Source organism: Streptomyces sp. NPDC002580 (assembly GCF_042889485.1).
Taxonomy (GTDB): domain Bacteria; phylum Actinomycetota; class Actinomycetes; order Streptomycetales; family Streptomycetaceae; genus Streptomyces.
Genome location: NZ_JBIAQZ010000021.1, coordinates 15,743 through 58,326, shown reverse-complemented (window position 1 = coordinate 58,326; position 42,584 = coordinate 15,743). Strand labels below are relative to the sequence as shown.

Annotated in this window: 35 protein-coding genes and 4 pseudogenes; 14 read left to right on the top strand and 25 right to left on the bottom strand. The window is 69.7% G+C overall.

From position 1 onward, the window contains the following. Positions 1-269 precede the first annotated feature (269 nt). A complete protein-coding gene (locus ACFYW7_RS37505; protein WP_389510915.1) occupies positions 270-896 on the top strand; it encodes a TetR/AcrR family transcriptional regulator in 627 nt (208 codons plus the stop codon). Positions 897-1,566: 670 nt separating this feature from the next. Here the strand turns inward: ACFYW7_RS37505 and ACFYW7_RS37500 are convergent. The 3 genes and pseudogenes from ACFYW7_RS37500 to ACFYW7_RS37490 all read right to left on the bottom strand — a co-directional run. Further along, positions 1,567-1,737 (bottom strand): annotated as a pseudogene (locus tag ACFYW7_RS37500) (hypothetical protein); the annotation flags it as partial. Positions 1,738-2,518: 781 nt separating this feature from the next. Continuing rightward, entirely contained in the window at positions 2,519-2,722 is a 204-nt protein-coding gene (locus ACFYW7_RS37495) for a cold-shock protein (protein WP_389510910.1), read from the bottom strand. Between the two features lie 504 nt (positions 2,723-3,226). Next, positions 3,227-3,670: a MarR family winged helix-turn-helix transcriptional regulator gene (locus ACFYW7_RS37490; RefSeq protein WP_389510913.1), complete on the bottom strand. Its 444-nt coding sequence runs from the start codon at positions 3,668-3,670 to the stop codon at positions 3,227-3,229. A gap of 171 nt (positions 3,671-3,841) precedes the next feature. On the opposite strand from ACFYW7_RS37490, the gene ACFYW7_RS37485 reads away from it, so the two are divergent. Then, positions 3,842-4,675, top strand: coding sequence for an alpha/beta fold hydrolase (locus ACFYW7_RS37485; RefSeq protein WP_389510907.1), 834 nt, complete (start codon positions 3,842-3,844; stop codon positions 4,673-4,675). Positions 4,676-4,937: 262 nt separating this feature from the next. Here ACFYW7_RS37485 and ACFYW7_RS37480 read toward each other — a convergent pair whose 3' ends face one another. Together ACFYW7_RS37480 and ACFYW7_RS37475 are read right to left on the bottom strand one after the other, a co-directional pair. Then, on the bottom strand, positions 4,938-5,225 hold the full coding sequence (locus ACFYW7_RS37480) for a DUF5959 family protein (RefSeq protein ID WP_389510904.1): 288 nt from the start codon (positions 5,223-5,225) through the stop codon (positions 4,938-4,940). Continuing rightward, positions 5,222-8,209 carry a BTAD domain-containing putative transcriptional regulator gene (locus ACFYW7_RS37475; protein WP_389510902.1) on the bottom strand — a complete coding sequence of 996 codons (2,988 nt, stop codon included), beginning with the start codon at positions 8,207-8,209 and terminating at the stop codon, positions 5,222-5,224. The genes ACFYW7_RS37480 and ACFYW7_RS37475 overlap by 4 nt, the downstream gene beginning before the upstream one ends. Before the next feature lie 654 nt (positions 8,210-8,863). Between ACFYW7_RS37475 and ACFYW7_RS37470 the strand changes: the two genes are divergently transcribed. Next, positions 8,864-9,274 (top strand): hypothetical protein, encoded by a 411-nt coding sequence (locus ACFYW7_RS37470; RefSeq protein ID WP_389510900.1) that lies wholly within the window; start codon positions 8,864-8,866, stop codon positions 9,272-9,274. Positions 9,275-9,667: 393 nt separating this feature from the next. Further along, positions 9,668-10,585: an NADP-dependent oxidoreductase gene (locus ACFYW7_RS37465; RefSeq protein ID WP_389510898.1), complete on the top strand. Its 918-nt coding sequence runs from the start codon at positions 9,668-9,670 to the stop codon at positions 10,583-10,585. Positions 10,586-11,033: 448 nt separating this feature from the next. Here ACFYW7_RS37465 and ACFYW7_RS37460 read toward each other — a convergent pair whose 3' ends face one another. Then, positions 11,034-12,227: a HEAT repeat domain-containing protein gene (locus ACFYW7_RS37460; protein ID WP_389510896.1), complete on the bottom strand. Its 1,194-nt coding sequence runs from the start codon at positions 12,225-12,227 to the stop codon at positions 11,034-11,036. A gap of 695 nt (positions 12,228-12,922) precedes the next feature. Between ACFYW7_RS37460 and ACFYW7_RS37455 the strand changes: the two are divergent. Next, positions 12,923-13,321, top strand: a pseudogene (locus ACFYW7_RS37455) (VOC family protein); the annotation flags it as partial. Positions 13,322-13,877: 556 nt separating this feature from the next. Here the strand turns inward: ACFYW7_RS37455 and ACFYW7_RS37450 are convergent. Continuing rightward, entirely contained in the window at positions 13,878-15,197 is a 1,320-nt protein-coding gene (locus ACFYW7_RS37450; RefSeq protein ID WP_389510894.1) for an MFS transporter, read from the bottom strand. A 135-nt stretch (positions 15,198-15,332) separates the two neighbouring features. Between ACFYW7_RS37450 and ACFYW7_RS37445 the strand changes: the two genes are divergently transcribed. Further along, a complete protein-coding gene (locus tag ACFYW7_RS37445) occupies positions 15,333-15,692 on the top strand; it encodes an ArsR/SmtB family transcription factor (RefSeq protein ID WP_389510892.1) in 360 nt (119 codons plus the stop codon). A gap of 159 nt (positions 15,693-15,851) precedes the next feature. Here the strand turns inward: ACFYW7_RS37445 and ACFYW7_RS37440 are convergent, their stop codons facing one another. From ACFYW7_RS37440 to ACFYW7_RS37430, 3 genes are all read right to left on the bottom strand, one after another. Then, the gene (locus ACFYW7_RS37440; RefSeq protein WP_389510890.1) at positions 15,852-16,565 is read right to left on the bottom strand and encodes a DUF1775 domain-containing protein; all 714 of its coding nucleotides are present in this window, start codon (positions 16,563-16,565) and stop codon (positions 15,852-15,854) included. Positions 16,566-16,620: 55 nt separating this feature from the next. Beyond that, positions 16,621-17,271, bottom strand: a complete 651-nt coding sequence (locus ACFYW7_RS37435; RefSeq protein ID WP_389510888.1) for a hypothetical protein — start codon at positions 17,269-17,271, stop codon at positions 16,621-16,623. A gap of 557 nt (positions 17,272-17,828) precedes the next feature. Further along, entirely contained in the window at positions 17,829-18,422 is a 594-nt protein-coding gene (locus tag ACFYW7_RS37430) for an MBL fold metallo-hydrolase (protein WP_389510886.1), read from the bottom strand. Positions 18,423-18,504: 82 nt separating this feature from the next. Here ACFYW7_RS37430 and ACFYW7_RS37425 point away from each other — a divergent pair, with 82 nt between their 5' ends. Then, entirely contained in the window at positions 18,505-19,461 is a 957-nt protein-coding gene (locus ACFYW7_RS37425) for a GlxA family transcriptional regulator (protein WP_389510884.1), read from the top strand. 261 nt (positions 19,462-19,722) lie between these two features. Here the strand turns inward: ACFYW7_RS37425 and ACFYW7_RS37420 are convergent. Beyond that, positions 19,723-19,809 (bottom strand): annotated as a pseudogene (locus ACFYW7_RS37420) (IS5/IS1182 family transposase); the annotation flags it as partial. 121 nt (positions 19,810-19,930) lie between these two features. Between ACFYW7_RS37420 and ACFYW7_RS37415 the strand changes: the two are divergent. Beyond that, positions 19,931-20,410, top strand: coding sequence for an HIT family protein (locus ACFYW7_RS37415; protein ID WP_389510882.1), 480 nt, complete (start codon positions 19,931-19,933; stop codon positions 20,408-20,410). Between the two features lie 1,208 nt (positions 20,411-21,618). Continuing rightward, the gene (locus ACFYW7_RS37410; RefSeq protein ID WP_389510880.1) at positions 21,619-21,798 is read left to right on the top strand and encodes a DUF6480 family protein; all 180 of its coding nucleotides are present in this window, start codon (positions 21,619-21,621) and stop codon (positions 21,796-21,798) included. Positions 21,799-21,877: 79 nt separating this feature from the next. Here the strand turns inward: ACFYW7_RS37410 and ACFYW7_RS37405 are convergent, their stop codons facing one another. Beyond that, the gene (locus ACFYW7_RS37405) at positions 21,878-22,330 is read right to left on the bottom strand and encodes a DUF742 domain-containing protein (protein WP_389510877.1); all 453 of its coding nucleotides are present in this window, start codon (positions 22,328-22,330) and stop codon (positions 21,878-21,880) included. Between the two features lie 1,088 nt (positions 22,331-23,418). On the opposite strand from ACFYW7_RS37405, the gene ACFYW7_RS37400 reads away from it, so the two are divergent. Then, positions 23,419-23,550, top strand: coding sequence for a hypothetical protein (locus ACFYW7_RS37400; RefSeq protein WP_389510874.1), 132 nt, complete (start codon positions 23,419-23,421; stop codon positions 23,548-23,550). A 225-nt stretch (positions 23,551-23,775) separates the two neighbouring features. On the opposite strand, the gene ACFYW7_RS37395 is transcribed toward ACFYW7_RS37400, so the two are convergent. From ACFYW7_RS37395 to ACFYW7_RS37385, 3 genes and pseudogenes are all read right to left on the bottom strand, one after another. Then, the gene (locus ACFYW7_RS37395; protein ID WP_389510872.1) at positions 23,776-24,381 is read right to left on the bottom strand and encodes a dihydrofolate reductase family protein; all 606 of its coding nucleotides are present in this window, start codon (positions 24,379-24,381) and stop codon (positions 23,776-23,778) included. 982 nt (positions 24,382-25,363) lie between these two features. Further along, positions 25,364-25,498: pseudogene (locus ACFYW7_RS37390) on the bottom strand (kinase); the annotation flags it as partial. A 135-nt stretch (positions 25,499-25,633) separates the two neighbouring features. Further along, complete coding sequence (locus ACFYW7_RS37385; RefSeq protein ID WP_389510870.1) at positions 25,634-26,476, bottom strand: CAP domain-containing protein; 843 nt, start codon at positions 26,474-26,476, stop codon at positions 25,634-25,636. A gap of 1,090 nt (positions 26,477-27,566) precedes the next feature. On the opposite strand from ACFYW7_RS37385, the gene ACFYW7_RS37380 reads away from it, so the two are divergent. Further along, the gene (locus ACFYW7_RS37380) at positions 27,567-29,366 is read left to right on the top strand and encodes a S8 family serine peptidase (RefSeq protein ID WP_389510867.1); all 1,800 of its coding nucleotides are present in this window, start codon (positions 27,567-27,569) and stop codon (positions 29,364-29,366) included. Between the two features lie 970 nt (positions 29,367-30,336). On the opposite strand, the gene ACFYW7_RS37375 is transcribed toward ACFYW7_RS37380, so the two are convergent. Then, positions 30,337-30,651: a hypothetical protein gene (locus ACFYW7_RS37375; protein ID WP_389510864.1), complete on the bottom strand. Its 315-nt coding sequence runs from the start codon at positions 30,649-30,651 to the stop codon at positions 30,337-30,339. Next, positions 30,648-31,421 (bottom strand): heavy metal-responsive transcriptional regulator, encoded by a 774-nt coding sequence (locus ACFYW7_RS37370; RefSeq protein ID WP_389510862.1) that lies wholly within the window; start codon positions 31,419-31,421, stop codon positions 30,648-30,650. The genes ACFYW7_RS37375 and ACFYW7_RS37370 overlap by 4 nt, the downstream gene beginning before the upstream one ends. Before the next feature lie 641 nt (positions 31,422-32,062). Between ACFYW7_RS37370 and ACFYW7_RS37365 the strand changes: the two genes are divergently transcribed. Both ACFYW7_RS37365 and ACFYW7_RS37360 read left to right on the top strand, forming a co-directional pair. Beyond that, positions 32,063-32,704, top strand: coding sequence for a uridine kinase (locus tag ACFYW7_RS37365; RefSeq protein WP_389510860.1), 642 nt, complete (start codon positions 32,063-32,065; stop codon positions 32,702-32,704). 295 nt (positions 32,705-32,999) lie between these two features. After that, a complete protein-coding gene (locus ACFYW7_RS37360) occupies positions 33,000-33,800 on the top strand; it encodes a hypothetical protein (RefSeq protein ID WP_389510858.1) in 801 nt (266 codons plus the stop codon). A 157-nt stretch (positions 33,801-33,957) separates the two neighbouring features. Here the strand turns inward: ACFYW7_RS37360 and ACFYW7_RS37355 are convergent, their stop codons facing one another. From ACFYW7_RS37355 to ACFYW7_RS37340, 4 genes are all read right to left on the bottom strand, one after another. Then, positions 33,958-34,665: a hypothetical protein gene (locus ACFYW7_RS37355; RefSeq protein ID WP_389510856.1), complete on the bottom strand. Its 708-nt coding sequence runs from the start codon at positions 34,663-34,665 to the stop codon at positions 33,958-33,960. Positions 34,666-35,105: 440 nt separating this feature from the next. Beyond that, the gene (locus ACFYW7_RS37350; RefSeq protein ID WP_389510854.1) at positions 35,106-35,939 is read right to left on the bottom strand and encodes a PIG-L family deacetylase; all 834 of its coding nucleotides are present in this window, start codon (positions 35,937-35,939) and stop codon (positions 35,106-35,108) included. Positions 35,940-36,285: 346 nt separating this feature from the next. After that, on the bottom strand, positions 36,286-36,510 hold the full coding sequence (locus tag ACFYW7_RS37345; protein ID WP_389510852.1) for a DUF4839 domain-containing protein: 225 nt from the start codon (positions 36,508-36,510) through the stop codon (positions 36,286-36,288). Between the two features lie 120 nt (positions 36,511-36,630). Then, positions 36,631-37,110: a hypothetical protein gene (locus ACFYW7_RS37340; RefSeq protein ID WP_389510850.1), complete on the bottom strand. Its 480-nt coding sequence runs from the start codon at positions 37,108-37,110 to the stop codon at positions 36,631-36,633. 480 nt (positions 37,111-37,590) lie between these two features. Between ACFYW7_RS37340 and ACFYW7_RS37335 the strand changes: the two genes are divergently transcribed. Further along, positions 37,591-37,863, top strand: a complete 273-nt coding sequence (locus ACFYW7_RS37335) for an FAD-dependent oxidoreductase (RefSeq protein ID WP_389510848.1) — start codon at positions 37,591-37,593, stop codon at positions 37,861-37,863. 204 nt (positions 37,864-38,067) lie between these two features. Here ACFYW7_RS37335 and ACFYW7_RS37330 read toward each other — a convergent pair whose 3' ends face one another. From ACFYW7_RS37330 to ACFYW7_RS37315, 4 genes are all read right to left on the bottom strand, one after another. After that, entirely contained in the window at positions 38,068-38,898 is an 831-nt protein-coding gene (locus ACFYW7_RS37330; protein ID WP_389510846.1) for an ABC transporter permease, read from the bottom strand. 19 nt (positions 38,899-38,917) lie between these two features. After that, complete coding sequence (locus ACFYW7_RS37325; RefSeq protein ID WP_389510844.1) at positions 38,918-39,865, bottom strand: ATP-binding cassette domain-containing protein; 948 nt, start codon at positions 39,863-39,865, stop codon at positions 38,918-38,920. A 145-nt stretch (positions 39,866-40,010) separates the two neighbouring features. Then, on the bottom strand, positions 40,011-40,961 hold the full coding sequence (locus tag ACFYW7_RS37320; RefSeq protein ID WP_389510842.1) for a zinc-binding alcohol dehydrogenase family protein: 951 nt from the start codon (positions 40,959-40,961) through the stop codon (positions 40,011-40,013). 223 nt (positions 40,962-41,184) lie between these two features. Continuing rightward, complete coding sequence (locus ACFYW7_RS37315; protein ID WP_389510840.1) at positions 41,185-41,763, bottom strand: TetR/AcrR family transcriptional regulator; 579 nt, start codon at positions 41,761-41,763, stop codon at positions 41,185-41,187. Between the last annotated feature and the right edge of the window lie 821 nt (positions 41,764-42,584).

Below are 42,584 nucleotides of genomic sequence, written 5' to 3'. Positions count from 1 at the left end.
CGCTACGAGAAGACAGCGACCATCTACCTGGCCGGACTCCACATCGCCGGCATCTTCCTCTGGTCCGCACGATGATCCAAACGAAACGGCCTAGGTCGCGGCGCGTTCGGGGCCTGTTCTCGGGCATGGAGTACCTCCGTGAGATCCGCTCTTTATGATACGACCGTATCATGTTGGTGATACGGCGGTACCATGAAAAGGTGCCTCAAGTCGCACCGGACGGCGGACAGGCGACCCACCAACCCCCACCACGGCCGGAGACACTACGGATGCCCAAGCGCGTGGACCACGATGAACGCCGCACCCAGATCGCTGAAGCACTCATCCAGGTCGCAGGGCGACAGGGCCTGCACGCGGTCGGCATGCGCGACGTCGCCGCCGAGGCGGGTGTCTCACTGCGCCTGGTGCAGTACTACTTCCAGACCAAGGAGAAGCTGCTTTTCCACGGCCTCCAACACCTGACCGACCGCTTCACCGCGCGCGTCGGCGCCCGCCTAGCCGCTGCCGGCCAGAACCCGGGCCCTCGCGCGACCATCGAGGCACTGCTGCTGGCCTCGCTGCCAACCGACGAGGAGAGCCGGACCTTCCACCTTCTCTACAGCTCCTACTCGATCCTGTCCGTGACCGACGAGGCCCTCGCCGCCCAGCCGTTCATCGACAACCCTGACGCCGCCGAGAACGTTGTTGCTCAGCTGATCCAACAGGCGCAGGACACGGGCCAAGCCGATGCCGGAGTCGACGCTCGCACGGAGGCGATCAGCCTGCTCGCCATGACAGCAACCCTGGGTACCAGCATCCTCGTCGGACAGCGCACGCCGGAGTCTGCCACCGCGGCACTCCACTACCACCTCGACAGGATCTTCGACAGCAGCCAGACCGCGCCCACGACTCGGTGACTTCCCCTCTCGGCCTCACCGGCACCGGCTGAGGTGCTGTTGAGCCGAGACATCAGCTCACGGTCAGCGCCCGAGTGCTGCCAGATCCTTGTCGCGTCCGCCAAGCCGCGAGTTGAGCTCCGCAACCTGCTGCTCGAGGAGAATCATCTCCTCCTCGAGGGCGTCCGCGTCGGGAAGGCTCCGAGCCCAGCAATCTGCCAGGCCTCCTGACCGAGGACATGGGACGGCCGTTGTTCGAGTTCGAGGATCCGCTGGACCTGGCGCGTGCGTCGGCGAGGTCGGCCAGGAGGAAGCGGCGACTGGCCTCGGGACCCGTGGGGCCTGCCGACGGTTGCACAGCGCGGGCCAGTACGGCGGCGTGGAGATCGCCGTGCCGGCGGATTAGCTACGGTGCACGTGCACCGGGCGCGCAACGTCCGGAACGGCGAGCTTCAGCCTGTCGCGAGTCAGTGGTCGAAAGCGGCCAGGACGCGACGGCGCCCACGGACCGAATCGTCGGCGCAGGCCTTCGTGAGCCGGTCGGCAGGCAGCGGCCGGCTAACGCTTCCCGTCCCAGCCGGGCACCGCTCGTGGTGAATCGGATGACGGCCTACCTCGCGGCTCAGCTCGGAACGTTGAAACGGCCGTCGACGAGGGACCACACTCTCCGCGTGCGCTCAACCAGGCAGTTTCACTGCATAGATCCAGTCGAAGCCGTCGTATCCGGGCCGTCGAGATGTTCTGCCCGCATCAGGCCGGCACGTACCACCACGCGCTGCGAGGCAGCGCTGACCGGCCGGACCCGGGCGATCAGCGGGAGATCGGCAACGTGGCGCGATACCCGGTCGGTGACTACGATCGCCGCCTCGCCGGAGAAGCCCTGACCCCACGCCGAGGTGGCGAAACGGTAGAAGAGGGTTCCCGGTGAGGCTGACGATTTCGGACAGGTGAGGGGCGACCGGGGTGGTTGCCGTGGGCGCGCTCGGGAACGCCGTAGCGGTCAGGGCAGCCGCCCACTACGGCAACTCCCGGCCCAGGCCGCCTGAGAATCGGCCACTCGACCGCCTGGCAACAAACGCGTGCGGATCGGCCCTGAGCCAGCCCGGCGGAGGTTGCCGGGTCGGCCCGGACGGGGCACCCGCAGAGACCTGGCAAGGCACAGAAGGGAAGGTATGCCCGTGCTCCCTGATCGACGGGATCGTCCGCGAGGGTGCTCGCCGCCGCCCTGGAGGCGGAAGTCAACCAGTACACAGCCACCGGCAACGCGTCTGAGCAACGCCGTCGTGGGCGAGGAGCGGGAGCGCATCGGGTTGCCCGGCACCGTCTATGAGCAGGTACTACGCGATCCAGGTACTACGCGATCAGAGAATGTCCGTACACGAAGTGCACTCCGGCGGGCAGGTCCAGATCGTGGCTCCGGTGACCAACTGGGGAGATGCCATCGGGCTTCTCCTCGGTGGTGACTCGGACAGGGCAGGCTCGGCGGAGCCGCTGGAGCGCGGCCGTACAGGGCGGGGCAGCATCTCCGCCCTGTCAGAAGTGGCCGCCACCTGCGTCTCTTGGCACGGCGGCCGCACAACACCTGCAGGAACGACGGGGCCCGGCATGCCGCCGGGCCCCGTCGTTTGCTTGAGCTGCTTCGGTCAGTGGCGGACGATGTTCTCCGCCTGGGGGCCCTTCTGGCCCTGGCCGACGTCGAAGGTGACCTTCTCGCCCTCGGCCAGTTCCCGGAAGCCGTTGCCGGCGATGTTCGAGTAGTGGGCGAAGACGTCCGGTCCGCCACCGTCCTGCTCGATGAAACCGAAGCCCTTTTCGGCGTTGAACCACTTCACGGTGCCGCTGGCCATGCTGCTGTCCTTCGATATCGCCGAGGAGACCCCGGCTGGTACATGAGAAGGGGTCGCCCGTCACCGGCCAACCCACAGAGTCTTTTCTACCCCACCTGCCGCACAGTTCACCCGACCCGGGCCCTATCGGGAGCAGCGACTGCCGGGACGTCGAGCCCGATCGGGTGACGGCCGCTCGTGGGTGGGGTGCCGTTGACGAGCGGTGGATCAAGTGTCAGGCAGCCCGGACGGTCCGGTTACCGGGGCGCCCAGGAGCCGGCCGGCCCAGATCGGGAGTCACACCGAACGTCTTACGGTCCCGCCTCCGGCCCCGAACACGCCAGCACGATCCGGGCCCGCAGGGCCAGAGCCTGGGCCGATGCCGCCCGACGTGTCCACCGCTCCAACACCGCCCGCTCGTCATCGGACAGCAGCCACGGCTCCGACTTGGGCCCCCGACGGGGAACTGACGCACCAGCAGCAGAAGTCACACCACTACTGACGAGCAACTACTGGCGCAGGACACTAGAGACCCTCACGCGGAACGCCAATACGGCGCAACAGCCCCAGCAGAGTGGCCCGTTCGCTTTCGTCCAGCGGGTCGAAGGATGCGGCGAGGACATCGCGTGTGACGGTGCGCCCCGCCCTCAAGACGTGCTCGCCGGTCTCCGTCAGGTGGTGCTCGATGCGCCGGCCGCGACCGGGACGGCGCTCGATGAGGTGCTGGGCCGCGAGCCGGGAGGCCAGTGTGCCGAAGGACTGGTCGCCCTGGAAGGTGGCGACCGCCAGTTCGTGTGCGGACGCTCCGGGCGTACGGGCGATGGCCCGCAGCGCGTCCCACTGCGCCAGCGTCGTGCCGACCGCCGAGAGGTGGGCGTCGAGCGCGCGATGGTGCCGGTACTGCGCTTCCTTAACGGCACGCCCCAGTTCTTCGAGATCGACAGGAACGGCGGACGGGCCCGGTTCCACGGTGGGCGGCGCGGCGAGGTCGGACGCGGCGCCGGTGTCGGCAGACGTCCTGCTCCCGGCCTTGTCGCCCGCGTCTCGGACCCTGGGTTCCTCGTGGTTCGCGGTCATAGTCGCATCCTAGTCCAGAATGTAAGGTTGCGTATATATGCATGCGTAGATACCGTGAGGTACATGACCGACACCGAGACGCGAACCCGTACCGTCCACCCACGCCCCGACCTTCCCCTCACCCTCACCGAGACCGGCTCCGCCGACGGCCGCCTCGCACTCGTCCTGCACGGCGGTGGCGGGCCCGCCACCGTCCAGGGCGTCGCCGCGCATCTGGCCGGCCGGCACGGCATGCGATGCGTCGTTCCCACCCACCCGGGCTGGAACGGGACCGAGCGCCCCGACTGGTTCACCGGCGTCGACGACCTGGCGATCGCCTATTTGCACTGGCTCAGGGACGAGGGCCACCGCGACGTCCTCGTCGTCGGCTCGTCGCTCGGCGGCTGGACCGCGGCCGAGATGGCCTTCCGCGACGACGGCGCCGTGATCAGCTCCCTGGTCCTGCTCAACGCCGCGGGCGTTTCCGTCCCGGGAGAGCCGGTCCGCGAGATCTTCGGGCTTCGGCCGGACGAGATCGCCGCGCACTCGTTCCATGATCCGGCCCGTTTCGCGGTGGACCCTGCCACCCTCACCGAGGAGCGGATCGCGGTCCAGCAGGCCAACATGGCCACTCTCCGTCTCCTGGCCGGCGACCCGTACATGCACGACCCGAAGCTCCTGAACCGGCTCGCACGGGTGCGGATCCCGGCCCTCGTGGTGTGGGGTGAGAGTGACCGCATCGTCACGCCCGCGTACGGGCGGGCCTACGCGGGGGCGTTCGCCCGAGGGCACTACGAGCCGATCGCCGAGGCCGGCCATCTGCCGCACATCGAGCGCCCCGAAGCGACATTCGCCGCGCTGGACGCGCACATCGACGCACACGCCGGTGCCGTGAGCACTCCCGCCCGGCCGAGGTAGGGCCGTCCTACGAAGCCACGGACGGTGATGCGTTCTCGCATATCACGGTGTGTCCTGGTCGGTCGGCGTGAAGGCGTGCTTTCCGACCAGTGCGCCGACGGTGGACCCGGCGGAGAGCAGTGCGCCATTGAGGCCCGAGCATCGCGGGCTGACCTCGCCGGACCGCGTCCGCTCCGTCGCAACGAAGTGCAGTCACCAGCTTGCGAAAACACCACGGGCTGCCTGGTGAACGGTGCTGTTCAAGGCGACTCGGACGTCGTGATCACTCCGGCACACGAAGATCATCACATCCTGCGAGCCCTACGAAGAAGCTGAGATAGCCGCCCGGACACGATCCAACCGCAGCTGGTTTTCCCTCCGACCACCCCGAGGCAACGTCGATCGGTACACGCACCGCAATCTGCGTCGACGGCGAGTCGTGCACAGTCACCTCCACCGGGTCCTCGGGAACCACGTCCACCCAGGCACTCCGGCCACCTGCCGGCCGGTCGGCCCCCTCCTCGGCCTGAAGGGCATCGAGGCGACACTCCCCCTTCGTCCGGATCCTCATGCGATACCTGCAGACCGGCCCGCCCGTCGGCGAAGCCGCTCTTCAGAACGATCCTTGACAGTCGGGGACTTGGCGGCGCGATCTCGGCCCATCGGCGTATGAGCTTCAAGACGGGCAGACGGCTCCCCGAAGGTCGGCGAAGCATCGAAAGCCGTATCGGACGCCGGTCTGGCTGACCGTTCCAGCTTGAGACGGACCGCCGCTGCTTCATCGTGCTGGAGCTCGGTCAGCAGATCCCAGGCGCGCTGCCACGCGTCCCGGGCGGTTCGCATGTGCCCGGCTGCCAGCTCGACGTCGCCGAGGCGGTCGAGCGAGTCAGCCTCGTGGTACCGGGAACCGACCTCTCGGCAGCCCTCCGCCGCTCGGCGGAAACATCGAGCCGCGCGTGTGAGGTCACCCGTCTGCTGGTGCACCACGCCCAGGCTGTCCCAGGTGAGGGCGAGACTGTGTCGGTCGCCCAGTTCCTCGAAGACCTGGCGTGCGGCATCGCACAGGGCGAGCGCCTCCTCGTACTCGCCGAACAGGGCCTTGAAGTAGCCCATGTTGTTGAGGGCCTTGGCTTCGCCGCCCCGGTCGCCCACGCATCGGTAGAGAGCACGAGCTCGCTCATTGTGGTGCAGCGCGTCCTGAGGGCGCTCCTGGCGTTCGTAGCGGCCGGCAAGGTCGAGGTGGACGTCGGCCTGGCCCAGCACGTCCTTCTCGGCGGTGAACAGGTGGAGTGCCTGCCGAAGATGGGTCTGCGCGTCGGTGCCCGGGACGTTCCAGTCCAGAGCGGCCGCCAGACTGCGGTGGGCCTGGGCCTGGGCGGTCGTATCGCCCGTTCGCTCCGCCGCCTCCAGCGCGACGGTCTGCGCCGCCACCCAGTCCTCCCAGTGCCCGCCCCAGCAGAGGAACGTCTTGAGCGCGTAGGCCAGCTGCCAGCACGTCTTGTCGAGACCAGCCGCACGGGCTCGGCGGACGGTCGCCAGGAGGGCCGTGTGTTCACTGGTGAACCAAGCCCGAGCTTCTTTGATGTCCGAGAGGTGCTCGGGGTGCACGCCCCTTCCGGGCAGGGGCAGATCGAGGGGCCGGAGCTGGGGATCCATCAGGAGCGCGGCCCGCTGTGCGGTGTGCAGGTAGTGCTCCGTGACCCGTCTGAGAGCGAATCGTCTGGTCGTGGTGGAGTCGACCTGTCTGCCCAGTTCCTCAGCGTAGACGCGCAGGAGGTCGTGGAACGCGTAGCGGCCGTCAGCGCTCTCCGTGACCAGGTTGGCTCGGGCGAGCTCGGCCAGCATCGCTTCAGCCCGGGAAAGGGCGACACCGCAGAGGCTGCTGGCCGCGAGAGCGGTGATACCGGGCCCGGGGTGGACCGCGAGCAGCCGGAAGAGGCGGGCCACGTCCGTGTCCAGCGTCTCGTACGACCACGAGAGCACCGCGCGTACGTCGCTGCGGGCGTCACTGCCGGTGAAGGCGTCCAGACCGTGGGCGCGGCGCAGGCGCGCGACGAGTTGGTCCAGGGGCGAGGCGGGTGTGACCGCCGCCTGGGCGCCGATGACGGCCAGGGCGAGTGGAAGTCGGGCCGCCAGTTCGACCGCTTCGTCCACCGCCTGGGGGTCGGTTGCAGCGCGGGCGTGACCGATGCGGGCTATGAGAAGTTCTCGCGCCTCGTCGGGCGGCAGCACGTCGAGCGGTACCGGTTGAGCGCCTTCCACGGCGACGAGGCCAAGGAGCTGGTCCCTGCTGGTCACGACGGTCAGGCTGGTCGCCGACCCGGCAATCAGCGGCCTCACGTGCTCGGCGTCCCGGGCGTTGTCGAGGAGGACCAGCAGGCGGCGTCCGTCTGTCAGTGTGCGGAACAGGGCGGTTCGGGCATCCTGCGACGCGGGAACGCGAGCGCGCTGCACGCCGAGCCCTTCCAGGAGACCGCGCAGTGACTCGTGCGGCGTCACTGCGGATCCGTCAGGCGCGAAACCACGTAGGTCCAGATGGAGCTGGCCGTCCGGGAAGTCCGCGCGAACGCGGTGCGCCCAGTGCACGGCAAGCGCAGTCTTTCCCACGCCTCCAGGGCCGGAAAGAACGATCGGCCCTGTGCCGGCGTGCCGACGAGCATCGTCCAACAGAGCGTCCAGCCGAGCCAGTTCCGTTCGCCTGCCCGAGAAGTACCGGGGGGCGGGAGGAAGCTGGGCCGGGACGTCTGCCGCAGGTGTCCCTCCGACCGTGATGGCGGACCGGGGTTCTGGTGCGGGCTCCGGTCGGTAGAGCGCCGCTGTTGTCTTCGGCGGCTCCCCCGGGCTCTGCAGGATTTCTGCCAGCGCATCCTGGACGGCGCGGCCCGGCTCGACGCCGAGTTCGTCAGCCAGGGTGCTTCGGAGCCGGTGAAAGACTGCCAGGGCTTCCGCCTGGCGATCCGCGCGGTGCAGGGCCACCATCAAGTGACGATGGAAACCCTCGCGCAGGGGATGCTGCTCGGTGAGCGCGTACAGCTCGGCCGCCAGGCCGTGGTGCCTCCCCAGGTGCAGTTCTGCCTCGCAACGCCATTCCAGCGCTACGAGCCTGGCCTCGTCGAACACTTTCAGGCGGGGGCCGTAGCACAGACTGTCCGCGAGTCCTGGAAGGTCCGCCACCGGACTCCCTCGCCAGAGCTCCAGCGCCGTCGCACACGCCCGGCGTATCGTCTCCCAGTCCTCGCTGATACGGGCGGCACGGGCCGTGCTCAGCAGTTCCTCATGCCGATCGCTGTCGAGCTCGCCCTGATGGACGTCAAGGACGTACCCGGTCGGCACAGAGCGGAGCCGCCCACCGCCTTCTGGCCCGAGCGCTCTGCGCAGACGCGTGATGTGATTGTGCAGGGAGCTCGCGGCCGTCGCGGGCTGGGCGGTCCCCCACAGGACGGCCTTGAGTTCGTTCAGCGTCACCACCTGACCGCGCCGCAGGAGAAGGACGGCGAGCAGGGTCCTGACATTGGTACTGCCGATAAAGGGAGAGTCGGCGGTGTCATGTGCCATAAGAGGGCCGAGCAGGCCAAATCGCATGTGTGTGTAACCCCCGGACTCGAGTGGATCATGGTTTACGCGAACCTCGATCAGTGGCCGATCCCATAAGTGGTACGTCATGCAGGGCAGTTCGGACGAAGAGGCCACGCCCATTTCCATGGAACATCCGTCCGAACCTTCCGTGTCGACTGCCGATCGGCACGCTCCCTCGGAGCAGCCCGGGGACTCCACACAGACGCTCAAAGCAGTCTGTTCAGCGCTGATCGCTCGTGGGCGCCCCGCCGGACCGCGGCATCGACGTGAGCGAGCGGTCCGCTCAGGCCCGGCCCGCGTCGCCCGTCCGCCATTTCCGGCCGTCTCGGCTGTCAGCCGGTCCGACTGCCTCACTCTGCACGCGCTTTCGCCGCCCCCCGGCCCTGGCCCGGCCGACTACGCCGTCGGCGGCCGCCTGCCCAGGAACTTGGCCCGGTTCCTCTCCCCTCTCAGCCTGTAGATCATGACTGCGACGAACGTTGGGGGCTGATCAATATCTTTGCGAAAAGGGGCAGTCAGCGCTCTGGATCTGATGGAAGAGCGGTGATTGGTGCTCCGTTGGCCGCCTGTTGCCGCTGTCCCGGACGATCCCTCGTGTGCGGCGAACGCCGCACACGAGGGAGGGAACAGATCATGAACGCACGCACCATCGCGCGCCGGGCCGTTGTCGGAGCCGGCACTCTGGCCGGAGTCGCCACCCTGGTGCTGGGCAGCAGCGGGGTCGCCTCCGCCGAGACCGCGCGGTCCACGGTCTGGAGCAAGAACTGTTCGGGGACCTTGATGACGGAGTACGTTTCGGGCGGCGGGGGCTGGCAGGTCCGGAACTACGTGAACAACAGCAATGGCAGCACCACTTGTTCAGGCTGGATCGACTGGGCGCCGGAGGGCAACACCAACCACTACTACGGTCTGCAGAACCGGATCTGGGTCGACTCGTGGAACAGCCTGGAGTCCACCTATATCCCGGACAACGCCCCCGCGCTGGCACGGGTCTGCGTGCAGGCGAACGGCGACAACACCGCGCGCTGCACCGCGTGGTGGTAGGCCGTTGACGATCACGACGTGATCGTCACGAGCGGTGGACCACTGGCCACTACGGGTGCCGGACGGGCCGGCCGAGCGCGCTGGGGCCGACGGTCACACGGTCGTCGGCCCCCAGGCCGTCCATGTCAGTCAGAGTCTCCGGATGCCGGACCAGACGGTTCGGCATGAAGGCCGAACCCCAGAGTGGCCCAAGGATTCATCATAGGAATGGACCACGCTCCTGGGCTGCTCCGCTCGTAAGGTCGGACACATGGCGGCGGGCGCACAGCAGTCCGGCCAGCGCTGTCCAGATCGGCCGGCCGCGCTCTATCGGCCCGCCGAGGGGACGCTGAATGGGCTTTCCGTCCCCGCAGCATTTCCGCCAAAGAGACAAGTGGCGAGGAGATAATCCCCATGAAAGCGATCGTGGTAAACGACCAGGCCGCGGGAACGGCCGGGATGGCGCTGACGGAACGGCCTGAGCCGTCCGCATCGATCAACGACGTCATCGTTCAGATTCACGCATCGGGCTTCGTCCCGACCGAGCTGGAGTGGCCATCGACCTGGACCGATCGCGCCGGTCGCGACAAGACACCGTCGATCCCCGGCCACGAGCTGGCCGGAGTGGTCACCGCCCTCGGTTACGGCACGACGGGGCTGTCGGTCGGGCAGCGAGTGTTCGGCCTCGCCGACTGGCACCGGGACGGCACTCTGGCGGAGTACGTGGCGATCGAAGCGCGCAATCTCGCACCGCTGCCCGGCGACGTCGACTTCACGGTAGGCGCGTCCCTGCCCATCTCAGGTCTGACCGCGTGGCAGGGGCTGTTCCAGCACGGCCGCCTTCAGTCCGGCCAGAGTGTCCTCGCCCATGGTGCGGCCGGGGCAGTCGGGACGATGGTGACCCAGCTCGCACGTGAGGCCGGCGCTTACGTCATCGGCACCGGGCGCGCCGCCGACCGTGAGAAGGCACTCGGCTTCGGTGCGCATGAGTTCGTCGACCTCGAGAATGACGCGCTGGAAGACATCGGTGACGTCGATCTGGTCTTCGATGTCCTTGGTGGCGACGTTCAGAAGCGATCCGCTTCCCTGGTCAAGTCTGGAGGAACGCTGGTGTCCATCGTCGGCCCGGTCGAGGCGCGACCCGCCGAGGGCCTGGCGGTGGACTTCGTTGTCGAGGCCGATCGTGCCGAGCTGGGTGAGATCGTGCAGCGGGTGCGGGACGGACGGCTGCGGACGAACATCGGTGACATCTCGACCCTCGACGATGCCGTCGCCGCCCTCAACCCCACCGAGCGGCGCAAGGGAAAGACCATCATCCGCGTTCGTCCCTGAGTGCCCTTCCAGGGCGTCCAGGGCCGCCTGCGGGCGCAAGCTCTCCTGTCCATCAGCGGCGCGGCGTGCCCGGTTCAGGATTCGGACGAGGCAGGCCTGCCCTACGGCCAGGACGCCGCGGTTGGCGGTCCGGAGACGGTCTGCGGTCCGGGCTTCCCTGCTGCGCTCGGCGAGCAATCGGGCGGGTCTCTTTCGGTAGGCGGAGGGTGTCGAGGCATCCGGCGTCTTCGGTGTAGGGCACATCGGGGTGGTGATCAGTCAGACGGCGTTCTTCTGACGTTGGCGCTCAGAGATGCCGTTGGGACAGAATCGACCGTGATCGTCCCCAGACAGCGAACGGATCGCGGCGGATACGGCAAGGCGCGGTTGGGCCGCCGAGTTCCCCGACATCCCCACCTCGTCATGCCACTGTCCGCGGTAGTCGGCCCGTGCGCGTGGTTCGCATTTTTCAGAGCAACGCGGTGATGCCGACCCGGTCCTCGGGCAGGCCTGCCGCGCGGAACCACAACCAGTTTCCGGCGATGCCGGACGTCGACTCGTCGGTGTCCACGAAGGCCTGGAGCAGGTCGCGCTGCGCGAAGGTGAGGGGGCGGGTCGGGTCGTAGCCAGGGAAGAAGGCTCTGTACAGGATCGGTCCGCATTCGTGGTCGACCATGGACGTGCCACCGGTGGTCACGACGGCGATGGCCACCGGTGCCACTTCTTCGAACGATTCGGCCAGGGCGAGCGCGGAACGCAGCACGGTGAACCGGAACCACCCGTCCAACCCGGGCAACGGCTCGGGAAACCAGCCGTCCGTCGTTCGCGGGTCCCGCAACGCTTCGAGGAGGACGGCGAGGGCGCGCGGTCGATCAACATGGGCGGGCCCGAGCGCGGCGCAGACCCGCACGGCCGGCTCGGGGTCGACGAGCAGGTCGGAGGTGTCCATGCCCCACAGGGTGAGTGCCCGCGCCACGCTCGCTCGTTCACGTAGGGTTCCGACGGCTCCCAGCCGGTCCCGCAGCACTGCGGCGGCCCGCGGCACCCGGACGGAGAGCCCTGGGGCGGAGAGCAGCGGTACCGCGGCGCCGAGCGCCGCCTCGCGGACGCGGGGGTCAGGAGAGGCGAGGAACGGCTCGACCGCGTCGGCAATGGCGGGCCGTACGTCCCGGCAGGCCTGGAGTGCGGCGAGCTCGTCCGGGTCATGCTCGAGTGACGTCTCCTCGTGCCAGGGTTCCCACTGCCAGTGCGTCCGGTCCCGCACCGGGTTCTCCCCGTAGGCGGCTGACTCGGCCATCTGCCCCAGCCAGGCGAGCAGGTCGATCCGCAGGCTGCGTGCCGGCCCGTCGTCCCACGGCAGGTACCCCTCGTGCTCGGCGAGGCCCATGGGGTGGTCGAGGATGGCGGCGACGAACAACGCTGCGGGCGCTGTGACGGTGTACAGCGAGCCCTGGTGCAGCACAGCCATGTCCAGCGCGCCCACCGCCGCGGCCCGTACTTCGGGATCCTCGTCCAGGAGGGAGCACAGAGAAGCGGGTATGTCCTCGGCGGGCCCATAAGCATGTCCGAGGGAACCCCAGTCCGTCTTCAACAGCAGGTCTCGGGCCGCCCTTGGCAACCCGCTCAGGATCCGCATCGTGCGAACGCTCTGTCCATCCGTCATGTCTGCACCTTGCCGGCACCCACTGACAACCCCGCTCTCGGGGACGAGGGCGAGTCACCACCTCTCATTCGTGAAGGTATTCGAACCTGGACATCGAAACAGACCGGACGGCGACGCAGCGAATCAGGAATTCTTCCGAGCCGCCGTCATCTTGGCGAGCAGAGTGTCCATTGGCTCCTTCGGTGAATCGGCAGCAAGCGCACGGCCGGTGAAGGCCGCTGCCAGCCGCCCGCCGGGGAATCAGCCGCGTCCCGCGACAATTCCTTTCAGACGGCGACGGGCACAGCTGATGACGGACATCCATCGGGTTGACCGCGGCACAATTGAGGATGCTTCAGGGTGAAAGTTGACGAGCTTTCACCTGCCTTCTTGAGTAATGGAGTTGATGCCGCCTCTGTGATCGGGATGGGAGTCCTCGTGCGGGCGGGCGGCGTCATGGGCGCGGTGTGGCGTTCAGATCGGCGGCGACCCGGAGGGCTGTTTCGCGGAGCCAGATGTGTGTCGAGTCGTGTGTGTGGACGGGGTGCCACCACAGGGCCTCTTGAAGCTTGAAGGGGGACGGTTTCGTAGGGCGCCTGCACGACGCGGACGGGCGTCATGTCGCATGTGAGGTCGGCGAAGCGCTTCTGGACGAGGGCGATACGGTTCGTTCCGGCGACCATGAAGGGCAGCGCGGAGAAGCTGTCGACCGACACCTCGCCGGGCAACTCCTGCGGCAAGGCGTTCAGTTGCTGTCCCAGCCGGGAGCGGTCACCACGCCCGGCGGCGGCTACGGCTTCCGGTTCTTCGACGTGGACGGCCGCACCATCGAGGTCACCGCAGACGTCGAGGCCCGCCGGCACCGCAAGATCGAGGAGAAGGAGTCCGTCCCGGTCAAGCTGTCGCACGTGGTGCTGAACTCGCCCGACCAGGACCGGACCCGCGAGTGGTACGAGCGCCACCTCGGCTTCCGGCCGTCGGACACGCTGCCCTCGCCGCACATGGGCGAGGTCATGCACTTCATGCGCATCAGCAGCCAGCACCACTCCATGGCGATCGCCCGGGGCGCGCACACCGCCCTGCATCACATCTCCTTCGAGATGCGCGGCATCGACGCCGCCGAAGGGGCCCTCGTCGTCGCTGACGCCGACGAGACCCAGGCGTCGCTCCTACCCCTCCGCCGCACTGGCAGCCTGGCACGCCGTTGGGCCGGTCCTGGGCGTTGCACGCCGTCGTGCACCAGGCCGGCCTCTTCCGGCGCCTCCCGGAGCGGCCCCGGCTGCGCCTGGTACGACGGGTGCCGGGCCCTTTCGGCTCGTGGTGGCTCAACCGCGCCTCGACGGCGTGCCCTTGCTGCCGGGGCAGCGCATCACCGCTGCCACGGACGAGGGGGACGGCGTCTTGCTCACCACGTGTGACCGGCAGGGTCGCACCAGCACCCAACGGACCGGACACGTACTGGCCGCCACCGGCTATCGCGTGCGCATCGACGCTCCTGACTTCCTGCACCCAGAGCTGCGGGCCCGCCCCGCCCGCGCCGGGAGCCCGTCAGCACCTCCGTGACGAGCGGGACCGCCACGCCGAGGGCTGCTTCGGCTGCCACGGTCCCGCCCGGTGTGCGCTGTCGGCGTTCCCGCTCCTCCCCCGGGACCTGCCGTTGAGTCCAAGCCGTCATTCGGGCCCGGACTGTCCTGTCCAGCCGGCTGCCGGGCATCGCCGACCGTTGGCTTCGGCCAGGTGAGTACGGGCGGCGTGCAGTTCGGTGTACTCCGGCTCGGTGGACGCAAGGGACGGCCACAGGTGCACCGCCAGCATTCCGGACGCCAGGGTGATCAGGCCCAGCACGATCACGGCCGACTGCAGGCCTGCCGCCGCGCCGAGCCATCCGGCCAGCGGGTAGGTCAGCATCCAGCAACTGTGCGACAGGGAGAACTGTGCGGCGAATGCCGAGGCCCGCTGCTCAGGTGGGGCGGAGCGGCGGATCAGCCGGCCGGTCGGCGTCAGCACCATGGAGCAGGCGGCACCGAAAGCGGCCCAGACGGCCAGCAGCGTCGGCCAGCGCCAGCCGCCACCGCCGGCTCCGGTGACAGCGCCCAGTGCGGCGAAGACGGCTGCCAGGAGCAGGGCGCCGCGCAGCATCACCGTCCGGTCGGAGACGCGCTCCAGCACGCGCGGCAGCAGCAGAGCCACCAGCATCGAGCCACCGCCGTACGCCCCGAGAGCCAACGACACGTCGGCCACCCCGAGCCCCAGATGGTCACGGACGTACACCACGCTGTTGACGGTGACCGTCGCGCTCGCCGCCGCCACCGCGAGATTCAGCGCCAGCAGGGAACGCAGCGGTGGCGTGGTGAAGAAGAGCCGGGTGCCCGCGGTGGCCTTTGCGTGCCTGGTCCCCGTGCGAGATTCCCGGGCGGCGCTCGGCTTGGGCAGAACGCCGGCGACCACCAGGACGGCCGAGGCCAGAAAACCGGCCACGGTGCCCAGGAACAGCCAGTTGTAGCTGATCAAAGAGAGCAGCGCGGCGGCGAGGGCCGGGCTGAACAGGCTCTCCAGGTCGTAGGCGAGGCGGGAGAGCGAGAGCGCCTGGGTGTAGTCGCGCTCGGCGGGCAGGACGTCGGGGATGACGGCCTGGAAGGTGGGGGTGAACGCGGCCGAAGCGGACTGGAGCAGGAAGATCAGGACGTAGACCTGCCAGACCTGGTCCACGAACGGCAGTATGAGGGCCACCGCGGCTCTGGTCAGGTCCGCTCCGGCCAACAGCGTGCGGCGCGGCAGCCGGTCGGCCATCGCGCCGATCATCGGGGCGATCGCCACGTACGCCCCCATCTTGATCGCCAGCGCGGTGCCCAGAACCGAACCGGCGTCGGCACCCGCGATGTCGTACGCGAGCAGACCGAGCGCGACCGTGGCCAATCCGGTGCCGACCAGGGCGACGACCTGAGCGGTGAACAGCTGACGGTAGGTGCGGTTGCGCAGGACGGACAGCATGCGTGGATCCCTCGTCCGGAGACGGTGAGCACGGCCGATTCCACTCTAATCATGAGTGCGCATGTGCGCACATGGCTTATCCAGATTGGGCTGTCGGCCGTGACTCCGGATCGCCGCGGCCTCTACGCTGTCCGCATGCCTGCTCGCGACTCCTTGCCAACTGCGCCGGATGTGCATCTGCGTCCCCCGGACAGCGCGCGCCTCGCGGAAGCGACCGAGGTGTTCGCGATGCTCTCCGACATCACCCGGCTGCACCTGCTGTGGCTGATCGCGCAGGGCGAATCGGACGTCGGCTCTCTGACGGATCGGTGCAAGGCCTCACGGACGGCGGTCAGCCAGCACTTGGCGAAGCTGCGGCTCGCCGGCCTGGTCGACACGCGGCGTGAGGGCCGGCATGTCTACTACAGCCTTCGCGACGGGCATCTGCGTCGGCTGGTCGTCGAAGCGCTCAGCCATGCCGACCACCGGATCAGCGGCGAGGCTCCGCACGACTGACCAAGGACGGGACCTGAGATCACGGGACCTTCTGCGCCGTCCTGAAAGCTCCGGCCCGGTGTCACCGTCGAACAGGCCTCCAGGGCGCGCAACGCGATGGTCCGGCCGACCCGACGAGTGCTGTCGGATCGGCCGGACCGTCGGTTCCGGACCGTGGAGCTATGCGGAAGCCCCGCCCCGACGGCGTACGAGCATCACTACGCCGCCTGCCACCACGGCCACCGCGAGAGCGATGCCGGCCCAGGCACCCGTCGACAGGCCTCCGTCGTCGCTCTTCTTCTCGGCCTGGACCGCCGGCGAGGCCGTCGGCTCCGTCTCCTCCGCAGTGGGCGACGGCGAGGCCGTGGTCTCGCTCGGGGACGGGCTGACCGGCTTCGCACCGGCAGCGGCAGCCTTCAGCTTCAGGACCGGCGCCGGGGCATCAGCGTCCTCCCCCAGATCGATCCAACGGTCGATGCGCCCGTCGCTGTAGGTCTGCAGCGTCTTGAAGGCCAGCTCCTTCGCATCGGGGAGCTGCTTGACCACGATCGAGTACTCGGCGTTGACGCCGGCCTTCACCGCGGGGCCCTCGACGGTGTAGCCGTCGTCGGCGACGGTGAACTTCCAGCCCTTGGGACCTTCGCCGTAGGTGACGTCGGCCGAGGCGATGCCCTCGGGCAGGACCACGCGGATCTTGGTGATGCCGGCCGTGCCGGACTCCGACTCGGCGTCGAAGCTGACCTCGACGTTCTCGGCGAGGGCCTGGGCCTTGTCGGACTCGACCTCCACGTGGGCGAAGGCCGAGCCTGCGGCGAAGAGGACCGCGGTGGCGGTCACAGCGGTCGTCAGGGCCAGGCGGCGTGCAGTGTGGTGCGTGCTCAGGGCACGGAACATGGGTGTCTCCAGACAGGGGGCGGCACGGGGCGGCCCAACGGCCTTCTTGGCGGAATCAGTTGGCGTGAGCGAGTCCCGCCCCTGGAGGACCCCTCCGTACCACCACGTCCGCGAGCGACGCGCCCCTGAGAGGCTGCCTATCCAGCCAGGCCCGGACCACTTTCGGAAGCCTGTTCCGCGGCTCTTCGTGGCGTCCGGTGAGCAGGACGCACGCTGTGGCGATGCGGGCCCGTGCCGCGTCGACGGCGGTCGTCAGACCGCGCGCCAGGGACCAGCAGACAGTGTCCGCACGGTGCAGGAGTACGGCGACGAGCACGGTGGCCACCGCGTGCACAGCCGTCATCGCCGGCGAGTCGTGCGCCTGGCCGTGCCCGGCGGAGTGAGCGTCCATGGCGTGACGCATGTGCGGGGCCATGGCCCTGTGCGCCAGACCCTCCGAATGCTCCGCCATGAGCAACTGGTGCAGCCCGGCCTGAGCGGCACCGCACACCGCCACCACCGCGGCGAGTGAGCGGGGGCGCCGCGTGACGACCAGACCGACCCCGAAGAACGCCACCGCCGCCGACGCGGTCTGCCACCACGGCATCGCCCCACCAGCGATCAGATGGTGCGCGCTCGCCCCGAGCACCGTACCGACGAGAGCGAACACCACCGCCCTCAGAACGGGCAGCGGCGCGTGGTGCGTCGTCGTACGGAGCTTCGTCATGGACTGCCCATCATCGGGCATCGACCGCGAAATCCGGAGCCCCGATCTCCAAAGAGCCGGAGGCCGGATCCCCAAAGAGGCGGCTCGTCCGGAAACCTCCCGCCTGACGCCGGCACGCATGACGTTCCTGACCGTTCTCCGCCTCGGCCGCCCATGGAGACGGGCCAGTCGCTTCGTGGCTGGAGCGCCGCGTACACATAGTTCGCTCGCGATGCGTCATCGTGGTCCGGACATGTCGGCTCATCACCCACTCACCCGCGCCGCGGGAAGCACCACCGCACGTGCGGTGGGTCCGGCGGCCGTCGGCGGCCCTCTGGCCGCTGGCCCGCACCACACGACGACGGACTCGACCCCGCCCTGGACCGCTCCGGGACGGGCCGTGGCAGCACTCTCCGGATCCGCCTAGCCTGCCCATGCCCCTCCCCTGGAGCTGCGTGCGCACCGCCTGTCCGCGCACACGACTCAGCACGCGACGGCTACAAGATCGCTTTCACGGTGACCGAGGAGATCCGCGGCTCCCTCGCCCGCTTCTGCCGACAGGCCCCCGGCACAGGACGTCAGCGCGGTGTGGAGTCGTCGGCCTTGAACGGGCCGCCGTGGCCGGGCACGATCAGGTCCGCGGCGGTCAGCACGCGGAGCCGGGAGGCGCGCAACACCTCACGGTCGGGGGCTACGGGGTCGTCCGCCGGACCGTTCGCGTCCCACCACAGGTCACCGGCGAAGGCGACCACACCGGAATCCGTGCCGGCCAGCAGCGTGATGTCCTCGAGGCTGTGGCCCGGAGTACGGATCAGGCGTAGCGACGGGGTGAGTTCGTAGCCCTCCGCATCCCGGTTGCTCCACTGATCGCCCCGGTACTCCACCTTGTGGTCGTGCACCCGGGCCCGTCCGAACAGGCCCACGTTCATGGTGTTGTCGGGGTGGTGGTGGCTGAGCACGACGTCGGTGATGTCGTCGGGGCCGAGTCCCGCTTCCGCGAGCGGGGCCAGGATGCGGTCTCGGCTCGCCACCATGCCCGGGTCGAAGATCACATGCCTGCCCGCGTCGGCTATGTAGGAGACGGTGGCGGCGACCCCGGGACCGGTGGAGCCCGTGTAGCCGGTGGTCAGGATCGTGTACACGGCGCTGCGGCCGAGCGGTGCGTCTGTCATGCCCTCAATTCTGCGCAGAGGACGATCAGTTCACGAGTGGCACAGCTGCCACTGATCGCAGGATTCGTGCCACACTGCGGATGTGGATCCCTTCGTGACCGTGGCCGCGTACGCCCCGCCGGGAGTCGGCCTGCTCGCCGCCGGCATCGTCGCCGAGGTCTTCGGTCCGCACGGCGAGGCGCTGCCCGGATTCGACCTCGCCCTGTGCACCGACCAGCCGGGGTCGGTCCTCACCGACGTGGGGGTGCCGCTCACCGTCACTCACGGTCTGGACCGGCTCGCCTCCGCCGATCTCGTGATCGCCCTTCCCTGGGCGGAATTCCGCACACCACCCGCGCGAGCCGTGCTCACCGCACTGACCGACGCACACGAGCGGGGCGCCCTGGTGTCCGCCCACTGTGTCGGCACCTTCGCGCTCGCCGCTGCCGGACTGCTCAACGGCCGACGGGCCACCACCCACTGGCGGTTCGCCGAACTGCTCGCCCGCCGCCACCCGGACGTCACCGTCGAACCCGACGCCCTCTACATCGACGAAGGACACGTCATCACGGGCGCGGGAGCCGCCGCGGGCTTCGACTTGTGCCTGCACCTGCTGCGACGGGAGCACGGGGCCGCGATGGCCAACGCGGTCGCCCGGGACGTGGTACTGCCCTCACACCGCGACGGAGGGCAGGCACAATATCTGAAAGCCCCCGCCCCCGAGGACTGTCGTGACGAGCGTCTGACCGAGGCACTCGCGTGGGCCCGTGAGAACCTCCACAGACCGCTTCCCGTAGAAGAGTTGGCCCGGCGCGCCGTGATGAGCAAACGCTCCTTCGCCCGCCGGTTCACCGCCGCGACCGGCACCACCCCCCATGCCTGGCTGCGCAGCCTGCGGCTGAGCAGCGCCGAGGAACTCCTGGAGACGACCGACCTGCCGGTCGAGGAGATCGCCCACCGTGTCGGATACGGCAGCGCGGCTGTCCTGCGCGAACAGTTCGTGCGCCGCCGGGGAGTACCGCCCCACTCCTACCGCCGCTCCTTCACGAACAAGCCGTAGTGAGCGGCGGCCGACGGGCGGGGAAGCAGCCGCTGGGTCGCTCATCCACTCCCCGCGCGACCAAGGAGGTCGCGAAGGCCGATGCCCCCTCAGACCCGGTTCGTGCAGACTGTCTTTGCCAGGAAGCCGACGGCCGGTACGCCCGGGTGACCTGGACCCACGTTCCACGAACGGGCGACACCACATCGACCAAGTCGGTTGCGTACGGCACCGGGTCGGCGGATACGTCCCAACAGGGCTTCTCCGGAGTCGAGTGCACAGGATCCACAGGCGTCGGAAGCCGTAGAACCAGCCAGGACTTCGCTCCACGACCCATCGGTAGGTGCCCAACTCGGCGCCATGCCGGGTTCATCGCGATTCGTGAGAACGGCCGGGGTCGCCCCTCGCTTCACTTGGTTGGTTCTTGATGTATGCGGGGAGGCCGGGGAGCGAGGAGCGGGCCTTGATCACCGGTGGCTAGGTTGGGTCCATGACTGGTGACTGGCGGACGGATCGGATCGGGGCTGCCCTGCGAGGCGAGAACCCGACCGTGTTACGGCGGCTTACGTCGGGGTTCGCGGTGATCGGCGACGTTCAGTTCTTGCCGGGTTACTCGGTTCTCCTCACGGACGAGCCAGGCGTTCAGCGGCTGTCTGATCTGCCGAAGGCGAGGCGGCTGTCGTTTCTGGCCGACATGGACCAGCTCGGAGAAGCCGTTGAGCGCGTATGCCGACGCCTGGACCCCGGCTTCCGCCGGGTGAACCTGGAGATTCTGGGAAACACCGACCCCTTCCTGCATGCTCACGTCTGGCCGCGTTTCGATTGGGAGCCGGCCGAGTTGGCGGGCAGGCCCGTGTGGCTGTATCCGGTTGACCGGTGGAGCGATGAGAGGTTCAGGCTGGGTCCGCAGCATGACGTGTTGCGGGACGGGATCGGGAGCGAGCTGGATCGGTTGCGTTCGACGGGCTGACGGCGTGAGCCCGCCGACCGTCAGATCGGCGGGCTCGGTGATCAGTGACAGTCAGCGGATGACGGTGCGGTGAGAACCGACGAACAGAACACCGCTGTCGCCCCTCTCGCTGACGTCAACGGACACCCCAGCCCCGACACAATCAAGGCCCGGCATCATCAGCGACCATGACCAGTCGCAGTCGCCCTGCCCATGCCGTCACCCATGGGCAAGGCCGGATGCGTGCCCAACCGTTGCTCCCCGAAGGTCAGCAGTACGGTGGCTGATTGGTCAGGGAATCTGCCACCCACGGGGCGATGGGACCCTCGCAGGAGCACTCTTCACTGACAAGAAGGGGCGCCGTACCAACATTATGACGGCGTGTCAGATTTCCTGTCGACGAGCACCCTCGGCCGCCACCCACTTCCCCGCACCGGCGCGGGGTGCCGTCCCCGAGCAGCGACCCGATTCCCGGGGAACGCGCGGGCGCCGTCACGGAGTCGATCCGCGCACGACGGGTCCTCTACGCACGCCGGGCGAGCCTGGCCGGCTCCCCCTGGGGCGGGGCGAGGAGGACCGGCGGTCGGAGAATCAGGAAAGTCGTCCAGGACCGCAGCGACGTGATCACGTTCGGGCGCCCGGACGGCATGATCGGCACGACGGGACGAGCAGGAGCGCTTCGCCGGGACGGCGGGATCGCCCCGCCGAAGGGGGTCGCGACCGAACGCCCGGCGGACGGTGACGGAGAAGCGTGCGCGCGTATCGAGGCGTGCGGCCCCGGAGGGGTTTGCGGCCACCCTGCCGCGGCCCTCCCGGCGGAGTGCTGGACCTGGGTTCACCCATGCCCACCGTCCACTGCATCCGATCGCCCGCTTCGAGAAGAAAGGACGGTTATGATTTATTGTGACCGCCCTGGAGTGCGCGGGGGTGGCGACCGGACGTGGACCGTCCAATGCCAGGAGTCGGCATGATCGTGACGAAGCTGCATGACGCGGGCGCCACCAAGGCATGCGCGTACCTGTCGGCAAGCACCTCCACAGGTTTGCCGCTCGTCTCATGGCTCGCCTCCAGCAGAACCGAGAACCTGGAGTGCGCGGACCGCCGGGGCACCTTCATCGGCGCGTGGGCTCCGGGCTCCCACCTCCCTCGCCCCGGCCCTCGCCCTGGCGAACCACACGGAGCGGGAGTGATGACCCAGCGTCACCCCCGAGAAAACCTGAGGGGTCACCATGCCTGATTCACTCCAGCCTCCCGGCGAGACACCTCCGGTGGAGGGATCGATCGCGGAGGCCCACCCGGAGCGTCCGGACGGCGGAATCTGGGAGCATCCGTTCTTCTGGTTGACGCTGATCGTCATCGGATCCGTCTGCATCGCCGGGTACTTCATGTTCCGGATCTTCGCCCTGTGAACAACGCCGAGCCGATCGCTCCGCAGAGGATTCCGCGACGAACCGGAATCCGCACGGCGCAAGGACGGACCGCGCCCTCCTACAGTCGCCGAAGTCCGCTGAGCACCCTTTCGAGGATGGTCACGTGAGGCATGGACCCACCTGAGCCCTCATCCCCTTGTGGCTGCTGCACGCGGACGAGACCTGCCTCGGCGAGGTCCGCCACGAGGATTCGGGCGACTCCGAGAGGGAGGGAGAGAAGTGCCGAGATCTCGGCGACCGACTTGACCTCTCGACAGAGCACACAGATGCGGTATGCCTCCGGCGGCTGACCTCGCGCCGTTCGCGACATGTCGGCCGCGGTGACGACCAGCGCCTCGATGGCGAGCTGATGAGTCGGGCGGGTCCGACCACCGGTCATGGCATACGGCCGCACCAACGCGGACGGTGTCGCGCGGCGGCCGGACGTGGCGGACGCGGCGCGGGGGTCAGAATTCTGCGGCACAGCCTGCGGATGTCTGCCGCCGAACTGGCCTCCACCGGGCGACGTCACGACTCCTGCTCCCTTCGAGGGGCGCGCCGCACGGCCAGGGATCGTGCTCGTCGGTGCGGCGCATGTGTGCGTCCAGGTCCGAACGGCGCTCCGTGCGCCACGGCCACGTCCGGAGCGGCGCCTACGGGTCCGCAGTGCCGAGACGCCCGGTGCGCGCGGGTCGACGACCGGTTCCAAGCCCCCGGGAGGGGAGCCCGGAAGGCAAGCACGTCAGCACACCCCCTCGACCCCGCCCGTCCGCCGTGTGCTGTGACGGTGGGCCGAGGGCCACGTTCTCGCCCATCCGGACCACCGCCCTCCACCGCGAGAGGACGGGACGGCGCGGCCGACGCCAACCCGGCAGCGAAGTCGGCAACCTGTCCGGATCTCGCGTAATCGATTACGTACTCCATCACAGGAACGGACCTTAAACGGTGTGGCGCACGAATGACGGCCCTTCCGTCCAGTTCGCACGTTGCCGCGGAAATCGGCATATGCCGGAGTGACGATGGACTCTTCCGTACAGGATCCTTCCCGGCTCACATCGGCACCTGCTGACGACCCGTGAAACGCCCACTCGGCGGAGGCCGACGCAGCGGGGCGTCACCAGGAATCCAGGAGCACCGCGGACGTCCGCGCACGAGCAGGCGTCGATTCGACCGGCGCAGGACCTGCCGCGCCCCCTGTCCACCAGCGGCCAGCCTCGTCGCACGACGGACCGCGGGCGGCACTGCTGTCCGGTGCGCGGTCGCCGACCCGGCGTCCCGCGCGACCGCCCGGGCGAAGCCCTCGATGTGGTGCCGAAGCCGGACCAGTCCCGTCAGACCATCGGGCCCAGGCTCTCAAGCCCAGGTGCTCTCCAAGAACAAGAGGTGTGCGATGGCCGGGGTGGACGCGGGACCCATCAGGTCCCGGGACTTGGGTTCTCAAAGTTGGTGGACAGAATTCCGCCGGCAGCGGCTCACGGGAAACGGCCCTACCGACCGCACGTTCCTGCCGACCTCCCCGCCGCGCCATAGCCGACCGATCCGTCCGTCCAGATCTGCCGTGCACCGATCTGGGCGGATCGCCAGCCGGTCGGGGACCGTACCCAGAGGGCGGGGCGGTCGGTGCCGGGCCATGTCTCCACCCGCGGGCGGCCTCCGTCCTGCTCCCTCCGTGCCGGCGAGGGCCCGACCGTCTTCGACTGTCTGGTCAAGGTCCTCGACCGGCAGGTCCCCGGCGCTCTGGTGCTGCGCTGAACCCTCCACGCCTGGGGACCCTCGGCGGTCGAGGCGCGGGGTGCGCTGCTCGGCACGAGCGGGCGGTGCAGCTTGCACGTGGGGCCGCCATCGGACCGATTCCGAGCATCGGAGTTGTCCATCCAGGCCAGGTACCGTGCTCAGTCACGCCGGGGAGCCCCAGCCGTGTGGAACCGAGCGCTCGGGGCCGCACGTCTCCCATGCATGCCGGTGGACGGGGCGACGTCACGCGGGGACGCCGAGCGGCGGGTGCTCGAGCACGCGGGGCTTGTACTCGACCAGCTGGATGCGGCCGTCGAAGGTGCGGTGCCCGATCATCTCGAGGGCAACGTCCGGATAGCCGTCGTAGATGCGTTCTTCGCCCGTGGCCCCGGTGATCACCGGGAACATCACGACCCGGAAGCGGTCGACGAGTCCGGCACGCAGCAGGGACCGGCACAGGCTGAGGCTGCCGATCGTGCTGAGGAGCCCCGAGCCACTCGACTTCATGGCGCGGACCGCCTGGACGGCGTCGTCGCGGACGAGCGTGGAGTTGGCCCACGTCAGTGGCTCCTCGAGTGAGGAGGAGAACACCACCTTGGACGCTCGCGTGAGCTCGTCGACGGACGCCTCTTCCTCGGGCCTGAACTCGTCTTGGCCAGGCGGGACCTCGCCTTCGGCGAAGCCCGACATCAGGCGGTAGGTGTTCGCGCCCATCAGGTAGGTGGCCTCGGGCTGCTCGCCGAGCCATGCGAGGTACTCCGCGCCCTCGAGGCCCCAGAACCCGGGCCATCCCTCTCCTGATGCGTAGCCGTCGAGAGAGGTGATGAAGTCGACGAGAAGCTCCGACACGGCGGTGTCCTTTCCTAGGGTGTCACGTGCTTGGACCGGCCGGGAGCCACAAACTCATCGGCCGCGCCGTGGAGCAACGAGAAGACCCATGACGCTGCAGCCGATCGACCAGGCCCTGTGGCCCCTGCTGCGACACCCGAACTGCTCCTTCATCCTGTGCCGGCCGCCCGGCGACGGCCATGCCTGGTCATCCTCAAAGACCCCTCACCGGCCGGTGCGCACCACCAGCGGGGTTAATCGTCACCTGCGGTAAGGGCGTCGCGGCCGACACGGCTACGGAGCGTGCTCACCTTGGCACGCGTTGCGTTACGTAGGGCTGACACAGGTGCCTGACCTGCGATCCATCGATGCGAAAGCAGCAACGTGTGAATGCTCGTCTTGACGTGAAGCGAAAGTGGCGCTCGGGGTCGCAGTGCTGGCCGCGATCGCTGGCTCGACCGTCTCAGCATCGGCAACCGCCGGTACCAACGGCAGTGCGGCAGGAGCGGACCACTGGGGGGTGATCACCCGCAACACGATCGGTTCTCCCGTCGCCGCCCTGAGGAACGGCCCGTTCGGCTCCTTCGGTGTGACCGGCTCCGCCGCGAAGCCGCCCTGCGGAACGGGCAGCCTCGGCATCGAGGTCTCGGACAGTTCCACCTCCCTCACCCCGTCCAGTGAGAAGGTCGACTTCGGCAACGAGGTCGACTTCTACGGCAACCTGGTACTGGGACTGAACCAGGTCGGGTTTCATGTCTTCCAGACCGGCGAGAACACCTCCCACGGCTTCTCCCACCACCTCCTGGAACGGGGACGCCACCGCGCGGCACAACTCGCCTCCAGAGCGCCCTCCCGGTTCACGTCTGCAGTATGCGTCCGGGCCGGCCCAGCAAAGTCGGGCGGACCGAACCACTGCATGCTGTTCATCGTGGTCGTACGGGACGCCGCGGGCCGCCTCGCGTTCGAGCGGCTACAGAACCGGCTTACCCGGCGTGGTGCCGGGGCGGCGGAGGTTGTCCCGGCCGACCAGGGCCGGGCCGCGGCCGAACCGCTCACGCAGGCCGGCCGCGACGGACGGCTTCCTTGAGGCGCTGTTGCCGCGTACCACGACCAGCCGGGTCTTCTCGGTGCCCACCATCAGGACCCTCACGTTGAATTCTTCTTCGGCGACCTGGACTCGCGCAGTACCTGCGCCCTGGACGGAACGGCACCTACGTCGGCCGCGGCCTGTGTGATGGCCGGCGGGCCGTGACGGGCGTGGGCCCTGTGAGCGTCAGCGGGCCGTGCCGAAGTCCTGCGTCCAGTAGTTGCCGGGCTGTGCCACCCCCACACCGATCTCCTTGAAGCCGCAGTCCAGGATGTTGCGCTTGTGGCCGGCGCTGGCCATCCAGCCCGCCATGACCTGCTCGGGGGTGGAGTACCCGTACGCGACGTTCTCGCCGTAGGTGCTCCAGAGGTAGCCCGCGCGTGTGATCCGCTGTCCCGGGTCGGACCCGTCGGAACCGGTGTGCGACATGGTGTTGTGGCTCGCCATGTCCGCGCTGTGGGCCTGGGCGGCCTGCGAGAGCTTCGCGTTCAGGGCGAGCGGGGAGCAGCCGGCCTTGGCGCGCTCGCTGTTGACCAGGGCGACCACGCGGGCGACGGCGGGGGTCGCCGTGCCTGCGGCGGGGGCGGTGGTGGTGGGCGGTTTCGGTGCGGCGGTCGTCGAGGGGGGCACGGCGGTCGGCTTCGGCGCGGCGGCGGTCCTCGTCGGGGCGGGCGGGGTGGTCGCCTTCGAGAGGGGCGCCTTGGACTTCTTTGGGGCGGGCGCCACTGTCCTGGGAGAGGTCGTCGGCGCGGCCGAGGGCGAAGCCGTCGTCGTGGGCTTAGCGGTCCGGACGTCCCGCCCCCGGTGCCCGTCCCAGGAGGCCTTCCTCCCGTCCGTCCGGTGTCCGTCCCAGGGCGCCTTCCTTCCATCCGTCCAGGGACTGCTGGACGTGGCGGTGGTGGCCTCGGCTCCTTCGTCGCCCATGCACGCCATGGCGGCCGACGGCACCGCCACCGCGCCCATCGCCAGGACGGCGACGGCTATGGGTCGGCGGCGCGTCTTCCTGCCGTGCTTCCGGTGGTTCCTCATGCGGACCTCGTTCGGTCGACTCTCCTTGCGCCTCCGGCAGGCTCGGTTTCGCACAGACACTGCGCTTGACCTGCGGGGGCGCCTTGCGGAGCCGTCATTGTTAAAAGCCGCGGGAGGCCACGACAACGGGGGCTTCCACTACCGCACCTAGTAGGCGAGGGCGCCCTTGAATCCGGCCCGGGATTGTGCCGGTCCGCCGCGCCGGACGCCGACGGTACCTAACACTCCGTCAGAAGGGTGGCAGGGGCGGTCCGGCGGCTCGAGGCCGGCGACCCGGGCCGGCGGCCCCGGCCGAGATGCCGCGTATGCCTGCTTCCACATGCCAGATCCGCCTATGTCGCCCACCCGTCACGTACTATCGCGGCACGTTGACGGGGACCGGGCACGTGAGGGATGTCACTGACCTTCCCCACAACCCTTTCGATGCCCGCCGTGCGGGGGCGGTCGGACGGCGGTGACCGTGAGCAGGAGCGCGTCGAGGCCGCCAGGCCGCCGCCGCCGAAAGCCACCTCGCGGCGTTGGACGACGGACACTCCCTCGCCTCGGTTCCCGCGTAAAGGCAGGAGGACCGCCCCGGAACATCTGGTGGAAGGCATCCACTGCGACGTGAATGCTGCCGGAACCGATACTGAGCGCGACCGTGCCCGAGCCCGGTCCACGGCCGGGCTGGGCTGGGCTGCGGAGCCCAAGCGGGACGGGTTCCGGACGCTGGTCTCCGTCGCACAGGCCGGACGCCGTCCGCCCGGCGAGGGTGTGCCGGCGGCTGGGCAGCAGCACGGCCTGCCGGCGGCTGGCTCGTCACCGAACTGCTGGCGCACCTCGGTCAGCCACCACGCCGGCAGCCGGTCCACCCCGTCCACGGCCGGCACCAGGCCGGCGGCGTACGCCAGGGCGCGGCCGACGTCGCCGAGCTCCCGGTGGATCCGCCCCCGGTGCCCGGAGTACGTCTTTTTTCAGCCATTCCCCTATAACTCCCCTGGACGGAAAGGTACTTCCGTACGGGAGCACGCGCCTGACATCTTGCATCCACCACTCGTTTCGTACGGCCCGCCGATGCCTCAGCACGGCCGGGCCGTCTCCGGAGGACGCATTGATACCCCCCATATCCAACCGGACCAGACGCACGCTGGTCCTGGCGGCCACGCTCGGCATCACCCTCGCGTTCGGCGCCCCGGGCGCCCTCGCGGGCACGCTCCCCATCGGCCCCTCCCCCGCGCCGGCCGCCAAGGCCCACGCTCCGGCCGCCGTGCCGGCTTCCCGCAGTGCGGCCTGGGTGGCCGGCACGCGCGCCTACCTCGTGATCACCGCCCCCGGTGACAGTTCGGCGGTCCGCTCCGCGATCGCGGCCAACGGCGGCACCGTCTTCTCGAACTTCGACGCCATCGGTGTGATCGTCGCCCACTCGGCGTCCAGCGGATTCGCCGCCACCATGCGCGGCGTCGCCGGCGTGCAGCAGGTCGGTGCCACGCGCACCTCGGACGTCCCGGCCGACGCCTACAATCCGGCGCTCCCGGCCAATCCGGCCCAGGCCTCGACCCCGGCCGGAGAACCGGTCCGGGCCGACATGAGCCAGATCAAGGCCGACCAGGCCTGGACCGTGAACCCGGGCTCCGCCTCCGTCACCGTCGGCATCCTGGACACCGGTGTGGACGACCAGCACCAGGACCTGGCGCCCAACTTCAACGCGGCCGACTCTGTCTCCTGCGCCTACGGCAAGCCCGACACCCGTGCCGGCGCCTGGCGGGACGTCGACACGCACGGCACCCACGTAGCGGGCACCATCGCCGCGGCCAAGAACGGCAAGGGCGTCGTCGGCGTGGCCCCCGGGGTGAAGATCTCCGCGGTCCGGGTCGCCGAGCCGGGCAACTCCTTCTTCTTCGCCGAGAACACCATCTGCGGCTTCGTCTGGGCCGGTGACCACGGCTTCAAGGTCACCAATAACAGCTATTACACGGACCCGTGGCAGTTCAACTGCCCGGACAACATCGACCAGGCCGCCATCATCGAGGGCGTCAAGCGCGCCCAGGAGTACGCCGAGGGCAAGGGCTCCCTCCAGGTCGCCGCCGCGGGCAACGAGAACTACGACCTCGCCCACAAGACGACCGACTCCGCGAGCCCGAACGACTCGACGCCCGTCACCCGCACGATCACCAACGCCTGCCTCGACATCCCGACCGAGCTGCCGGGCGTGGTCACGGTCGCGGCCAACGGCACGGGTGTCACCAAGGCCTCGTTCTCCAACTACGGGCAGGGCGTCATCGACGTCGCGGCGCCGGGCAGCAATGTGTACTCAACCGTCCCCGGCGGCGGCTACGGCAGCAAGAGCGGCACCTCGATGGCCACCCCGCACGTGGTCGGCGTGGCGGCACTCATCGCCAGCGCCGACCCGGGCATCACCCCGGCACAGATCCGCGCCAAGCTGGCCGCCCAGGCCAACGACATCGCCTGCCCCTCGGACAGCCGCTGCACGGGCACGACGGCCAACAATTCGTTCTTCGGCGAAGGACAGGTCGACGCCCTCAAGGCCGTCGGGACCACCCTGCCGCCCGGTAAGTACTTCGAGAACCTCGCGGACTTCGCCATCAACGACAACGCGACCGTGGAGAGCCCCATCGCCATAACCGGCGTGACCGGCAACGCCCCGGCCACCCTCAAGGTGGGTGTAGACATCAAGCACACCTACATCGGTGACCTGAAGGTCGACCTGGTGGCGCCGGACGGCACCGTCTACACGCTGCACAACCACTCCGGCAGCAGCGCCGACAACATCGCCCAGACCTACACCGTCAACGCCTCCTCGGAGGTCGCGAACGGCACCTGGAAGCTGCGCGTCAACGACAATGCCGCCTCCGACACAGGCAAGATCGACGCCTGGAACCTGACCTTCTAGCGCAGGGCCCGGCGACGCCCGCGTACAACACGCACCGCGCCGGCGACAGCTCCTTGCCCGGGGCCACGGACATGGCGGGCTGCGGTCTGTCGGCCATGGCTGCGAACTGCTGGGCGGCAGAGGGCATATGGGCTTCGGCAGCGGTGAACGCCGCGGCCGGGGCCCATATGGCGGTCTGTCGGCCATGGCTGCGAACTGCTGGGCGGCAGAGGGCATATGGGCTTCGGCAGCGGTGAACGCCGCGGCCGGGGCCCATATGCCGGAGTCCGGCCCCTCCGCGCCGGAAGCGTCGCGTACTCCCTCCCCAGCCCGCGCCCGGCACCGGTCACCACCGCCACCCGGCCGTCGAACACAAGCGGTTCCACCGTGTCCATGGACCCTCCCCCGTGAGCTGCCAGGCCCTCATCGTCATGTCGCCCGCCGCCGCGCCACCAGGTCACGGCCGGGGGCGCGATGGTCGGAACGACGCACGGGAACGCATCCCGGCCCACTCCGAACGCTCCAGCGCACATGAGGGGCGCGTGCGTCGCAGCGACGAACGCAACAAGCCGGCGCCCCGCGACACCGACGCTCTTCAGACGGCACCGACGGGGAGCGGCGAGCGGGAGCCTCGACTCGTTCCCGTCGCCGTCTCCGCTCGGTGTGTCTGGAGTGGCTGGTGGCTGGTGGCTGGTGGCTGGTGGTGCACCGGTATCGGGTGTGTGACGTGTGCCGGCCTTGGACGAGGAAAGTATCCCGAGGGCGGGGTGTGCCCGCGGTGTCGGCACGTGCAGAGCCAGATCCCGCTCTTCACCGTGCGCCGGGTGCTGGGCGACGCCACGGACGGCTCTCGTCGGCCGGCCGGTTGCCGGGTGGGAACAGGCTCGGCAGGCGCTCGAGACGATGGAGGCTGACCGCGGGTTGACCGCGGGTTGGCGCCGCAAGGTCGCCGAGAAAACCGACCCCTTTGACCGGCCTGGCCTGCGGCCGCTCAGCAAGCGCCGTTGCTGTCCGTCGCTCCCGGGGGCGGACCGAAGGCCGGCATGCCGAGGTCGGCCCAGGCCGGGGCCGTGTGGCAGGACACCCTGCGGCGCCGGCGCCGCACAACGAAGACGCCGAGTCCGGCGGCAACGGTCAGCACCGCCAGGGCGGGCATCCACAATGCGCCGATCGCGGAGGTGACGCCGATGGAGCCGAGGACGGCCAGGATCGGTCCCGCGCAGCACACCGCGCAGGCGGCGACCGCGGCCGCGCCGGCGCCGAGCGTGCCCCAGGCCCGCGAGGGGCGGGAAGCAGGAGTGGTCACGCGGGCACTCCGAAGAGGCCGGCCAGCATCCCGGCGGCGGACTCGGGAGCCCGTACCTCCAGCTGGAGCGCGGTCGGGGTCAGGTGCAAAGTGAAATCGAAGAACGCGCAGCAGCCCTGCTCGGCCGCGGCGAGCGCCGCGACCTCGCCGGCCAGCCCGGCGTCGGCAGGGAAGGACAGGCGTACACCGTCGGGGATCTCCTCCCGGCTCTCGGCCTTGCCGACCAGCTGCTGCCACTGCTCGGTGCGCTCGCCCAGCTCGGCGCCCTCCAGCGTGCAGGCCACGGGAGTGTCCCGCCATGCCTCGGTGGCCGGGCCCGGCCGGGTGGGCGCCAGGAAGATCGGCACGGGCCCGGCCGGCGCCGGGTCGGTCATGGTGCATCCGCAGTCCGGCCCACAGGCTCCTGCCGGCGCCGGCCCCGACAGGTCGGCGTGGACGCCGGCGAGGTGGGCGACGAAGGCGCGCAGCTCGGCGATCCGGCTGTCGGTCTCGGTGATCCGGTCCGCGACCAGCGGCAGCATCCGAGCCCGCACCGACGCGCACACCCCCTCCTCGCGGACGGCAAGGAGGTCACGGATCTCCTCCAAGGCCAAGCCCAGCAGCTTGGCCGAGGAGATGAAGGCCAAGCGCTCCACCGCGTCCTCGCCGTACATCCGGTACCCGGACGGGGTCCGGTCGGCAGGTAGCAGCCCGGCGTCCTCGTAGAAGCGCAGCGTCGTGGCCGGAACGCCGGAGCGCTCGGCGAGCTGCGAGATGCGGTAGGTCGTCACGCCACCGACGGTAAACCTTCAACCCGACTCGAAGGTCAAGTCGGAACCCGCTCCTCATCGGCGGCAGATCGCTCACCAGCGTGCGCGTTCGCCCGCGGTCCCATCCAGGATTCGGCGAACCTGCGCGCTTCCGACCGGACGGTGCAGAAGATCCGTCGCAGTGAGCAGGGCCGGCCCAGACTTGCCGGACTCGCGCAACGTCCGCTCCACCGACTCCACCGCGCCCACCCCGGCGCCTGCCCCGAAAGTCACCCTTCCCGTCCCTGCGAGCGGCCGCTGCCCGCTGGGACAGATCTATGACTTCGGGGCACTTGCCCGCGTTGCGGCAAGGGCTGTAACCAACCCTGGAAGAACTCATCCGCGTCTTCTGCGGCGACGAAGCAGGCGTCGGGCAGGTGCATCGACTGCTCGTTCCCGCGTGTTGACGTCACGCCCGTCCCCAGGGGCCACTACGCCACCCTGAAGGTCCACGGCATCGCCGAGACCGGTGCGAGGGTCGACCGAAGATCGCGGACCCGGCGTCCGCTGAACCGGGCCGCGCTTCCCTGCTTGCCATGGGCGATCACGCCGCCGTACAGTCCCTGCACCCGGCTTGTCCGGCCGCTTCGTCTATCCCCTTTGAGCACATGAGGAGCGCCCGTATGACGGGTGTATTGGCGGTCGCAGGCGGCACCGCATCCGGCAAGTCCACCCTTGCCGAAGCGCTGTCGCTGCAGTGTCCCGAGAGCGTTGCACTGGTCCATCTGGACGACTATTACGTGCCCGCGCACGATCCCCTGAGGGGTGTGTGGACGGTCAGTGCCGACGGGCACGCCGTCCTCGACTGGAACCATCCGGGGTCGATCGACGAGACAGCGGTGACACACGCCATCGACGCGGCATTGCTGCGCCCCGGCGTGCTGCTGGTGGTGGTCGAGGGCCTGTTCGCGCTGTCCCTGCCGTCCGTGGTCCGGCGGGCGGCGTGGCGGGTGTACGTCGACACTCCCGACGACATACGCCTGGCCCGCAAGATCCTCCGGAAGATCGAGGTGCAGCAGCAGAGCCCCCGGCTGTCCCTGCGCAACTATCTACAGACCGGCAGGGACCGCCACGCAGCCCATGTCGCGCCCTCCCGGGCAGCGGCCGATCTGGTCGTGGACGGGACCATGAGCGAGGCGGAGATGCTGACGGCCGTCATGCCGCTGATCGGGCCGGCCCTCGCGCCGCCGACCGCGGCGCCCTCGCGGGCACAGGGGATGTGGGGGGTGCCCCGTACCCCCGGCGTCCCGGTATTCGCGCTTTGACTCATCCCGCCGGTGATCCTCCCGTCGGAACCCGGCGAGATCCCCCACCAGCAGATCGCCAACGACAAGGCCCCCGGCGCCCTCGGCCAGACCCCTGTCTGAACCTTGGACGAGGGCCTCGCCGAGACCGTCGACCGGTACCGCCACCACCTCGCCGCGGCCCATCGCACTCCCCCGGCCTGACCGCTCCGGGCCGGACACCTGGCAAGATCGGCGCTACCCAGTCCGGGCAGCCCTCCGCTGCCTTGGACGCCGAACCGCCCACAAGCTGGGCATCAGCCACCCAGCGAAACCGATGCCTGAGGAACCGAACCCGATATCTGGCCTGTGGCCGCTCGTGGCGGCCGAGGCCGCCGACTGGCTGCTGGAGCTGTGCGGCGACGGCCTGACCGGGTTCATGCCTCCGGCGATGCCTGACGCCGTGTGGGTGCTCAACGCCATGTACGAGCACGAGCAGGGGCCGGCCGGTGTGTCGCACCACGAGTACCACCAGGCACGTCTGGCAGACGGAAGCGGCCCGCCTCACATCGTCGGGGACATCGATCTCGACGCCGTGAGCATCACTACGGGAGGAGGTCTGGGCCGCGCCCGGCACCCCGGCCCCGGCTGGCGCCGACTGCGCTGGACCGAGCTTGCCCGGCGAACCGGTGACCCCGTCGTGCCCGACGGGCTGATGCCCTCCTATCGCTGCTTCCCCTCAGCCAAGAAGGAAGGCAGCCAGCCGCTGGACGCGCTCCCGCCGACCGAAGGGAGCCTGGACCGTGAGACCTGGAACCGGCTGATCGCCGTCCTCACCCAGCACAGTCCCGCGGGCCCCGGCACCCGCTGCCTGGCCTACTACAACCCGCTGACGCTCGGAGCCGTCGACTTCGACAACCTCCACGTGCGCGCCGGTCGACTCGGCGACGCCGAGATCCTCTACGACCGGTCCGAAGCCGACTTCAGCCCGTCCAACCTATGGGCCGACGACCGCTCCTGGGTCCTGTGCACCGATTACGACCTGTGGGCCACCAAGGTCGCCGGATCCCCAGCTCTCATCGACGCGTTGCTGAACGACTCCGAAATCGAAGCGGTTCGTCTGCCGTGGGCACACTGAAGACGAGCTCCCGCCGGCCTCGAGGCGCCGGCCGAACTCGGCTTCCACGGCCTGGACGGAGCAGGCCAGGAGGCGGCCGGCCGGGCCCTCGCCGTCGGAGGGCACCAGTCAAGCGCTGCTTCGCCCACCCGACCCGGCATCCGGATCGCGGGCAGCCTCAGCGGCCGAAGGTGTCCGCGAACCTGCGGCCGTCGATGACGGGGTAGCCGAAGTCCTTGGCGCTGAAGGCCATCGCCGACGTGCTCGTCAGGCCGGTGGTCGCGCCGCGCAGGACCCAGGCCGCCCCGTCGTCGTATCCGCCGGGCAGGACGTCCTCGCCGTACGCCCCGATCGCGAGGTCGGCCTTGCTGTTGCCGTTGATGTCGCGCAGCCGCAGCGAGGAGCCGAAGTGGTCGCCCGCCTCGGCGGCGCCCGGCACGCCCGGGGTGGCCTGGTGGAAGGACTGGGCGCCGCTCGTGCTGAGGCCGTCCCAGGCGCCCTTCAGAGGAACGATGTTGCCGACGTCGCGGACGCCGTCCACCGTCTCGTTCGAGGCGCCGACCGCGACGTCCGCGCGTGCGTCGCCGGACGCGTCGCCCACCGCGACGGCCGCGCCGAAGTCGTCGTACGGCTCGTCGGTGCCCGGGACGCCCGCGCTGGCCTGGGTGTAGGTGGTGCCGGTGACCGGGAGCCCGGCCGCCCTGCCGTACCGCACGGTGAACGAACCGCCGTTCCCGGCCGTCGGGTTGCCGGTGACCAGGTCGTCGTAGCCGTCCCCGTTGAAGTCATAGGTGAGCGTGTCCGGGGTCGCGACGGCGGCAGGGGCTCCGAATCCAGCGACGGCGAGGACGGTGGCCATGGCGACGGCCATAGTACGTGCGCGCAAGGTGCCGCTCCCTGTCTGTGGAGCTGCAATCGCCGCTACGGTCTTCGGTGCTCTACGACTCCACGGATGGCCAAAGGATTGCGCCCGCACGGGGACGAAGTGAACGCACCACGCGGGTCACGACGCTGGGCGGGAGTCGGAGAGAGGGGCGAGAGCCAGGCCGCCGGAGGAGCGAGCGGATGAGCGGGCCGGGGCCGCTGCCGCCCGGGCGGCAGCGCCGGGCTTCGAGAAGACCGGCACTGTCATGGCACCGGCCCGGGCACTCTGGTGCAGTCCAAGCTCGACGATTTCCTGAAAGCAGGTCGCCGCTCGGTGTCCGGCAAACCGGCACAGGCCGGGACTCGCGCCGCACCCCCACCGGTCGCTCCGCTCCGGACAGCGGAAGACCCCGTCCCCGTAGGAGGCGGGACGGGGTCTTCACGGAGTATCGGGCAGGCGGGTCAGCGCAGTCCGGCGAAGAGGTCGTTCTCGGGTACGGGCGCGCCGGTGGCGTCCTGGACGCGTACGAAGGTCTCCGTGCCCATCAGCTCGCCGAACCTCTCCTTGCCCATTTTGAGGAAGAAGATGTTCTCGCCCTGACTGGCGTGTGCGGCCAGCGCGTCGAACTTCTGACCGCTGAACGCGGTGGCGTCCACCCACGTGGTGATCTCGTCGTCGGGGAGGCCGATCTTGGCAAGGGCGGCGGTCTCGGCGGGATCAGGCTCCGGCATGTCCTCGTTGAACTCGCGCATGATCTCCCCGAACCGCTGCATCATCGAGCGGGGCATCGTCGTCCAGTACACCTTGGGTGTCAGGCCGGTCATCTCCAGCGCCGCCATCGTGATGCGGTGGGCCTGGATGTGGTCGGGATGGCCGTAGAAGCCGTTCTCGTCATAGGTGACGACCACATCGGGCCGGTAGTGGCGCATGAGTTCCGCGAGCCGGGTCGCGCCCTCCTGCACAGGGGTCTGCCAGAAGGATCCCGGGGCGTCGTTGCTCGGCCAGCCCGCCATCCCGGAGTCGCCGTAGTCCAGCGTCACCAGGTCGCTGACCTTCAGGACGTCGCAGCTCGCCTCGAGTTCTTGACGGCGCATCGAGACGACGGCCGCCGGATCGTGCCCGGGGTCACCCGGCTTGGCACCCCCGGGTCCGTCGCCGCAACTGCCGTCGGTACACGTCACGAGCACCGTGCGGACGCCTTCCGCCGCGTACCGCGCGAGGACCCCTCCGGTTCCGGTGGCCTCGTCGTCGGGGTGGGCGTGCACAGCCATGAGCGTCAAAGGCCGGTCGGTCATGAAAACAGTCCTCCTGCAGAAAATGCGTTCTGGTCCACGTGCGCGGCGGGCGTACCGCGTTCCCGAGGTCCGGATCCTGGGGGGGAGCAATTGGGTCTCCGTTCTCCCCTCTCCGCTGTCCGGCGCGGCGGCGCCGACTCCCCTACCGACACCCTCTGGTCGATCGACCAGATCGTCGGTTCCTCATTGTTGTAACCGTGTCGGCCGGATCGGCTGTTCCCAGATCGACAGCATGCGTACCGCGTCGCGCCGCCGAGTGCAGGACCCTCCCACGAAGTGGACGTCAGGGCTTCAGAGCTGCGGAAGTTCCTCACGCTGGTCCATGATGCTTGGCTGCCCGTCTCGGCTATCGGATTTCCGTCGAGACCGGTTCGAGGAAGAAGAGGCACGAGGCCGCGTTGTACTCGCCCACCTCGGCGACGAAGCGGAACTTGTCGCCTTCGCCGACGGTGGCGGGGGTCTTCTCGCCGGTCAGTCGTGCCGTGAGCAACTCTTCGGTGATGCCGCCCGCGGCCGCGGTTCCCGCGATGAGGCTCAGAGTCCAGTCGTTCTTGAGGTGACAGGGGCCCACCCCGGATCCAGCCGGATGCGGGCGTAGCTCCGACGGTGCCGTAACCATGTGTCCTGCGGGGAGGCGGGTTTGGTTGTTCTACTTCTTGGCGAGGCGGAGCTGGTTGACGCATCGCAGGTCCTACCGGTATTTCACCGGACCCTGCCGGTACCAGAACCGGCATTGCGACGTGTCGTCCGTCACCGGCCCGGTCACCCTGAACCGGACCTTGTGATACCAGTGGGCCGGCTCGTGGGGTGTCACGGTGAAGGTGTCCGTCCGTTCCGGCAGGCCGGTGACGTCGTCACCGGGTGACTTCACCTCGAGCAGGCCCATCCCGTATCCCCCGGTGTCCTCGGTGCTCACCACCTTGCGGTCGATCAGCTCCAGCCCATGAGGCAGGCCCCCGACGAACCGGGCCTTGAACACCGTCACCGGTTCACCGCTGACGTTGGTCACCTGGGGCAGGCTCAGCCAGTACTCCTCGCCGATCCGCAGGCCGTCGGAGCTCAAATCGGCCTGGGAGGCCAGTCCTCCGTCGAGCGCGTCACCAGCCGGGGTCCGCGCACCGGCGGCACCCGATCCCGCCGGGATCAACCAGACGGTCAGGAACGCTGCCACGATCAGAAGCGGCCTCGTTCGCCCGGGGAGCGGCCGACCGGGTCCGCTCGAAGCGGCGGACACCGGCATGGTCGCTGCTGAACTTCCCAATTCCTGCCCCAGACCCAGTGCTTGCCGGTTCGGCTTCCCGTGGTGAGCACCTGCCTGTGGCTGGTGTCGCAGCCGGTCTTCACGCCGGGCGGGACACCGGACCGGACTCCTCAAAGTCCTGCTCTGGTGGTGCGAGTTGATGGACGTCCAGCGCTCTGACCTGCTGGAACAGCCACAGTCAATCACAGGTGAAGAAGCCGTGCCATCAGGACCCGGGGCAGTCGGAGGGTGCAGCAGAGTCGTCGGCGACAGCGTGTCCGGTCCCCCCGTCCTGGGTCGGGAGCGGACGGCCGGGGGCGAACTGAGGGGCCCTCACCAGCGCAGCATCAGTCCGGTGGCAGCCGGCCGCCCATCCGGGCGACGCGACCTGGCACAGCATCACCAAACGGTGTGCGGGAGAACTGGTCGGCCGGGCCGGTGACCCTGCTGGGCGACGCGGCGCACGCGGTGCCGCCGCGGCTGGGCATGGGGCTGTACCAGGCTCTGGAGGATGCGTGGGTGCCAAACCGGGGGCTGTCGCAGCCGGGGGCGGCTCCGCGGGAGGCGTTGCGCCGGTACGAGGCGCTGCGCTGGCCCCGGATGCGGAAGATGCACTCGATCGCGACGATGATGGGCCGCCGTAATCTGCCGCTGCTGCGGGTGGTGGGGGTCTGCTGCCGATGACCTCGTACCAGCGGTCCCAACTGCGTTCTTTGAGCAACTACTTGAACGACGACGCGCTGGCGTTGCCGGTGCGGTCGCTGCGGGTGGCGTGATCGGGTCCGGTTTTCGCCGGTGCCGGACGACGTTCGGCCCCTCTCCTAGGAGAGGGGCCGAACTCTTTTCGGGCGGGCCCGCGGGGGGGGCGGGCCCTTTTCGGGTGGTCGCTCAGGCCGGGCGGCGGAAGCCGCGGACCGCGACGGGGATGGCGATGGCGCCGATCGCCGCGGAGAGGGCGACCGCGATGAGGGCGCCCCAGCCGACGGGGTGGTCGAGGGCGAGACCGCGGGCGGCCTCGACGCCGTACGTCATCGGGTTGACCGTGGCGATCGCACCGAGCCAGCCGGGCAGGCCGTCGACGGGGACGAAGGCGTTGGAGGCGAACATCAGCGGGAGCATGGCCAGGAAGCCGACCGCCTGCATGGACTCGCCGTTGCGCAGCCAGACGGCGAGGGCCAGGAAGACCCAGCCCAGTCCCCAGCCGATGGCCAGGGCGAGTCCGAAGGCGCCGAGGACGCCCAGGACGCCGCCGGCCGGTGAGAAACCGAACAGGGTGACGGCCAGGAGCACCATGACGGCGAGCCGGATGGCGCCGCGGGCCAGGTCGAGGACGCTGCGGGCGACCAGGACGGAGCCCAGCCAGATCGGCAGGGTGCGGAAGCGGGCCACCATGCCGTTCTTGATCTCTTCGTTGAGGCCGGTGCCGGACAGCAGGGCCGACTGCATGGCCGTGTTGACCATGATCGCGGGGACGAGGAAGTCGATGTAGCTGACGCCCTCGGGGAAGTCCGGTGTCTGGGAGACGCTGTTGAAGACCTGCCCGAACAGCAGCAGGAGGATCAGCGGCTGGAGCACGCTGAACAGCAGGAGTTTGGGGTCGGTGACGAGTCGCCTGAGGGACTTCTCGCTGAGGACGAGGATCTGGGTGGCGACGCCGGTGCCGCGCCAGGTGTCGGTGCGTAACGCGGTGGCGGTCGCTTCGGGGGCGGTGCTGGTCATGGCCCGTCTCCTTCCGTGATCAGGCTGCGACCGCCGCGGGGCGGTGGGCGTAGGTGAGGTACACGTCGTCGAGGGTGGGTTCGGCCATGGACAGTCCGGTGAAGTCGATGCCGTGCTCGTCCAGGGCGCGGACGACGGTGGCGACGTCGCGGGCCGCTGTCAGCGGGGTGATGACGGCGGTGCCGCCCTCGTCGTGGGCGGGTGCGAGTCCGGCGCGCAGCAGGGCCCGGGTGGCCTGCGGGACGAGGCCCGCGTGGTCGAAGGTGACGGTGACGGAGTGCTGTCCGGCGCGTGCCTTGAGCTCGGCGGGGGTGCCGCAGGCCACAACGCGGCCGGAGGCGAGCAGGGTGATGGAGTCGGCGAGCCGGTCGGCCTCCTCCAGGTACTGGGTGGTCAGCAGGACGGTGGCGCCGGTGCGGACCTGTTGTTCGACGACGTCCCACAGGGCGAGCCGGGCGGCCGGGTCGAGGCCGGTGGTCGGCTCGTCGAGGAAGATGACCTCGGGGTTGCCGATGAGTCCGGCGGCGAGGTCGAGGCGTCTGCGCATGCCGCCCGAGTAGGTGCGGACGGGTTTGCGGGCGGCGCCCGTCAGGTCGAACAGGGCGATGAGTTCGTCCGCGCGGGCCGCAGCCGGGCGGCGGCCCGCGCCGAGCAGGCGGGCCAGGAGCACCAGGTTGTCGATGGCGGACAGTCCGTCGTCGACGGAGGCGAACTGGCCGGTGACGCCGATCCTGCGGCGTACCTCGTCGGGGCGTCGGGTCACGTCGTGTCCGGCGACCCGGGCGGTGCCCGCGGTCGGGGGCAGGGTGGTGGTCAGGATGTCGACCAGGGTGGTCTTGCCCGCGCCGTTGTGTCCGAGCAGGCCGAGGACGGTGCCGCGGGGCACCGCCAGGCTCACGTCGTCCAGGACGGTGGCGGTTCCGTAGGTCTTGGCGAGGCCCACGACCTCGATCACGGGGTGGTTCATGGTGTCTCCCTCCCTCCGGTGCGGGGTGTGTCGCACGGGGCGCGGTGCGGGGTGGTGCGGTCCCTTGTGCGGTGGGGCGAGACCGGGGCGGGCGGCTTGCTGCCGCCCGCTCCTTCTCGCCCCTCCGCGGGGGATTTTCGGGGGGTCAGATGGTGATGACGGTCCGCTTGCCGGGGACGTCCGCCTCCCAGCGGGCCTCGATCTCCGAGAGCGGGGCGGTCACCACGTCGATCTTCAGGTTGCCGGCGGCCGTCTCCGTCATGACGCGGCCCCAGATCGCCTTGACCTCGTCGAGGTCGGGCAGGGAGCCGGAGCCGATGATGGTCACGCCGCTGCGGCGCAGCGCGTTGCCGTCGACGGCGGCGAGCCGGCCGGCGCTGTTGCCGATCTGGAGGTAGCGGACGCCGGACTTGACGACGAGCTCGCGGGGCAGGGCCTCGAGGAACTGCTCTGCCGGGTGGCCCCACACGTAGTCGAGGACGACGTCGAATCCCTCGCCGATGGCGTCCGCGTACGCGGCGGCGGTCTCCTCGTCGCTGCCGCCGAGGGGGACGATCGCGTCCGCTCCCCGGTTCAGGAGCTGCTTGAGGACCTCTTCGTTGCGGCCGGCGGCGACGACGCGGCCGGCGCCCAGGATCTTGGCGATCTGGACGGCGAGCTGGCCGGCGACGCCGGTGGCGCCGAGGACGAGGACGGACTCGCCCTGCTGGAGCTGGATGTGGGAGGCCAGCGGCAGCCAGGACGACAGGGCCGGGTTGATGAGCGCGGCCGCAGTGGTGTCATCGACGGCGTCGGGGACCTCGAAGAGCAGGATGCCGGGGGAAACGCTCTTCTCGGCGAGCGAGCCGAACGGGGCACGGCGGGCGCCGAATCCGACCCGGCGGCCGTCAGGGAGCGTGCCGACGCCCTCGACGCCGGCGACGAACGGCGGGGTGCGTCCCTCGGAGTAGTCGGGGTCGCGGGTGACCAGGCGGGTCAGGTTGGTCAGGGCGGCGGCCTTGACGTCGATCAGTACCTCACCGGGTCCGGCGGTCGGCTCCTCGAACTCGGCGTAACGAGGGGCCTGGCCGACGGTGTGAACTACGGCTGCGTGCATGGGGATGCCTCCAGAATATAGCCATAAGGAATTTTTCAGTTCTTACCGGTGGATACATTGGCGTTCGGGTAGAAAACGGGTGCGCGGGTGACGTGCGAGGTGCTCATGCCGTCGAAGCGCACGCTTCGGCCATTCCGTACGGCACTCTCGCGCCGCTCGAGTGCGGCTGGAGCGGTCCCTCTCGGCCCGGCGGGCCGGACGGACCCGGCGGGGATCGGTTCCGTCAGAGGGCGAGGGTGCCCTTGATGCGGTCCATGGCGAGTTCCATGAGATCGGGCAGCGGGGGGACACAGTCCCGGTCCAGCCAGTACTGGGCAGCCTGTGCGAAGGCGGCGTTGACGGCCGCCGCGGCGAGGCGCACCTCGAAGTCGTCGGGACGACGGCCGGCCCGGTCGGCCAGGAGCCTGACCAACTGGTCGAGATTGGTGCGCTCCTCCCTCATGAGCCGGTCCCGCAGGGCGGGGACGCTGCTCATCAGGCGGTGCCGGATGAGCAGGGCCTGGTGGTCGGCCTCCAGCAGACGGGCGGCGAACTCCTGGTAGACGACGGGGACGGCCTCCGCGAGCGGTTCGCCGGCCGGCCGGGCGGCGAACGCGCGCTCCAGGAAGGGGTCGTAGCCCTCGTTGAAGAGCACGTCCTCCTTGGCGCGGAAGTGGCGGTAGAAGGTGGCCGGCGAGATGCCCGCGGCGCTCGCGATCTGTTCGACGGTGGTCGCCTCGAAGCCCTGTTCCACGAAGAGGGCCAGCGCCTCACGGCGCGCCTCACCCATCACGCGCTGCCGGTTGGCCTCACGCAGTCCCATGTCCGTCACCTCGTTCCCTCATTCAGAGAGAACCTCTCACTTCGAGAGTCACTCTCACATTGAGAGACTCTATCATTTTCGGGGGCGGCGTCAAGCGGTTTGCGGCCGACGTCCGCGGCCGAGCCGGGGTGACCCGGCCGCGGACGTCGGCCGCACCCGGTCCGAACCTCGGCCTGGGCCCCGGCCGCCCCCATGACGCACCGGGCGGGGCACCGGCCCCGCGGGCCGCTCGCCCGGTGAATTCCATGCCTGGAAAACCCTCCCGGACGGCCACCATTGCCGAACGCATATCGCCCCCGATCGGGTGTCGGCGGTGCCCGGTCCGGCAGCCAGGGGGCCGCTGCCGCCGCAGGTCCTACGGATGGCCGCGGACAGGGTGCGGGAGCGGGTGATCTCGGAGTAGACGCTCGCGACCTCAGCGGGTGTGCGCTCCCCGATGGCGCGGTCGACCCGGTAGAGGACGGAAGCCGCCCTTGCCGAAGGGATCGGTCAGCGAGCCGATCCGGGGAAGTCCGGCGCCGCGGTGGACCGTGGCGTCAGTGTCCACGGCGACCGGGGCAAGCACGCCCAGGGCCAGGCCAACGCCCGCGATCTCGAAAAGTCGCTTCACGGCACCTTCCTGGTAAAAGAAGATGGCGGAAACGCCAGTCTCCCCATACGAGACATAAGGCCCCCGCACGCGAACACTCCGGCGCATCCGCTCGAACCCGTCTCAGCCGGGCGGGGGCCGGGGGGCGGGCCCCCGGAATAGAACCGGGGGGGGGGCCCCGGGGGCCCGCCGGGGGGGGGGCCCCGGGGGCGGCCCCCGCCGGGGAGCCCGG

Bases quoted from the DNA above. Each gene is read 5' to 3' on its own strand.
- ACFYW7_RS37365 (WP_389510860.1), top strand. From the start codon at position 32,063: ATGACGGGTGTATTGGCGGTCGCAGGCGGCACCGCATCCGGCAAGTCC.
- ACFYW7_RS37315 (WP_389510840.1), bottom strand. From the start codon at position 41,763: ATGGGACTGCGTGAGGCCAACCGGCAGCGCGTGATGGGTGAGGCGCGC.
- ACFYW7_RS37410 (WP_389510880.1), top strand. From the start codon at position 21,619: ATGCCTGATTCACTCCAGCCTCCCGGCGAGACACCTCCGGTGGAGGGA.
- ACFYW7_RS37350 (WP_389510854.1), bottom strand. From the start codon at position 35,939: ATGACCGACCGGCCTTTGACGCTCATGGCTGTGCACGCCCACCCCGAC.
- ACFYW7_RS37470 (WP_389510900.1), top strand. From the start codon at position 8,864: ATGAACGCACGCACCATCGCGCGCCGGGCCGTTGTCGGAGCCGGCACT.
- ACFYW7_RS37325 (WP_389510844.1), bottom strand. From the start codon at position 39,865: ATGAACCACCCCGTGATCGAGGTCGTGGGCCTCGCCAAGACCTACGGA.
- ACFYW7_RS37430 (WP_389510886.1), bottom strand. From the start codon at position 18,422: ATGACAGACGCACCGCTCGGCCGCAGCGCCGTGTACACGATCCTGACC.
- ACFYW7_RS37450 (WP_389510894.1), bottom strand. From the start codon at position 15,197: ATGCTGTCCGTCCTGCGCAACCGCACCTACCGTCAGCTGTTCACCGCT.
- ACFYW7_RS37495 (WP_389510910.1), bottom strand. From the start codon at position 2,722: ATGGCCAGCGGCACCGTGAAGTGGTTCAACGCCGAAAAGGGCTTCGGT.
- ACFYW7_RS37460 (WP_389510896.1), bottom strand. From the start codon at position 12,227: ATGACGGATGGACAGAGCGTTCGCACGATGCGGATCCTGAGCGGGTTG.
- ACFYW7_RS37480 (WP_389510904.1), bottom strand. From the start codon at position 5,225: ATGAGGATCCGGACGAAGGGGGAGTGTCGCCTCGATGCCCTTCAGGCC.
- ACFYW7_RS37415 (WP_389510882.1), top strand. From the start codon at position 19,931: ATGACTGGTGACTGGCGGACGGATCGGATCGGGGCTGCCCTGCGAGGC.
- ACFYW7_RS37445 (WP_389510892.1), top strand. From the start codon at position 15,333: ATGCCTGCTCGCGACTCCTTGCCAACTGCGCCGGATGTGCATCTGCGT.
- ACFYW7_RS37385 (WP_389510870.1), bottom strand. From the start codon at position 26,476: ATGAGGAACCACCGGAAGCACGGCAGGAAGACGCGCCGCCGACCCATA.
- ACFYW7_RS37475 (WP_389510902.1), bottom strand. From the start codon at position 8,209: ATGGCACATGACACCGCCGACTCTCCCTTTATCGGCAGTACCAATGTC.
- ACFYW7_RS37330 (WP_389510846.1), bottom strand. From the start codon at position 38,898: ATGACCAGCACCGCCCCCGAAGCGACCGCCACCGCGTTACGCACCGAC.
- ACFYW7_RS37360 (WP_389510858.1), top strand. From the start codon at position 33,000: ATGCCTGAGGAACCGAACCCGATATCTGGCCTGTGGCCGCTCGTGGCG.
- ACFYW7_RS37485 (WP_389510907.1), top strand. From the start codon at position 3,842: ATGACCGACACCGAGACGCGAACCCGTACCGTCCACCCACGCCCCGAC.
- ACFYW7_RS37440 (WP_389510890.1), bottom strand. From the start codon at position 16,565: ATGTTCCGTGCCCTGAGCACGCACCACACTGCACGCCGCCTGGCCCTG.
- ACFYW7_RS37320 (WP_389510842.1), bottom strand. From the start codon at position 40,961: ATGCACGCAGCCGTAGTTCACACCGTCGGCCAGGCCCCTCGTTACGCC.
- ACFYW7_RS37435 (WP_389510888.1), bottom strand. From the start codon at position 17,271: ATGACGAAGCTCCGTACGACGACGCACCACGCGCCGCTGCCCGTTCTG.
- ACFYW7_RS37505 (WP_389510915.1), top strand. From the start codon at position 270: ATGCCCAAGCGCGTGGACCACGATGAACGCCGCACCCAGATCGCTGAA.
- ACFYW7_RS37465 (WP_389510898.1), top strand. From the start codon at position 9,668: ATGAAAGCGATCGTGGTAAACGACCAGGCCGCGGGAACGGCCGGGATG.